Annotated in this window: 58 protein-coding genes and 5 tRNA genes (1 of these 63 only partly in view); 24 read left to right on the forward strand and 39 right to left on the reverse strand. The window is 52.9% G+C overall.

The window, feature by feature from the left end; translation table 11 throughout:
* The first annotated feature begins 158 nt into the window (after positions 1-158).
* Complete coding sequence (locus DFK18_RS13395; RefSeq protein ID WP_114418786.1) at positions 159-1,202, forward strand: proline racemase family protein; 1,044 nt, start codon at positions 159-161, stop codon at positions 1,200-1,202.
* A 106-nt stretch (positions 1,203-1,308) separates the two neighbouring features.
* On the opposite strand, the gene DFK18_RS13400 is transcribed toward DFK18_RS13395, so the two are convergent.
* Positions 1,309-2,181, reverse strand: a complete 873-nt coding sequence (locus tag DFK18_RS13400; RefSeq protein ID WP_114418787.1) for an LEA/WHy family protein — start codon at positions 2,179-2,181, stop codon at positions 1,309-1,311.
* A 56-nt stretch (positions 2,182-2,237) separates the two neighbouring features.
* Positions 2,238-3,068 carry a posphoenolpyruvate synthetase regulatory kinase/phosphorylase PpsR gene (ppsR, locus tag DFK18_RS13405; protein WP_114418788.1) on the reverse strand — a complete coding sequence of 277 codons (831 nt, stop codon included), beginning with the start codon at positions 3,066-3,068 and terminating at the stop codon, positions 2,238-2,240.
* Between the two features lie 128 nt (positions 3,069-3,196).
* Between ppsR and ppsA the strand changes: the two genes are divergently transcribed.
* The 4 genes from ppsA to DFK18_RS13425 all read left to right on the forward strand — a co-directional run bounded on the left by ppsA (position 3,197) and on the right by DFK18_RS13425 (position 8,718).
* Positions 3,197-5,596: a phosphoenolpyruvate synthase gene (gene ppsA / locus DFK18_RS13410; RefSeq protein WP_281269783.1), complete on the forward strand. Its 2,400-nt coding sequence runs from the start codon at positions 3,197-3,199 to the stop codon at positions 5,594-5,596.
* Positions 5,597-5,787: 191 nt separating this feature from the next.
* Entirely contained in the window at positions 5,788-6,279 is a 492-nt protein-coding gene (gene rraA / locus DFK18_RS13415; protein WP_114418789.1) for a ribonuclease E activity regulator RraA, read from the forward strand.
* A gap of 3 nt (positions 6,280-6,282) precedes the next feature.
* Positions 6,283-8,106 (forward strand): gamma-glutamyltransferase, encoded by a 1,824-nt coding sequence (gene ggt, locus DFK18_RS13420; protein WP_114418790.1) that lies wholly within the window; start codon positions 6,283-6,285, stop codon positions 8,104-8,106.
* A gap of 6 nt (positions 8,107-8,112) precedes the next feature.
* Complete coding sequence (locus DFK18_RS13425; protein WP_114418791.1) at positions 8,113-8,718, forward strand: Maf family protein; 606 nt, start codon at positions 8,113-8,115, stop codon at positions 8,716-8,718.
* 48 nt (positions 8,719-8,766) lie between these two features.
* Here DFK18_RS13425 and DFK18_RS13430 read toward each other — a convergent pair whose 3' ends face one another.
* On the reverse strand, positions 8,767-9,945 hold the full coding sequence (locus DFK18_RS13430; protein WP_114418792.1) for an alpha-hydroxy acid oxidase: 1,179 nt from the start codon (positions 9,943-9,945) through the stop codon (positions 8,767-8,769).
* Positions 9,946-10,114: 169 nt separating this feature from the next.
* On the opposite strand from DFK18_RS13430, the gene DFK18_RS13435 reads away from it, so the two are divergent.
* Positions 10,115-10,693, forward strand: a complete 579-nt coding sequence (locus DFK18_RS13435) for an IMPACT family protein (RefSeq protein ID WP_162299787.1) — start codon at positions 10,115-10,117, stop codon at positions 10,691-10,693.
* A 96-nt stretch (positions 10,694-10,789) separates the two neighbouring features.
* On the opposite strand, the gene DFK18_RS13440 is transcribed toward DFK18_RS13435, so the two are convergent.
* A complete protein-coding gene (locus DFK18_RS13440) occupies positions 10,790-11,344 on the reverse strand; it encodes a DUF3833 domain-containing protein (protein WP_114418794.1) in 555 nt (184 codons plus the stop codon).
* Between the two features lie 140 nt (positions 11,345-11,484).
* On the opposite strand from DFK18_RS13440, the gene DFK18_RS13445 reads away from it, so the two are divergent.
* Complete coding sequence (locus DFK18_RS13445) at positions 11,485-12,651, forward strand: DUF3095 domain-containing protein (protein WP_114418795.1); 1,167 nt, start codon at positions 11,485-11,487, stop codon at positions 12,649-12,651.
* 4 nt (positions 12,652-12,655) lie between these two features.
* Here the strand turns inward: DFK18_RS13445 and DFK18_RS13450 are convergent, their stop codons facing one another.
* From DFK18_RS13450 to purM, 11 genes are all read right to left on the reverse strand, one after another.
* On the reverse strand, positions 12,656-12,892 hold the full coding sequence (locus DFK18_RS13450; protein ID WP_114418796.1) for an HP1242/YdcH family protein: 237 nt from the start codon (positions 12,890-12,892) through the stop codon (positions 12,656-12,658).
* Between the two features lie 212 nt (positions 12,893-13,104).
* Positions 13,105-13,181 (reverse strand) — tRNA-Pro (locus DFK18_RS13455).
* 125 nt (positions 13,182-13,306) lie between these two features.
* Complete coding sequence (ihfA, locus tag DFK18_RS13460; RefSeq protein WP_114418797.1) at positions 13,307-13,600, reverse strand: integration host factor subunit alpha; 294 nt, start codon at positions 13,598-13,600, stop codon at positions 13,307-13,309.
* A gap of 73 nt (positions 13,601-13,673) precedes the next feature.
* Positions 13,674-16,064 (reverse strand): phenylalanine--tRNA ligase subunit beta, encoded by a 2,391-nt coding sequence (gene pheT / locus DFK18_RS13465; protein WP_114418798.1) that lies wholly within the window; start codon positions 16,062-16,064, stop codon positions 13,674-13,676.
* Between the two features lie 35 nt (positions 16,065-16,099).
* Positions 16,100-17,128, reverse strand: a complete 1,029-nt coding sequence (gene pheS, locus DFK18_RS13470) for a phenylalanine--tRNA ligase subunit alpha (protein WP_114418799.1) — start codon at positions 17,126-17,128, stop codon at positions 16,100-16,102.
* A 112-nt stretch (positions 17,129-17,240) separates the two neighbouring features.
* Positions 17,241-17,597 carry a 50S ribosomal protein L20 gene (gene rplT, locus DFK18_RS13475; protein WP_114418800.1) on the reverse strand — a complete coding sequence of 119 codons (357 nt, stop codon included), beginning with the start codon at positions 17,595-17,597 and terminating at the stop codon, positions 17,241-17,243.
* Between the two features lie 40 nt (positions 17,598-17,637).
* Positions 17,638-17,832, reverse strand: a complete 195-nt coding sequence (rpmI, locus tag DFK18_RS13480; RefSeq protein ID WP_114418801.1) for a 50S ribosomal protein L35 — start codon at positions 17,830-17,832, stop codon at positions 17,638-17,640.
* A gap of 136 nt (positions 17,833-17,968) precedes the next feature.
* Positions 17,969-18,496, reverse strand: a complete 528-nt coding sequence (infC, locus tag DFK18_RS13485) for a translation initiation factor IF-3 (RefSeq protein ID WP_114418802.1) — start codon at positions 18,494-18,496, stop codon at positions 17,969-17,971.
* Positions 18,497-18,603: 107 nt separating this feature from the next.
* The gene (gene thrS, locus DFK18_RS13490; protein ID WP_114418803.1) at positions 18,604-20,496 is read right to left on the reverse strand and encodes a threonine--tRNA ligase; all 1,893 of its coding nucleotides are present in this window, start codon (positions 20,494-20,496) and stop codon (positions 18,604-18,606) included.
* A 182-nt stretch (positions 20,497-20,678) separates the two neighbouring features.
* Positions 20,679-21,356, reverse strand: coding sequence for a phosphoribosylglycinamide formyltransferase (gene purN / locus DFK18_RS13495; RefSeq protein WP_218563965.1), 678 nt, complete (start codon positions 21,354-21,356; stop codon positions 20,679-20,681).
* Complete coding sequence (gene purM / locus DFK18_RS13500) at positions 21,353-22,411, reverse strand: phosphoribosylformylglycinamidine cyclo-ligase (protein ID WP_114418804.1); 1,059 nt, start codon at positions 22,409-22,411, stop codon at positions 21,353-21,355. Before purM ends, purN begins: the two co-directional genes overlap by 4 nt.
* 158 nt (positions 22,412-22,569) lie before the next feature.
* Here purM and DFK18_RS13505 point away from each other — a divergent pair, with 158 nt between their 5' ends.
* The 4 genes from DFK18_RS13505 (at position 22,570) to DFK18_RS13520 (ending at position 26,837) form a co-directional block, all read left to right on the forward strand.
* The gene (locus tag DFK18_RS13505; RefSeq protein ID WP_162299788.1) at positions 22,570-23,820 is read left to right on the forward strand and encodes a DUF2066 domain-containing protein; all 1,251 of its coding nucleotides are present in this window, start codon (positions 22,570-22,572) and stop codon (positions 23,818-23,820) included.
* 8 nt (positions 23,821-23,828) lie between these two features.
* Positions 23,829-24,524: a DnaA regulatory inactivator Hda gene (gene hda / locus DFK18_RS13510; protein ID WP_114418806.1), complete on the forward strand. Its 696-nt coding sequence runs from the start codon at positions 23,829-23,831 to the stop codon at positions 24,522-24,524.
* 117 nt (positions 24,525-24,641) lie between these two features.
* Entirely contained in the window at positions 24,642-25,568 is a 927-nt protein-coding gene (locus DFK18_RS13515; protein WP_114418807.1) for a GGDEF domain-containing protein, read from the forward strand.
* Between the two features lie 114 nt (positions 25,569-25,682).
* Positions 25,683-26,837, forward strand: a complete 1,155-nt coding sequence (locus DFK18_RS13520; protein WP_114418808.1) for a carboxylate-amine ligase — start codon at positions 25,683-25,685, stop codon at positions 26,835-26,837.
* Here the strand turns inward: DFK18_RS13520 and DFK18_RS13525 are convergent.
* From DFK18_RS13525 to arsC, 3 genes are read right to left on the reverse strand one after another with little or no spacing between them, the layout of a single operon-like run.
* Positions 26,834-27,235 (reverse strand): DUF2069 domain-containing protein, encoded by a 402-nt coding sequence (locus DFK18_RS13525; protein ID WP_245944399.1) that lies wholly within the window; start codon positions 27,233-27,235, stop codon positions 26,834-26,836. The two genes, DFK18_RS13520 and DFK18_RS13525, sit on opposite strands and share 4 nt — an antisense overlap.
* A 49-nt stretch (positions 27,236-27,284) precedes the next feature.
* On the reverse strand, positions 27,285-27,884 hold the full coding sequence (gene wrbA / locus DFK18_RS13530) for an NAD(P)H:quinone oxidoreductase (protein WP_114418809.1): 600 nt from the start codon (positions 27,882-27,884) through the stop codon (positions 27,285-27,287).
* A 14-nt stretch (positions 27,885-27,898) separates the two neighbouring features.
* On the reverse strand, positions 27,899-28,246 hold the full coding sequence (gene arsC / locus DFK18_RS13535; protein ID WP_114418810.1) for an arsenate reductase (glutaredoxin): 348 nt from the start codon (positions 28,244-28,246) through the stop codon (positions 27,899-27,901).
* A gap of 76 nt (positions 28,247-28,322) precedes the next feature.
* Between arsC and DFK18_RS13540 the strand changes: the two genes are divergently transcribed.
* The 3 genes from DFK18_RS13540 to DFK18_RS13550 all read left to right on the forward strand — a co-directional run bounded on the left by DFK18_RS13540 (position 28,323) and on the right by DFK18_RS13550 (position 29,900).
* A complete protein-coding gene (locus DFK18_RS13540) occupies positions 28,323-29,576 on the forward strand; it encodes a YihY family inner membrane protein (RefSeq protein ID WP_114418811.1) in 1,254 nt (417 codons plus the stop codon).
* Entirely contained in the window at positions 29,573-29,773 is a 201-nt protein-coding gene (locus DFK18_RS13545; protein ID WP_114418812.1) for a DUF3185 family protein, read from the forward strand. Before DFK18_RS13540 ends, DFK18_RS13545 begins: the two co-directional genes overlap by 4 nt.
* A 51-nt stretch (positions 29,774-29,824) precedes the next feature.
* A tRNA-Ala gene (locus DFK18_RS13550) sits at positions 29,825-29,900 on the forward strand.
* 57 nt (positions 29,901-29,957) lie between these two features.
* Here DFK18_RS13550 and apbC read toward each other — a convergent pair.
* A complete protein-coding gene (gene apbC, locus DFK18_RS13555; protein ID WP_114418813.1) occupies positions 29,958-30,767 on the reverse strand; it encodes an iron-sulfur cluster carrier protein ApbC in 810 nt (269 codons plus the stop codon).
* 104 nt (positions 30,768-30,871) lie between these two features.
* Between apbC and DFK18_RS13560 the strand changes: the two genes are divergently transcribed.
* Positions 30,872-31,978, forward strand: coding sequence for an E22 family MetX-like putative esterase (locus DFK18_RS13560; protein WP_114418814.1), 1,107 nt, complete (start codon positions 30,872-30,874; stop codon positions 31,976-31,978).
* A gap of 3 nt (positions 31,979-31,981) precedes the next feature.
* Entirely contained in the window at positions 31,982-32,752 is a 771-nt protein-coding gene (locus DFK18_RS13565; protein ID WP_245944400.1) for an ATP-binding protein, read from the forward strand.
* Here the strand turns inward: DFK18_RS13565 and DFK18_RS13570 are convergent.
* From DFK18_RS13570 to DFK18_RS13620, 11 genes are all read right to left on the reverse strand, one after another.
* On the reverse strand, positions 32,749-33,180 hold the full coding sequence (locus DFK18_RS13570) for a LexA family protein (protein WP_114418815.1): 432 nt from the start codon (positions 33,178-33,180) through the stop codon (positions 32,749-32,751). The genes DFK18_RS13565 and DFK18_RS13570 overlap by 4 nt on opposite strands.
* 53 nt (positions 33,181-33,233) lie before the next feature.
* Entirely contained in the window at positions 33,234-33,626 is a 393-nt protein-coding gene (locus tag DFK18_RS13575) for a DUF1828 domain-containing protein (RefSeq protein ID WP_114418816.1), read from the reverse strand.
* Positions 33,623-34,129 (reverse strand): hypothetical protein, encoded by a 507-nt coding sequence (locus DFK18_RS13580; RefSeq protein WP_114418817.1) that lies wholly within the window; start codon positions 34,127-34,129, stop codon positions 33,623-33,625. The genes DFK18_RS13575 and DFK18_RS13580 overlap by 4 nt, the downstream gene beginning before the upstream one ends.
* Before the next feature lie 275 nt (positions 34,130-34,404).
* Positions 34,405-34,491 (reverse strand) — tRNA-Leu (locus tag DFK18_RS13585).
* 43 nt (positions 34,492-34,534) lie between these two features.
* A tRNA-Cys gene (locus tag DFK18_RS13590) sits at positions 34,535-34,608 on the reverse strand.
* Between the two features lie 11 nt (positions 34,609-34,619).
* Positions 34,620-34,694, reverse strand: a tRNA-Gly gene (locus DFK18_RS13595).
* 90 nt (positions 34,695-34,784) lie between these two features.
* Positions 34,785-35,345: a CDP-diacylglycerol--glycerol-3-phosphate 3-phosphatidyltransferase gene (gene pgsA / locus DFK18_RS13600; protein ID WP_114418818.1), complete on the reverse strand. Its 561-nt coding sequence runs from the start codon at positions 35,343-35,345 to the stop codon at positions 34,785-34,787.
* A gap of 25 nt (positions 35,346-35,370) precedes the next feature.
* Positions 35,371-37,221 (reverse strand): excinuclease ABC subunit UvrC, encoded by a 1,851-nt coding sequence (uvrC, locus tag DFK18_RS13605; protein WP_114418819.1) that lies wholly within the window; start codon positions 37,219-37,221, stop codon positions 35,371-35,373.
* 15 nt (positions 37,222-37,236) lie between these two features.
* On the reverse strand, positions 37,237-37,878 hold the full coding sequence (locus DFK18_RS13610) for a response regulator (protein ID WP_114418820.1): 642 nt from the start codon (positions 37,876-37,878) through the stop codon (positions 37,237-37,239).
* A gap of 59 nt (positions 37,879-37,937) precedes the next feature.
* Positions 37,938-39,668 carry a sensor histidine kinase gene (locus DFK18_RS13615; RefSeq protein WP_114418821.1) on the reverse strand — a complete coding sequence of 577 codons (1,731 nt, stop codon included), beginning with the start codon at positions 39,666-39,668 and terminating at the stop codon, positions 37,938-37,940.
* The gene (locus tag DFK18_RS13620; RefSeq protein WP_114418822.1) at positions 39,668-40,663 is read right to left on the reverse strand and encodes an ABC transporter substrate-binding protein; all 996 of its coding nucleotides are present in this window, start codon (positions 40,661-40,663) and stop codon (positions 39,668-39,670) included. The genes DFK18_RS13615 and DFK18_RS13620 overlap by 1 nt, the downstream gene beginning before the upstream one ends.
* Before the next feature lie 86 nt (positions 40,664-40,749).
* On the opposite strand from DFK18_RS13620, the gene rimO reads away from it, so the two are divergent.
* Positions 40,750-42,099 carry a 30S ribosomal protein S12 methylthiotransferase RimO gene (rimO, locus tag DFK18_RS13625; RefSeq protein WP_114418823.1) on the forward strand — a complete coding sequence of 450 codons (1,350 nt, stop codon included), beginning with the start codon at positions 40,750-40,752 and terminating at the stop codon, positions 42,097-42,099.
* Here rimO and DFK18_RS13630 read toward each other — a convergent pair.
* Positions 42,087-42,701 (reverse strand): TetR/AcrR family transcriptional regulator, encoded by a 615-nt coding sequence (locus DFK18_RS13630; protein ID WP_114418824.1) that lies wholly within the window; start codon positions 42,699-42,701, stop codon positions 42,087-42,089. The two genes, rimO and DFK18_RS13630, sit on opposite strands and share 13 nt — an antisense overlap.
* A gap of 106 nt (positions 42,702-42,807) precedes the next feature.
* On the opposite strand from DFK18_RS13630, the gene DFK18_RS13635 reads away from it, so the two are divergent.
* The 5 genes from DFK18_RS13635 to yidD all read left to right on the forward strand — a co-directional run bounded on the left by DFK18_RS13635 (position 42,808) and on the right by yidD (position 46,334).
* Positions 42,808-43,623: a DUF599 domain-containing protein gene (locus DFK18_RS13635; protein ID WP_114418825.1), complete on the forward strand. Its 816-nt coding sequence runs from the start codon at positions 42,808-42,810 to the stop codon at positions 43,621-43,623.
* A 95-nt stretch (positions 43,624-43,718) separates the two neighbouring features.
* Positions 43,719-44,171 carry a transcriptional repressor gene (locus tag DFK18_RS13640; protein ID WP_114418826.1) on the forward strand — a complete coding sequence of 151 codons (453 nt, stop codon included), beginning with the start codon at positions 43,719-43,721 and terminating at the stop codon, positions 44,169-44,171.
* A gap of 16 nt (positions 44,172-44,187) precedes the next feature.
* Positions 44,188-45,522, forward strand: a complete 1,335-nt coding sequence (locus DFK18_RS13645; protein ID WP_114418827.1) for a dihydroorotase — start codon at positions 44,188-44,190, stop codon at positions 45,520-45,522.
* A gap of 59 nt (positions 45,523-45,581) precedes the next feature.
* Positions 45,582-46,025: a phosphoribosyl-AMP cyclohydrolase gene (hisI, locus tag DFK18_RS13650; protein ID WP_114418828.1), complete on the forward strand. Its 444-nt coding sequence runs from the start codon at positions 45,582-45,584 to the stop codon at positions 46,023-46,025.
* 6 nt (positions 46,026-46,031) lie between these two features.
* The gene (gene yidD, locus DFK18_RS13655) at positions 46,032-46,334 is read left to right on the forward strand and encodes a membrane protein insertion efficiency factor YidD (RefSeq protein ID WP_178006192.1); all 303 of its coding nucleotides are present in this window, start codon (positions 46,032-46,034) and stop codon (positions 46,332-46,334) included.
* A 5-nt stretch (positions 46,335-46,339) separates the two neighbouring features.
* On the opposite strand, the gene DFK18_RS13660 is transcribed toward yidD, so the two are convergent.
* From DFK18_RS13660 to DFK18_RS13675, 4 genes are all read right to left on the reverse strand, one after another.
* The gene (locus DFK18_RS13660) at positions 46,340-46,537 is read right to left on the reverse strand and encodes a hypothetical protein (RefSeq protein ID WP_114418829.1); all 198 of its coding nucleotides are present in this window, start codon (positions 46,535-46,537) and stop codon (positions 46,340-46,342) included.
* 63 nt (positions 46,538-46,600) lie between these two features.
* A complete protein-coding gene (locus tag DFK18_RS13665) occupies positions 46,601-47,008 on the reverse strand; it encodes a SufE family protein (RefSeq protein WP_245944403.1) in 408 nt (135 codons plus the stop codon).
* An 11-nt stretch (positions 47,009-47,019) separates the two neighbouring features.
* Positions 47,020-47,433, reverse strand: a complete 414-nt coding sequence (locus DFK18_RS13670; protein WP_114418830.1) for a hypothetical protein — start codon at positions 47,431-47,433, stop codon at positions 47,020-47,022.
* A gap of 54 nt (positions 47,434-47,487) precedes the next feature.
* A complete protein-coding gene (locus DFK18_RS13675) occupies positions 47,488-48,684 on the reverse strand; it encodes a tyrosine-type recombinase/integrase (RefSeq protein WP_114418831.1) in 1,197 nt (398 codons plus the stop codon).
* A 218-nt stretch (positions 48,685-48,902) separates the two neighbouring features.
* On the opposite strand from DFK18_RS13675, the gene DFK18_RS13680 reads away from it, so the two are divergent.
* Positions 48,903-49,931: a DNA-binding protein gene (locus DFK18_RS13680; protein WP_114418832.1), complete on the forward strand. Its 1,029-nt coding sequence runs from the start codon at positions 48,903-48,905 to the stop codon at positions 49,929-49,931.
* Here the strand turns inward: DFK18_RS13680 and DFK18_RS13685 are convergent.
* The 4 genes from DFK18_RS13685 to nfuA all read right to left on the reverse strand — a co-directional run bounded on the left by DFK18_RS13685 (position 49,928) and on the right by nfuA (position 54,759).
* Positions 49,928-50,368, reverse strand: a complete 441-nt coding sequence (locus DFK18_RS13685) for a universal stress protein (RefSeq protein WP_162299789.1) — start codon at positions 50,366-50,368, stop codon at positions 49,928-49,930. The genes DFK18_RS13680 and DFK18_RS13685 overlap by 4 nt on opposite strands.
* A gap of 5 nt (positions 50,369-50,373) precedes the next feature.
* Positions 50,374-52,992: a TRAP transporter permease gene (locus DFK18_RS13690; RefSeq protein WP_114418834.1), complete on the reverse strand. Its 2,619-nt coding sequence runs from the start codon at positions 52,990-52,992 to the stop codon at positions 50,374-50,376.
* Positions 52,993-53,075: 83 nt separating this feature from the next.
* Positions 53,076-54,059 (reverse strand): TAXI family TRAP transporter solute-binding subunit, encoded by a 984-nt coding sequence (locus DFK18_RS13695; protein WP_114418835.1) that lies wholly within the window; start codon positions 54,057-54,059, stop codon positions 53,076-53,078.
* 91 nt (positions 54,060-54,150) lie between these two features.
* Entirely contained in the window at positions 54,151-54,759 is a 609-nt protein-coding gene (gene nfuA / locus DFK18_RS13700; RefSeq protein WP_114418836.1) for a Fe-S biogenesis protein NfuA, read from the reverse strand.
* 163 nt (positions 54,760-54,922) lie between these two features.
* On the opposite strand from nfuA, the gene metH reads away from it, so the two are divergent.
* A protein-coding gene (gene metH, locus DFK18_RS13705) for a methionine synthase (protein ID WP_114418837.1) crosses the window boundary here: on the forward strand, positions 54,923-56,382 show its beginning. Its footprint extends 2,239 nt past the window's final position; the window shows 1,460 of its 3,699 coding nt (coding positions 1-1,460); it begins with the start codon at positions 54,923-54,925; the stop codon falls past the right edge of the window.

Below are 56,382 nucleotides of genomic sequence, written 5' to 3' on the forward strand. Positions count from 1 at the left end.
AGGATGTGGGTGGCTACCTGATGGACTACTACAACCGGCAACGACCTCATGCATTCAACGACGGTATTTCGCCCGTTGCAGCTGAGGAAAACCTTAAAACACTGTCCGGGATTAGTTGACCACTACATGCCACTCATTTGACAACAACAGGAAGCCTTATGCCTCAGGAATTAAGCCTGCAATTGGTCGACACCCATGCAGGGGGTGATGTCAGCCGGATCGTAACAGGCGGGATCGATCCTCTGCCGGGGAAAACGGTTCGTCAGCAGATGGAATATTTACGTGATGATATGGATGGTTTGCGCCGTCTGTTGCTGGAAGAACCCTACGGGATTCCGGAGATGTCGGTGGATCTGATTGTTCCGGCAACTGATCCCAAGGCGGAATGGGGTTATATCATCATGGAGGTGATGGGCTATCCCATCTATTCCGGCTCCAATACCATCTGTACGGCGACAGCCTTGCTGGAGGCAGGATTTATCCCCAAGCAGGAGGGCACCCAGAAGTTCAATCTGGAAGCCCCGGCTGGACTGGTTCAGATAGAAGCCCGGGTGCATGACGGGGTGGTGGAAGCCATCACCTGTGAAGGCCTGCCCAGTTACATTCATACCTACAAGGCCAAAATCGATGTGCCTGGCATCGGTGAGGTCACCTACAGTGTTGCCTACAGTGGTGGCTTTTATGCTCTGGTAGAAGCTGAAGACCTGGGGTTTGTATTGGAAGCCTCGGAAGAAAGACGCTTGGCTAAAACGGCCCATGCCATTGTTGAAGCCATCCAGGCCGAGCGGGGCTTTTCCCATTACACCCTGGGGGATGTGGGGCCTCTGCCCTTTCTGCACTTTATGGGGCCGGTCGAACAGGTCAGCCGCCATTCCTTCCGCTCGCGTTCAGCCACCTATGTGCATCCAGGGGTGATTTGCCGCAGCACCACAGGTACTGGGACTTCAGCACGTCTGGCTCTGATGCAGTATGAAGGCAAGATTGAACCGGGTGATCAGCTGGAAACCGTTTCGCTGAGAAATACCGGCTTTATTGGTACCTACACTGGCCTGGGCAACGAAAACGGCCAGGCAGTGGTGGAAAACAAGATAACCGGCAAGGGTTACCTGCTGGCGCGTTCCGACATCATCGTCAACTGCAACGATGCCATGACTTCCTGTGATGGGCTTTTGCCGATACTGACCAGTAGTCATCCAGAGTGAGGGTGGCTAAGTTTGGCCTTGAATAAAACAAGGCGTCAGACTTTAAATGAAAAAAGCCAGTTTAGCGATTCTGCTGAACTGGCTTTTTTTCATCGAATTTGTCTTGCTAATTAATGCCGATCTCGCCCTGAACCTCATCGCTATAGTCAATTTCCTGCAGGGGGAGGTCGCTGCTGCTGATCAGGCCATCAAAAAAGAGGCGGTAATTGATGGCGGTTCGGTCGACCAGAGCGGAATAGCCGCTACGCCCCAGGCTGGAAAAGCTGATATCCAAAGGGATTTGTAATTGGCGGCTGCTTTGGCTGGGAAAGCTGGAGCCAGGGTTTAGGCGGGTATCGAGGATATTTGTTCCACTCAGTTCCAAGCCAGCATTCAGGCGCTCGATATCCACGCTAAAGATATTGGGGTTGGTGATTTCCAGTGTGGCCACCAGGCGGGCTGCGGTAAAGGTGAGGTGATCCACTTTCAAGTCGGCCAGCCTAATTTCGGGTCGTTGGGGCAATGGAAGCTGACCTGAGGTTTCCCAGGCAAGGCGCTTGCCGGGAAGCAGCGGGAGATCGACTACCAGCCCTCCGCTAAGCTGGTAATCCAGTCGATTACTGTTTTTTAAATCGGCCAGGGTAGCCACGGCTGCAGGCAGGTTGACATCAACAACAAAGGTCAGGGTTTCAGTTTTCTTGCTACCCAGGGAAAAACCTTGATTCTGTTCACCCTGAGCCAGAGAGTGTCCCTGAACGGTCAGCGAGTAATCCAGTGCACCGACTGGCAGGCTAAACTGGTTGGGGTTGAAAACCTCGATATCCACTTCCAGACGAGCTTCTTCCAGGTTTAAAGCCACAAGACGCTGATCAACCACCTTTACTTCCGGGGTTTCAGGTTCATAAAAGCTACTCAAGAAGCTGCAGCCGGATAGCGTCAGGATCAGGAGGAGTCCAGCAAGCAAGCGATACCCTGAAGCCAGTTTTTTTGATTTAAGCATTGATAATTCCCTCTTATTTAAAGTCCTGTTGTTGGTCCTGTCCGACTTGCTCCGCCTTACCTGGGCGAAAAGCGTCGTTCAATCCCGGCCTGGGATAGAATTCGGGTGGAGATTTCCTCGATGGAATGGTGAGTGGAATCAATATAGTCAATATTATGACGGCGGTAGAGGTTTTCCACGTCTTCCACTTCCTGACGGCACTGCTTCAGGGAGGAATAGCGGCTATTGGGGCGGCGCTCGTGGCGAATGGAGGCCAGACGTTCCGGTTCGATGGTCAGGCCGAAGATCTTATGGCGATAGGGGCGCAGGGCCTTGGGCAGCTCGCTGTCGAGCATATCATCTTCGGTAATAGGGTAGTTGGCCGCACGAACACCAAACTGCAGCGCCATATAGATACAGGTGGGGGTTTTGCCGCAGCGGGAAACACCTACCAGTATCAGATCGGCCTTGTCATAGTGGTGGGTTCGGGCACCGTCGTCATTATCCAGGGCGTAATGAACCGAATCGATCCGCGCCTTATAGGTATTTTCCTTTTCCTTGGTCAGCGCATGGGTCTTACCGACCGAATAGCTGGAATGGGCGCCCAGTTCATCTTCCAGGGGCGCCAGGAAGGTGGAAAAGACGTCGATGTTCATGGCGTTGCTATGACTGATGATGCTGCGGATCGATTGATCCACGATAGTATCGATCAGCAGGGGGCGAGCGCCGTCTTCTTCGGCAGTACGGTTTATCAGCTCAACCAGTTGATGTGCTTTTTCTGCCGTGTTGATATAAGGCTGGGTTATCAGCTCGAACTGAATGCTTTCAAATTGGGCCAGCAGGCTGCGGCCAAGGGCTTCAGCGGTAATCCCGGTGCCGTCGGAAATGAAAAAGGCGGTACGCTTCATGCTATCCCCTAAAATCGTGTATTATCTGTGCAAAATGAACCGCGTAGGCTTTGCCCTTCAGCTTCTTATTCTGCTGTTTTTAATGGGCAAAGTCATCTGCAGATAACCAGTTTAAACGGAGGCCTGTCTTGAGCAAGACCGCAGCGGGTGCAAATAACGAGCATATTCTTTGGTTTGACCATCTGGGCATGCAGGATGTGGAGCGAGTCGGGGGCAAGAATGCTTCCCTCGGCGAGATGATCAGTAATCTGGCTTCAGCCGGAGTGCAGGTGCCAGGTGGTTTTGCCACGACAGCGACAGCCTATCGTGAATTTCTGCAACATGATGGTCTGGCAGACCGGATCAACAAGGCCCTGGATGAGCTGGATGTTGATGACGTTCGTGCTCTGGCTACCACCGGCGCACAGATTCGCCAGTGGGTAATTGATACTCCCTTCCCCGAGCCTCTGGAAAATGCCCTGCGGGAAGCTTATGAGCACCTGGAAAAGCAACACCCTCATTTGAAGGTGGCGGTGCGTTCATCAGCTACTGCAGAAGACCTGCCGGATGCCTCCTTTGCCGGTCAGCAGGAAACCTTTTTGAATATCGAAGGGTTTGCTCAGGTCAAGCAGGCGGTTCACGAGGTTTTTGCTTCCCTGTTCAACGACCGTGCGATCTCCTACCGGGTTCACCAGGGTTTTGACCATTCGCTGGTTGCTTTGTCCGCCGGTATTCAGAAGATGGTGCGTTCGGAAACCGGCGCTTCCGGGGTCATGTTTACCCTGGATACCGAATCTGGCTTCCGTGAAGCCGTCTTTGTTACCAGTGCCTATGGCCTGGGCGAGACGGTGGTTCAGGGTTCGGTCAACCCGGATGAATTCTATGTGCACAAACCCACGCTGGAAGCCGGGCGTCCGGCCATTCTGCGCCGTAACCTTGGTAGCAAGCTGATCAAGATGGTTTACGGCGAGGAATCCTCGGCCGGCAAATCCGTCAAGACGGTGGAAGTGGATCTGGAAGATCGCCAGCGCTTCTCGTTGGAAGACGAAGAAATCATGAATCTGGCCCGCCAGGCCATGATTATCGAGAAACACTACCAGCGTCCCATGGACATTGAATGGGCCAAGGATGGTGATGATGGTCAGCTGTATATCGTTCAGGCGCGTCCGGAGACCGTTAAAAGTCGTGATGGCAATAACGTCATGGAGCGTTTTCTGCTGAAAGAGCAGGGCGAAATCCTGATTGAAGGCCGTGCCATCGGTCAGCGTATCGGTGCTGGCAAGGTAAGAATCGTCACCGGACCTGACGAAATGGACAAGGTTCAGGCAGGTGATGTGCTGGTAACCGACATGACGGACCCGGATTGGGAGCCGGTCATGAAGAAGGCCTCAGCCATCATTACCAATCGTGGTGGGCGCACCTGCCACGCCGCCATCATTGCCCGCGAACTGGGTATTCCTGCGGTTGTAGGTTGTGGTGATGCCACCGAAGAACTTCAGGAAGGGGCCGAGGTTACGGTTTCTTGTGCTGAAGGGGACACAGGTTTTGTTTATGCCGGTATTCTGGATTATGAACTCCTGACCAACAGCATCGATGCCATGCCCGAACTGCCGTTCAAGATCATGATGAACGTGGGTAACCCGGATCGTGCCTTTGGTTTTGCTTCTCTGCCCAATGAAGGGGTAGGGCTGGCGCGTCTGGAATTTATCATCAACCGCATGATCGGGGTGCATCCCAAGGCTCTGCTGGAATTTGACAGCCTGCCTTCCGATCTGCAGAAGAACATTCGCAGTCGCACCGTGGGCTATTCCGATCCGGTTGAATTCTACGTGGAAAAACTGGTGGAAGGGATTGCCAGCCTGGCTGCTGCCTTCTGGCCCAAGCGGGTGATCGTGCGCTTGTCCGACTTTAAATCCAATGAGTATGAAAACCTGATTGGTGGCAAGCAGTATGAACCGGCTGAAGAAAACCCCATGCTGGGTTTCCGCGGGGCTTCACGCTACATCTCCGAGAAGTTCCAGGATTGTTTTGAGCTGGAATGCCGCGCTTTGAAGAAGGTCCGTGATGTCATGGGCCTGAATAACGTGGAAATCATGGTGCCCTTTGTACGCACGCCGGGCGAAGCCAAGGGCGTTTCCGAACTCTTGGCGGCTAACGGCCTGGTGCGCGGCGAGAACCACCTCAAGCTGATCATGATGTGTGAGCTGCCGGCCAATGCGCTGCTGGCCGAGGAATTCCTGGAGTACTTTGATGGTTTCTCCATCGGTTCCAACGACCTGACTCAGCTGACACTGGGGCTGGATCGGGATTCCGGCATCGTCGCCCACCTGTTTGATGAGCGTAATCCGGCAGTGAAGCGCCTCTTGTCCATGGCCATTGAAGCCTGTAAGAAGCAGGGTAAATACGTGGGTATTTGTGGCCAGGGACCTTCTGACCACCCCGATCTGGCGCGCTGGTTGATGGATCAGGGTATCGATTCGGTATCCCTGAATCCGGATGCTGTGCTGGATACCTGGTTCAGTTTGGCCAACGAAACGCCAGAAGACTGATAAAGCGTCTGACCGGCTCATTTAGTCGAAAATAGCGGCCTGTTTGCAACTTTTGTAGACAGGCCGTTTTTTGTCTTCTTTTTACAAAACACCTCATACTTATAACGAACAGACAGGATTTCAGCCCACTGCTAGCATCAGGAGCCGTTGGTTGATTTAACGAGTTATCAAGACAATTCAAGGAGCAAGCAATGCAATACGTAACCCCTGATCTTTGTGATGCTTATCCGGATCTGGTTGAAGTCGTCGAGCCGATGTTCGTCAACCTGGGTGGCCGGGATTCTTTTGGTGGTGAAATCGTCACCATCAAGTGTTTTGAAGACAATTCCCTGGTCAAGGAAGAAGTCGACAAGCCTGGCGCAGGCAAGGTCATGGTTGTGGATGCCGGTGGTTCTTTCCGCTGCGCCATGCTGGGCGACATGCTTGCCGAAAAAGCGGTTAAAAATGGCTGGGAAGGCGTCATCATGTACGGCTGTATCCGCGATGTGGATATCATCAATGAGCTGGATATCGGTGTTCAGGCGCTGGGTACCCATCCACGCAAATCCGAAAAGAAGGGCGTGGGTGAATACCAGGTGCCGGTTTCCTTTGGTGGCGTGACTTTTGTCACCGGTGACTATGTCTATGCGGATAACAACGGTATTATTGTTTCTCCCGAACCCCTGAAAATGCCTGAAGAGTAAACGATGTTCACTGGCCTGACCCCCAAACTGGTTGCCACTGGTTTTGTTGCAGGATTACTGCTGACCAGTGGTTGTAGTCTTACACCCAGTGCGGGGCAGGCTGGACCCACTTCAGAGCTGCGTCAGCCTGAGATCGCCTCAGCTTTTCGCCAACAACAGGAAAATCTGAGCTTTGAGCACCAGGCGGTTGCAGCAGCCAATCCTCTGGCAGCCAAAGCCGGTCAGGAAATCCTGCAGGCTGGTGGTAATGCTCTGGATGCTGCCATTGCCACCCAACTGGTTCTGGGGCTGGTAGAACCTCAATCCAGTGGTCTGGGTGGTGGTGGATTCCTGCTCTACTGGGATGGCCAGCAGGTGGTAGCCTGGGAAGGGCGGGAAACAGCCCCTGCAGCCGCCACACCGGAATTATTTCTGGATGCTGAGGGCGAACCCCTGGAGTTTCTGCAGGCGGTCGGCAGTGGAGCGGCCGTAGGTGTGCCCGGCCTCCTGGCCATGCTCGAAGCCGCGCACCGTGAACAGGGGCAACTTGCCTGGGCACGTCTTTTTGAGCCGGCAATTCGTCTGGCTGAAGACGGCTTTGCCGTAAGCAGACGTCTGCACCATCTACTCAGCGAAGATCCTCTCTTGGCTGCTAATTCGGCGGCCAGAAATTTTTACTACCTGGATAATGGCGAGGCCCTACCAGTCGGTCATCGCCTCAAAAACCCGGCACTGGCTGCGATCTATCGGCAAGTCGCCCAAGGCGGGAGTGAGGTTTTTTATCAGGGCAGTGTGGCCCGTTCGATCCAGCGGGCTGTTGTTAACCAGCCAGGACAACCCGGACAGCTGTCTTTAGCTGATCTGGCCAACTATCAGCCCAACTCGGGTTCGGCTCTCTGCTCCAGCTGGCAAGTTTACCTGGTTTGCGGGGCACCACCGCCTTCTTCGGGTCAACTGACCCTGATGCAGATCTTGGGGATACTGGAACACCTGGATGCGGATCAATTGGCTGATCCCGAAGGTTTTTATTCCCCCCAGGGTCTGCATTTGTATATTGAGGCTTCACGATTGGCCTTTGCCGACCGCGCTCTTTATATTGCTGATCCTGCTTATGTTGAAGCGCCCGGCGGTGACTGGTCGAATCTACTACGACCTGCCTATTTGCAGGAAAGGGCCCGGCAAATTCAACCGCTTGCTGAAGACCGCGCCAGGGCCGGTCAGCCAGCTCCGGTGGAAACCACCTGGGCACCGCAACCTGAGCAGCCGGAATATGGCACCAGCCATATCAGTGTGATTGATGCCGAGGGTCAGGCCGTGGCCATGACTTCCTCCATCGAGCAGGCTTTTGGCAGCCGCATCCTGGTGGATGGAGGAACGGGGCTGCCAGGTGGTTTTCTACTCAATAATCAGCTGACTGACTTTTCCTTTCGACCCAGCGATGACCAGGGGCGTCTGATTGCCAATCGGGTTGAGCCGGGCAAGCGTCCTCGTTCGAGCATGAGTCCCACCCTGGTTTTTGATGCCCATACAGGTGAATTGCGGGCGAGCCTGGGTTCCCCCGGTGGGGCTGCGATCATCCATTTTACCGCCAAAACCCTGTTGGGGATGCTGCAATGGCAGCTGACACCCCAGGAAGCCATTAACCTGCCCAATTTGGCCAATTTCAATAGTGTGACCCTGCTGGAAAAGGGACGTTTTGAGGATTATGTGCGTCTGGGTCTGGAAGCTCGTGGGCAGGAGGTGATTGCAAGAGACCTCACCAGCGGTATCCAGGCTTTACTGATCACCCCTTCAGGTATCCAGGGTGGCGCTGATCCGCGTCGTGAAGGCTGGGTCGCCGGAGACTGATTCAAGATGCAAACACCACCTCTATTACAACACCTGGTTCTGGCTTCGGCTTCACCGCGTCGCAAGGAACTGCTCTACCAACTCCAACCAGGACTACAGCTGACGATCCAGCCCGCTGCGATCGATGAAAGCCTGGTGGGGCAGGAAGCTGGCGAAGATCTGGTTCGACGCCTGGCCATCGCCAAGGCGCATCGAATTGCTTCCAGTCTGGATTCAAGCCTCGCTGGCTATCCTGTCCTGGCTGCCGATACTGAAGTCGTACTGGACGGTCGGCCCCTAGGTAAGCCAGGCAGTCGCGAGGCGGCGGTTGAGCTCCTGTCACGCCTTTCCGGTCGCTTTCATGAGGTGAAAACAGGGATGGCTTTGGTTAAGGGGTCTACCTGGCTGGATGCAGTGGTTACCACTCGGGTTTTTTTCCGTGAGTTGAGCCGGGATGAGATCCAGGCCTATGTAGCCACGGGAGAACCGGACGACAAGGCCGGGGGCTATGGTATCCAAGGCCGAGGAGCGGCTTTGGTAGAAAAAATCGAGGGCAGCTATTCCAATGTCGTGGGGCTGCCTCTGGAAACCCTGACGCAATTATTGGCTCAGCTGGGCTATCGGGTGTTCTGAGCACTGGAAGCCCCTCAGGGCTTCACAGAGGGTTGAGAAAGCTTGGGTTCAGTGATTACGTCCCAGCAGCAGATAATCCTTACTGAGTTGATTCAGCTGAGTGCAACCGAGCAATGCCAGGGTACGGTCAGCTTCGCTGTAGAGGATCTCCAGGGCTCTTTCTGCACCCTTTTGACCACCGGCAGCCAAGCCATAAAGTGCCGCACGGCCACTGGTTACCAGATCTGCGCCCAGGCAGCGGGCTTTGATGATATCACTACCGCGGCGCAGGCCACCGTCAACAACCAGCAGAAAATCCTGGCCCACGGCCTGGCGGATTTCCGGCAATACATCCAGGGGGCTGGGTGCAGAATCCAACTGACGTCCACCGTGATTGGAAATAATCAGACCATCTACGCCCAGAGCCTTGGCTTGAAGCGCATCTTCGCTGGCCAGGATGCCCTTGAGGATCAGCTTGCCGGGCCAGACCTGACGTAACCAGCGAATATCCTCCCAGTTCAGTGAGGGGTCCATTTCCTGGGTGAGAAAGCTGGCTGCATTCTTGGCACTGGCTTTTTCCGGGGGCAGAAAATCACCCAGATTGCAGAATTTGGGCATCCCCTGGGGAACCAGAATATCCCAGATCCAGCCAGGGCGAGTTGCCAGATGCACCAGATTGCGCAGATTTAGCTTCATGGGTGCGCGGTAATTGCGCTTATCCCATTCGCGATTGCCAATGATGGAGGTATCTGTGGTTAATACCAGGGCTTCACAGCCGGCTTTTTCGGCTCTTTCGATAATACCCTTGAGATTATCCCGGTTTTTGAACAGATACAGATGCATCCAATGGCGCACCCCGGTTTCGGCAATACGCTCCAGAGAAACCGTGGAAACCATGCTCTGAATAAAGGGGATACCGGCTTTTTTCGCCGCCAAGGCCAGCTTGAGATCGCCTTCATGGGAAAGAAGCCCATTAAAGCCGGTCGGGGCGATAACCAGGGGCTGTTGGATCTCTTGTCCGTAAACCTCGGTGCTCAGGCTACGCTGGGTGATATCAACTAGGGTTCTGGGACGAAAAGTGATTTCCTGGTAAGCCTGGCGGTTGCGTTGCAGTGTGATTTCATCATCCGAGCCGCCCTCCAGGTATTCCATGCAGAAATTGGGCAATTTTTTGGCTGCACGGGCTTTCAAATCCGCAAGATTCTGAGCTTTATTGAGATCGCGTCCCGTATAAAAATAACGTAGCAAGGTAAACTTCCTTTTGCTGGTTAGACGGTGAAGGGCAAGTAGGCGACAATCTTAACCCTAGTGACTCCCGAGAAGAAACTCTGTGTATCATATATTTCACAGTTTTTTGTGGGGTGGAAATGTCCCTGGATATTTGTATTTATGGTCGTTACGTAAAAGAGGATTTACTTTGAAGACTTTGGCTGAAGTCGTGGAAACAGAAGTCATCATTAAAAAATCCCGTTTTCTGGGGCGGGTCGAGCCCATTAACAGTCAGGAAGAAGCGAAGGAGAAATTGGCAAAACTCCATGCTCAGCATCCTGATGCCCGCCATATCTGCTACTGCATGCTGGTTGCAGGGCAGGTCAGTCAGTCGGATGATGGCGAGCCTTCAGGAACGGCTGCGGCACCTATGCTAAGGGTCTTGCAACATAAGCAGCTGGATCAGGTGTTAGCGAGCGTAGTGCGTTATTTTGGTGGCATTAAACTGGGAGCCGGTGGTCTGGTCAGGGCTTATAGCCAGGCAGTCAGTGACCCCCTGAACACCGCTGAACTGATTACTCTGCGCGAATTGAGCCAGGTTCAATTAGCCATGGATTATGAGTTCCAGTCCTTGGTGCGCCATCAGGCTGAACAAGCTGGCTTAAACCTGGAGGTGGATTATCAGCAGCAACTCCAGGTCAGGCTTGAAGGTGAAGAGGAGACCCTAAAAGCAGTGGTAAGCCGTTTGATGGAAGCCTCTAGTGGTCGGATGACCCTGCTGAAATAAGCTTTATACCGTTATCTTTAGTTGTTGGCAAAGTAAAAAATAAATCGATTCGCAGGACCTGAGTTTTGATCGTTTACTAGAGCTCTTTTTGAGAAATTACCTTGCCTGAAAGGGCTGTTTGCTCAGGAAGAGGGTTATTTCACCCAGGGTCAGGCCCCATTTATTCATTTGGGTACGGTTAATCACCAGGCCGTCTTCTTGCAGATACATCCAGTCATCCATCGTAAATACCCAGATAGCTTCATCAATTTCTACTTCCAGTCGATACTCCATGTGAAATACATTGCCAGCCTGACAGGCTTCGGCTTGCCCCCGAACATCCATGGCTCGCCCGACGTAGCAGTTTTCATTCAGGGGTTCAAATGTCCAGCGGCGCTGATCCTGACGTCCATCATGGTAAATAAAATCTTCATCCAGTATCAGGGTCTCACCCTCTAGATGCCCTTGGATTTTGACTTGAAACTGACGGGTAACGCGGCCTGTATAGTCCTGTACTTGACCCCAGCCCCAGGTTTCACCGACAAAGAAGTCTTCGATCCTCAACTGGGGTGTTTCCTTGGCATAATCCTGAAGCTTGGCTGATCCACAGCCACTGAGAAGAAGCATCAGTGAAAGGAAAGCAATGACTGAAAAATTGCATTTACTCTTCATGGTTGCACCTAATAGCTATACCTAACTTATATTAATTTAATACAAGCTTTTTAGTCTGTCTAATTTGATTGTCAGGCTGGTCTTGACCTGCTACCAGTGGTACAAGGAAATTAAATCCAGCGAAGGAATACCTGTCTTCGATGTCATCAGATCAGTTTTATATGCAGCTACCGGCCTTACAGCATTTTGCGGAAGTTCTCGATGCCAGCTCCTACCAAGAGCTTCCCGAAGATTGGCTGCTGGTCATTACAGATGTGCAGGGTTCAACATCTGCTATCGCAGAAGGGCGTTACCAGGATATTAATGCACTGGGTGGATGCACCGTAGCTGCTGTTCTAAACGCCGTGAAACCTCTGGATATTCCTTATATCTTTGGCGGTGACGGAGCTAGTTTCTGCATCCCGCCTTCTTGTGAACAGCAGGTGCGCCAGGCATTGCTGGGTTGTGTGCAGCTTGCTGAAGAATCCATGAATCTGAAGTTGAGGGCTGGTTTGGTACCCTACAGGGACATCAAAGCCAGCAGCCCTTTGCTGGTATGCCGCTATCACCGTGCCGGAAAACTGCACCAGGCAATTTTTGCCGATGAAGGCCTGCAAAGGGCGGATTATCTTTTAAAACGTGATAAGACTTACCATGTTCAGTCAGGCGAGGGCCCTGCTGCTGCCGATTTTACTGGTTTTGAGTGCCGTTGGCAGCGCGTCCCCAGTCCTCGAGAGGTGACTGTCAGCCTTTTGGTGGAGGTGTTGGCTCCTAGCCTGGAAGAAAAGCTGGAGTGCTATCGGGATTTGTTGGAAAGAATGCAGAAACTCTTTGGCGATGAGCAGACTCAGCAGCCACTGAGTATTGCCGGGGTTCGCCTTTCCTTTGACCGAGATAAGCTGATATCAGAAGCGCGAGCCCGGCGTTTTGGTCAATCCGGTTCGTTTGCTCTGGGGCTGGAGGTCTGGAAATTACGTCTGATCAACCTGATCGGCTGGTTATTGATGAGTCTAAAAATACGTCTGGGTAGGGCGCATTGGGGGGATTATAAAAAGGATTTGCTCCTGCGTTCCGATTTCCGCAAATTTGACGGGGTTTTCCGCTCGGTTTTTGCAGCAGATAACAAGGCGCTTAAGACTTTCCAGGCATGGTTGGATCAGGAACAGCTGGCCGGTCGTCTTAATTATGGTATGCATACCAGTAATGCAGCACAATTAACCTGTCTGGTCAGTCAGGCGGGAATTGAACATGTACACTTTGTTGATGGTTGCGATGGGGGATATGCCCTGGCTGCTGCCCAGTTAAAGCAGCAGCAGAGCAAAAACTAATGGGTTAGGCCTTCAGCAGTGCATAAAGCTCGTCTTTCAGGCGCAGGCGCTCTTTTTTGAGATCTTCCATGCTTTCATCGGCAACCGGGGATCCCTGCTTTTCCAGAGCCTCGATTCGGGTCGTGGCCTGGTCATATTCATCAAACAGTTTGCGAAAGTGTGCATCCTTTATTTTGAGCTCGTGAATACGTTCTTTGTATTCAGGAAATTCGTGAGCTAAATCATGATGTTCCAGTCCCATAACAACCTCTTTGATTGATCCATGTAGGCTTCCAACATTAACCCTCCAGGTCGGGCAGGGTCAATCAGTAAACGCTTTTCCAGACATTTTACGAGAGGACAGGCAGGGATTGAAAACCGGAAGAGTTTGGAAAGCCTCAGGCCTTGGGTCGGGGAGATTTCTTCAGGCACAAAAAAAGGGTTTAGCTTTATGGGCTAAACCCTTTTGTTTGTTGGTCGGAGCGACTGGATTCGAACCAGCGACCCCTTGCACCCCATGCAAGTGCGCTACCAAGCTGCGCCACGCTCCGTCAAAATTGCTGCTTCTTTTGGAAGCCGTCTTGTGGCCTACGGGGGTTTGCCCTCAAGACGCTGCGCATTATAAGCAGCTTTTTTGGATTTGAAAACCCCTTAGTGAACAAAAGTTTAGGTTTTTTTAGCCTTTATAGGCCTCGACCCTACTTTTGAGCTTTTGACCCGCCTTGAAGGTCACTACACGACGAGCGGAAATGGGGATTTCTTCGCCTGTTTTGGGGTTGCGACCAGGTCTTTCGCGTTTATCGCGCAGGTCAAAATTTCCGAATCCGGAAATCTTGACCTGTTCGTTTTCCTTCAGGCAATTGCGGATTTCGCTAAAGAATAGTTCGACCATCTCTTTAGCATCCCGTTTGCTAAGACCCAGATCCTCAATCAGCTTTTCAGCCATCTCTGCTTTGGTAAGGGCACCCACTCTTCAGCTCCTTTTTCTGGTTGACCGCTCTTTTTATTATCAAGCTCAGAAAACCAGTACAAGGAGCTGTGAATTAGCTCCTTAATTCCGCAGCAAAGCTTTGTGAAAAAGCTGTAACTATCTGGTCAACCTGAGCATTTATCTCTTCATCCGTTAGAGTGCGTGAAGGATGTTGCCAGGTCAAGCCTAGAGCAAGACTCTTTTTGCCTTCAGCAACCCCTTTTCCTTGATATACATCAAAAAGAGTGACTTTTTGCAGCCATTCGCCACCCTGATTTTCAGCTTCCTGGAGAAGCTCACCAACGGCTTGATGTTGATCCACAATTACTGCCAGGTCACGTCGCATTTCAGGGAAGCGGGACAGCGACTTGAAGCGAGGGATTTCACCGGCTTGAAGGCTTTCCAGACGTACTTCAAAGACGTAAGCCTGATTGCGCAGGTCCAATTGCTTGGCAACCTGGGGGTGGAGGGCTCCAACCCAGCCCACGGCTAGCCATTGACCGTCTTGCTGCTGACGTAACACCTCGGCTGTTTGACCTGGATGTAAGGCTGGATGCTGGGCAGGGCGGAATTGCCAGCTGCCCGGAGCAGCATTCAGGGCCAGGAGGGCTTCCAGATCCCCCTTGATATCATAGAAATCGACGCTTTCACCCTGGCTATGCCAGCTCTCTGGCAGGCGTGAACCACTGATCAGGCCTGCCAGCAGGGGTTCCTGGACCAGTCCTTGATCAGTCGGCAGGAAACGCAGGCCGCTTTCAAATAGACGTACTCGTGACTGTTGGCGTTTCTGGTTATGGCTCAGCGCCTTGGTCAGGCCGGGTAGCAAGCTGGTGCGCATCACCGAGAGTTCGGTAGAAATCGGGTTAGCCAGGGCCAGAGGAGTGACCTCAGGATCAAAGACACGAGACCATTTGGGGTCGATAAAGCTATAGGTCACCGCTTCCTGATAACCGCGTGCCACCAGTGTAGAGCGTAATTGACGCAGGCTGATATGGCTTTCAGGCTGGCTTTGCAGCAAGAGTGATGCCTTGGGCGCTTTCACCGGAAGCTGATCATAGCCATAGACACGCGCTACTTCTTCAATCAGGTCTACTTCCAGGCTGATGTCAAAGCGGTAACTGGGTACCTTGACCAGCCAGGCTTCACCCTGATCGGTGACTTCCAGTCCCAGGCGGCTAAGAATATCTTCAACTTCCGAATCAGCCAGACGTACGGCCAGTAGTTGTTCCAGACGCTTCTTGCGCAGCGTGACATCCGGACGCTGGGGCAGGTGGTTTTCTTCCACAGCTTCAACAACTGGACCCGGCTGGCCGCCAGTAATCTCCAGCAGCAGTTCGGTTGCCCGCTCCATGGCTCTTTCCTGCAACTGGAAATCCACGCCCCGCTCAAAACGGTGGGAGGCATCAGTATGCAGGCCATAGTCACGGGCTTTACCAGCCAGGGCCAGAGGGTCAAAGAAGGCAACTTCAAGCAAGATGTCTTGAGTTTCCGGTGTACAACCGGAATCCTCACCGCCCATGATACCGGCCAGGGCCAAAGCTTTTTTCTCGTCAGCGATCACCAGGGTATCTTCGCTTAGAGCCAGTTCTGCGCCATCCAGAAGGGTAAGCTTTTCATCCTTAGTGGCCATACGAACCTGAATGCCACCATCCAGGCGAGCCAAATCAAAGGCGTGCAGTGGTTGTCCCAGTTCCAGCATGACATAGTTGGTGACATCAACGACTGGGTCAAGGCTACGGATGCCGCTACGACGCAGCTTTTCCTTCATCCAGATGGGGGTGGCAGCCTGGATATTGACCCCCTTGATTACACGTCCCAGGTATTTGGGGCAGGCTTGAGGGGCTTGCAGAGTGATCTCGATGCTGTCATCAATATCAGCCGGAACGCGTTTGAAAATAGGCGGGTTGACTCGTGTGCGGTTGAGCACACCCACTTCACGCGCCATACCGGCAATCGACAGGCAATCACTGCGGTTGGGTGTCAGGTCGACATCGAACAGCATGTCGTTGAGATTCAGATAAAAGCGCAGGTCCTGCCCAAGAGTGGCATCTTCAGGTAGTTCCATGATGCCTTCATGGTTGTCAGACAGGCCCAGTTCTTTTTCCGAGCTCAACATGCCTTGGGATTCAACCTGGCGTAGTTTGGCCTTTTTGATCTTGAAGTCACCGGGCAGAACAGCACCGATACGGGCAAAAGCGGTTTTCAGACCGGTACGCGCATTGGGCGCACCACAAACCACCTGGTGTTCCTGTTCACCGTCACTGACGGTACAAACCTGAAGTTTGTCGGCATTGGGGTGGGGTTCGGCCTTGATGATTTCACCGACAACCACGCCACTGAATTCACCGGCAGCAGGCTGGCATTCATCCACTTCCAGGCCGGCCAGAGAAAGCTGCATTTCCAGGCCATCGCTGTCCAGCGCTGGATTAACCCATTCACGCAGCCAGAGTTCACTGAATTTCATGATTAATAAATCCTGTTGATTGGTAGTCTGGAAGATCAGCTCAGTTGGTCAAGAAACTTCACGTCATTATCAAAGAACAAACGCAAATCATCGACGCCGTAGCGCAGCATGGCCAGGCGCTCGACACCCATACCAAAGGCAAAGCCGGTATATTTTTCGGGATCGATTCCAGACATTTCAAAAACACGGGGGTGAACCATGCCGCACCCGAGAACTTCCAGCCAACGGCCATCACCGCGATCAACATCCACTTCAATGGATGGCTCGGTGAAAGGGAAGTAGGAGGGACGGAAGCGAACACGCAGATCCTGTTCGAAGAAGGCTCGTAAAAACTGTTGCAGGATGCCTTTCAGATCAGCAAAGCTGATATTTTCATCGACTAAAAGCCCTTCCACCTGATGGAACATGGGGGAGTGGGTCATATCGGAATCACAGCGGTATACACGACCCGGGCAAATAATGCGGATCGGTGGCTGCTGGTCTTCCATGGTGCGAACCTGAACAGGCGAGGTATGTGTTCTTAGCAGGGTGTGCGCATCAAAGTAAAAGGTGTCGTGCATGGCACGAGCGGGGTGATGTGCGGGAATGTTTAGTGCTTCAAAGTTGTGATAATCATCTTCAACTTCAGGCCCTTCAGCAACGGTAAAACCCAGTGTGCCAAAGAAATCTTCAATCCGGGCAAGGGTGCGTGTGACCGGATGAATGCCGCCGGAAGGCTGGCTGCGACCGGGCAGGGTGACATCTACGGCTTCAGCAGCCAGTTGCGCGTTCAGGGCTTCCTGTTCCAGCAGTTCTTTACGCTGGTTGATGGCTTCCTGAACTTTTTGTTTGGCCTGGTTGATTTTTTCACCTGCCTTGGGGCGTTCTTCAGCGGGCAGCTGGCCCAGACTTTTCAGCAGGCTGGTGAGTTCACCTTTTTTTCCCAGATACTGGACACGCAGTTGATCCAGGGCTTGGCTGTCATTGGCCTGGGCTAGTTGATCCAGTGCCTGCTTGACCCTGGCCTCCAGTGTTGCATCATCGAGGGCAGTGGGGGTCTGAGACTGGGAAGAAGGGGTATCCATCTGCACGACTCCAGAAAATTATGGCAAATAAAAAGGGGAAGAGCTGTGCCCTTCCCCCGTTATTCGGTTTGCCGACATTAAAGCCGCAAACCGTCAGCTGTCGCTGGAAAACTTAGGCCAGGGCGGCTTTGGATTTCTCAACGATGGCTGCAAAGGTAGCCTGGTCGTGAACAGCGATGTCAGCCAGAACCTTACGGTCAATGGCGATATCGGCTTTTTTCAGGCCGGAAATGAAGCGGCTGTAGGACATGCCATTGAGGCGTGCAGCAGCGTTGATACGCTGGATCCACAGAGCACGGAACTGACGCTTACGAACACGACGGTCACGGTAGGCGTACTGGCCCGCCTTGATTACCGCCTGTTTGGCAACACGAAATACACGGCTACGGGCTCCATAGTAACCCTTAGCCAGCTTAAGAACTTTCTTGTGACGACGACGCGCCTGAACACCACGCTTTACGCGAGCCATGAAACTTACTCCTGACAGATTCGATTAAATTAAAAAAACCTTAGACGCTAGGCAGCATGCGCTTGATCATCGGCACATCGGAAGCAGCAATCTGCTTCATGCCGCGCAATTGACGCTTACGCTTAGGAGACTTTTTGGTCAGGATGTGGCTGCGGAAAGACTGCTTGTGCTTGAAGCCTTTAGCAGTGGGCTTGAAACGCTTACGCGCTCCGCTATTCGATTTGATCTTAGGCATTACTAAATACTCCACAAGTGCATCTTGCGATGCGTTTCAAGGGATTGGGCATGATCCAGGCCCGAAAATTGACCTGTACTAGACAACAGCAGGCCGGTTGTACCGACCTGTTATTGCTGCTAGTAAAAGCAGGGGATCATTTCTTCTTGGGTGCCATCATCATTACCATCTGACGTCCCTCGAGGCGAGGGCGAGATTCGATGACAACGGCATCTCCGAGTTCTTCTTCAACCCGCTGGAAAAGGCGTAGACCTATATCCTGGTGCGCCATTTCGCGACCACGGAATCGAAGCGTCATTTTAACCTTGTTTCCCTCATCAAGGAAGCGTTTCAGATTGCGAAATTTAATCTGGAAATCGCCTTCTTCAGTATTGGGACGGAATTTGACCTCTTTAACCTGAATCTGTTTCTGCTTTTTCTTCTGGGCATTTTTGGCTTTTTTCTGTTCAAACAGAAACTTGCCATAGTCCATGATCTTGCAGACGATGGGGTCTGCTTCAGAGATCTTAACCAGATCCAGTTCGGCCTCAGCGGCTTTATCCAGGGCTTCCTGGAGAGGAACAACACCAATTTGTTCGCCGTCGCTTGCGATAAGACGAACTTCGTCAGCCTGAATGTTCTCGTTGATTGGGGGCAGGTTCTTTTTGGGGTCCCGCCCTCTCATTGGATTAGCGCGCTTGATTGCTATATCTCCATATTGTTTTCAGTTGATCACAGGGGTCAGGCGGTTTCCTGACACCCTGCTGCCTTGCTTCAGTCAGGGTTGCCGGATCACTTTTCCAGCAGTTTGGCCTGAAGTTGAGCCAGATCATAGCTACCCAAGTCTTCGCCATGGCGTGTTCTTAAGGCAACACTACCTGACTCGACTTCCTTATCGCCAACAACCAGCAGATAAGGAACCTTGGCTAGGGTATGTTCTCGGATTTTAAAGCCTATTTTCTCATTTCTCAAGTCGGTTTCCACCCGGATACCACTTGCATGCAGCTTTTCAGCCAATTCCTTGACGTAGTCAGCCTGTTTATCCGTGATATTGAGAATAACAGCCTGAACCGGAGCCAACCAAGCGGGGAGGTCGCCGGCGTAGTGCTCGATCAGGATGCCGATGAAACGTTCAAAAGAGCCCAGGATCGCCCGGTGCAGCATTACCGGTGTTTTACGGCTGCCATCTTCAGCAACATAATGGGCGTTGAGGCGTCCTGGGAGTACGAAGTCCAGCTGCAGCGTACCACACTGCCAGACACGGCCCAGGCAATCTCTCAAGGAGAATTCGATTTTAGGGCCGTAGAAGGCGCCTTCACCAGGCTGTAGATCCCAGTCCTTGCCGATCTTGTTGAGGGCGTGCTCCAGGGCGTGTTCTGCCTTGTCCCAGAGTTCATCTTCACCGATACGGCTTTCCGGACGGGTGGAGAGCTTGAGTTCCACATCTTCAAAGCCAAAGGCCTTGTAGACATCCAGGGTCAGTTGGATAAAGCGACTGGCTTCATCTTCCATCTGATCTTCAGTACAGAAGATATGGGCATCATCCTGGGTAAAGCCGCGTACACGCATCAAGCCGTGCAGGGAGCCGGATGGCTCATTGCGGTGACAGGAGCCGAACTCGGCCATGCGCAGTGGCAGATCACGGTAGCTTTTTAGGCCCTGGTTAAAGATCTGCAGGTGGCAGGGGCAGTTCATGGGCTTGATGGCATAGTCACGATGCTCGGAAACCGTGGTGAACATGTTGCTGTGGTAATGCTCCCAATGCCCGGAACGCTCCCAGAGAACCCGGTCAACTACCTGGGGGGTTTTGACTTCTTCATAGCCGTTATCACGCAGGATACGACGCATGAAGCCTTCCAGGTTCTGATAAAGGGTCCAGCCGTTGGCATGCCAGAAAACCATGCCCGGGGCCTCATCCTGGATATGGAAAAGGTCCATGCGCTTGGCCAATTTACGGTGATCGCGTTTTTCGGCTTCTTCCAGGCGGTGCAGGTAAGCCTTGAGTTCTTTCTTGTCACCCCAGCAGGTGCCATAGATGCGCTGCAGCATCTTGTTATTGGAGTCCCCGCGCCAGTAGGCACCGGAAACCCGCATGAGTTTAAAGGCCTTGATCTTGCCGGTGCTGGGTACATGAGGGCCGCGACAGAGATCGGTAAAATTGCCCTGACGATAGAGCGAGAGTTCTTCATGGGCCGGAATATCACGAATAATCTCGGCCTTGTAGATTTCACCCTGTTCCTCGAAGAAGGGGATGGCTTCTTCGCGGGTCATGACCAGGCGTTCAACAGGGATATCCTGCTTGGCCAGTTTGTCCATCTGTTTTTCGATGGCCTGGAGATCTTCAGGGGTGAAGGCTTCGTCCACATCAAAATCATAGTAGAAGCCATCTTCGATGGTCGGGCCAATCGTGACTTGTGCCTCGGGGAAAAGATCTTTGACCGCCATGGCCATCAAGTGGGCGCAGGAGTGGCGTAGAATTTCCAGGCCTTCCTGATCGCGGGAGGTCACTATGGCAAGCTTGCAGTCCTGGTCTAAAAGATAGCTGGTGTCTACCAGGGTGCCGTCCACTTTGCCGGCCAGCGCCGCTTTGGCGAGGCCAGCGCCTATGGATTCAGCAACTTGGTGGACAGTAACCGACTGATCGTAGCTACGTTGACTTCCATCGGGGAGAGTAATGACAGGCATAATCTTTTCCTGAGCAGTGGTGTCCCTTACGAGAGGACACTTGGTTCAACTGGCTTGCTTTCTTTCTGGCAGAGGTGGCCACCAAACGAAGGTGACACTTTCCCCCAGCAGGCAGAAAGCAAGTTTAAAAACGCGAAATGATGACAGGCGACTGAGCGCCTGTCCAGAAAAGTCATCTGATTTCAGGCTTCTTCCTGGTATAAAACACCAGATTTAGGCAGCGGTTGGCCATCCAGTTCAGGCTGGTTGCCTTGCAGTTGTAAACGTCCTTGCAAAAACCAGCGAACCACGATGGGGTAGAGCAGATGCTCCTTGACCTGGACACGGCGCGCCAGGCTGGTTTCGTCGTCATCCACTTCAACCGGGACTCTGGCCTGAATAATCAGCGGGCCGCCATCCAGCTCTTCGGTTACAAAATGGATGCTGACACCATGTTCGCCATCACCGGCTTCCAAAACCCGACGATGGGTATGCAACCCCTTGTATTTGGGCAGCAGGGAAGGGTGGATATTGAGCAGCTTACCATGATAACGAATCACGAAATCAGGCGAGAGAATGCGCATAAATCCAGCGAGTACCACCAGGTCCGGCTGGTAGTCGTTCAGGAGCCGCAAAAGCGCCTGATCGTACTCCTGCCGGTTTTTATAGCTGGAAGCTGGCAGAACTTCCGTGGCAATACCTGCCTGTTGAGCCCGCTCAAGGCCATAGGCATCAGGTTGATCACTAATGACCGCAGCGATCTGCCCGCCCAGCCCGGTTTCACTTGCCTGAGCATCGATCAAAGCCTGAAGGTTGCTGCCGTTACCGGAAATCAGAACTACAACACGCCTTTCTTCTGCCGGTTCACCGCCATGCATCATTCTTTCAGCCCCTTGATTTCCACTGCCTCTTCGTTGGAAGCGCGCTGGCTGATAACCCCCAGCTCAAAGACTGTCTCACCTTCCTCTTCAAGGGATTGGCGGATACTGGCTGCCTGATCGGCTGCAACTGCCAGAACCATGCCCAGACCGCAGTTGAGGGTGCGGTACATCTCTTTTTCAGGGACTTGACCCACGTCCTGCATCCAGTCAAAAACTGCTGGACGTTGATAATTGGTGAGATCCAGGTCGGCTTTGCAGTCATCCGGCAGAACTCGGGGGATGTTTTCGTAAAGACCGCCACCGGTGATATGCGAGAGGGCGTGAATGGCCGCGCCCGCCTTGATCAGTTTCAGCAGGGGTTTGACATAAATTCGTGTGGGCTCCATCAAAGCCTGGCCCAGTTTCTTGCCGTCACTCAGCTGCATATCCAAAGAATCACCGCTGACTTCAAGCAGCTTGCGAATCAGGGAGTAGCCATTGGAGTGGGGGCCGGAGGAAGCCAGTCCCAGGAGGACATCGCCAGCGGCAACCTTGCTACCGTCCAGTACTTCGGATTTTTCCACGACACCGACACAAAAGCCGGCCAGATCATAGTCGTCACCGTCATACATACCGGGCATTTCTGCAGTTTCACCGCCTACCAGGGCACAGCCAGCCTGACTGCAGCCTTCACCGATGCCGGTGACCACATCAGCAGCCACATCAACATTCAGCTTGCCGGTGGCATAGTAATCGAGAAAGAAAAGGGGTTCGGCACCACAGACAATCAGGTCATTAACACACATGGCAACCAGATCGATGCCGATGGTGTCATGTTGTCCTAGATCCATGGCCAGGCGGAGCTTGGTGCCTACCCCGTCGGTACCGGATACCAGCAGGGGCTCTCGGTAGCCGCTGGGAAGCTGGCACAGAGCGCCAAAGCCACCCAGTCCACCCAGAACTTCAGGGCGACTGGTGCGCTTGGCAACACCTTTGATGCGCTCTACCAAGGCGTTTCCGGCATCAATATCGACACCGGCATCTTTGTAAGTGATCGGGGTTTTGCTACGGCTCATGAAATGTCCTGCATTAGAAAAAACGGTCAGTAAAAATGGGCAAGGCCAAAAAACTTGCGTATTCTAGCACCCTGAAGCTTCAGGCTCTACGAACTCGACCTGTCTGAGGTAAAATTGTTGCCGATTTAGATAATTGCACTGAACAACGGATGAGCAAGGTGAAATTAATCAAGTTTCCATTATTGACTGCAAGCTGGCTGCTAGTGATCTTTATTGCATTGGGTCAGCCTCTCCATGCCGACCGTATCGATGGCCTCTATAGCCTGGATGCCTTGGTCAAGGACACCCGCGATTCAACCCGTGCTGAAGCTGCTCGCGACCTGCTCAAGCAACTTCTGGTCAGGGTTTCCGGTACTCGCCGAGTTCTGGAGCAATTTCCCCCGGACGGTTTTGCCGATTCGCCCGAGGATTACGAAGATAACGAAGCTTTTTCACTCTGGCAGCAGTTATCCAATGCTCAACGCTGGGTGAGCCAGTACAGCTATGAGTCAACCAGCGAATTGATTGAACTGGAATCCGGAGAGCAAACTCAGGCCTATCGCTTACAGTTGGAATTTGATCCGGAAAGTGTCAAGAACCTCCTCCAGCAGATGCAGGCACCTGTGTGGGGCGTTAGTCGCCCCAAAACGCTTTTCCTCATTGCTTTGGAAGGTCGTCAGGGGCGCTATCTGGTTACACCCAGAACCAATCGCCCTTTGACCAACCTGTTAACAGAGCTGGGAGAGGAGCGGGGCCTACCCTTGATGACTCCTGATGAGCCAGCATCCCAACTGCCCGAGGGGCTGCTGTCTGATATTTGGGGCGGCTTTTATCCCGAGGTATTGCAGGCCAGCCAGGCCTATCAACCCGATGCTGTGGCCATCGGTCGAATTTATCCAGCTTCGGGCCGATGGATGGTCAGCTGGCAGCTGCATACCGGGGTGGATCGAGTCAGTCAGCGATCCCAGGCGCGCACGCTCGGGGAAGCCTTGCGCAGCGGCGTTGATTTTGCCACCGAGTCTTTATCTCAGCGTTATGCCAGTTCTCCGGATCAGGGTGCAGGGCGTTATCGTCTAGCCCTGTCCAATATCCGCGAAGTAGAGGATTTCTCCAGGCTGCTGGACTATCTCAATCGCCTTTCCGTTGTGGACCAAGTGGATCTGCTCAAGGTCAGTAAGGATCAGTTACTGATAGCAGTTGATCTGCGTGGCGGCATGGATCAATTAAAGGCTAATTTGCGCCTGGATGGCCGCCTGACGGAAACCTCCTTTTTCAGTCTGCAGGAGACCGGACCTTCACAAGACTTTTCCGGCAGACAAGGCAGCAATCCTTCCCCAGGACCAGGAGCACAAGAGGATGTTGTTGCTGAAGAAGAGGAAAGACCCTTTTTTCGCCAGGTTGATGCCTGGTTCCAGTGGCAGCAGGACTAAGACTCGTTATGGTCACGCCAGTACAGCTTTCTCTGGGCGTTAACCTGCAGGATACGGCCCACTTTTCCAACTTTCACCTGGGAAAGAATCCGGCTATTGCAAGCCATCTGCCAAAAATGCTGGACGAGCCGGGATTTCGCTATGTCTTTCTCTGGGGTAAACAGGACTCCGGCAAGAGCCATCTACTCCAGGCCAGCTACCACCTGGCCAAGAGCCAAGGGCGTGAAGCTGCTTATTTGGCGCTCCAGGACCTTGCCGGAGGTCACCCGGATCAACTCAGCGAGCTGGATCAGGATCTGGTTTGTCTGGATGATCTCGATGCGGTTGCAGGTATCGACCTCTGGGAAGAAGCCCTGTTTCATATGTATAACCGCTTGCGCGATCAGGGTAAGATGCTGTTAATTACAGCAACTTCCGCGCCCGCTCACCTTCCGGTAAACTTGCCGGATCTGGCATCCCGTCTGGCCTGGGGCTTGACCTATCAACTTCAGACCCTGGAAGATGATGACAAGCTGGCTGCCTTGCAACTGCGAGCCAGTAAGAGAGGGCTGCAAATGCCCGATGAAGTCGCGCGTTATATTTTGCATCGTAGTCCGCGGCGTTTGAGTGGTCTTTTTGCCACTTTGGACGTTCTTGATGAAGCCAGCCTGAAAGAGCAGAGGAAATTAACAATTCCTTTTGTGCGCCAGGCTTTAAAGTGGTAATTTGAAGCCGTGCACCAGCGGTAGACCCTTGCTTATCAGCTTCAGTTGAACTATAAATTGAGAGGGTTCAAAGGTTAGCCTGGGCACCGAATAATCAAGCAGCAGAAGGAAAGCATCTTGGCTAAGATTTCTGAAAAAGAAATTGCTCATATCTTGCAGCATTCATTGGATCTGGTACTGGTACTGGACCCTCAGGATCGCAGTCTGCTTTTCATTAATGATCATGGTGCCAACTGGCTGGGTCATACACCTGATGAGCTGATGAATGCCGGACCTTTCACCTTTCTGCCGGAATTAACTGACGGTGAACTGGAAGGCCTGCTGGAAAACCTGCAATTCGTTGAACAGGGCGAGGGGATGACCCTGGTTACACCTGTTCGTCGTAATCTCGGCTCGGATCACGACTTTGAATTTCGCCTGCAACTCCTCGAGTATGAAGGTCGTTCCTATGTGGTGGCTAATGGCCGTGATATTGCTGAACGGGTTGCGGTTACTGACCAGGTTCACAATCTGCTGGCTGATGCCCAGATCGAATCCCGTCAGGACAAGACAACCCACCTGTATCAGCGGGATGCCTTCCTGCAAATCTTCCGTGAACTCCTGGATCAAGTCGGCCCCAATGGCCTGCGCTTGACGTTGGTAGCTGTGGATATGAAGAATCTGCACGAAATCAACGAGCAGTTTGGTCAGAGTATTGGAGATCGGGTGCTCAAGAACATGGGCAGCCTTCTGCACCACTGTGCCGGAACCGATGATATCTGCGCCCGTTTCAGCGGCCGCAAGCTGTGCATTCTCCTGCCTAACAAGGGTCAGCAGGATGGCTTGGTACTGGCTGAAAAAATCAGCCGTGCTCTGGGCAAGGTTAAATATGCCGAATTCCCCACGCTTCGCATCCATTCCAGCGCAGCGGTTGCCGAGCTTCCGGAACCAGGTGAGCCAGAATTACTGCTCGATAAGGTCATCAGCAAGATGCGTGAGCTCAAGAATCCTGAAGTGGCGCATGAGGTCCACCGTCTGGGCTTGGTTAGCCTCCAGCTCCCCTAAAACACCTTGCTGCGACAAAATGACCGTTCAATCACGACCTAAGTAGCAACGCTTTGCAGTTGGAATAACCTGTGTAGGCTATAAAATAGAGACTTCAATTCCTACGGAGTCATCATGTTTCATAGCCAGGTTATTCAAGCCACCTCTACCCCCTCCTTTGCCACTGCGATTCAAGAAGAATTTCTGCTGGTTGACCTGGAAACCCTTGATGTCATCGTTGAACAGCCGCCCGAGCTGGTCGCCCGTTTAAGAAGCGAGTTGGGTGAAAGAGTTCGCCCCGAATTTTTAGGCGCACAAATCAGAACCGCAACCCGTTTTCATGAAGATCTGGTCAGTTTGCGCAAAGAAGCCTGGCAACTCAGACGCCAATTGGCTGCCTTGGCTGCCGATTTTGGCCTGGCACCCATGGCCGCCGGCACCCATCCCTTTGCGGACTGGCACCGCCAGAGACAAACACATGATGGCCAGCAGCATGGCATGGTGATGGAGTTGCGGGATCTTTCTCGTCGCCTGTTGACCTGTGGTATGCAGGTTAAGGTAATGGTCGAAGATCCGGATCTACGGATCGACCTGATGAACCAGGTTTCTTATTTTGTCCCCCATATTCTGGCACTCTCCACCAGTTCACCCTTCTGGTTGGGTGCCAATACCGGTCTAAAAAGCTATCGCATCAGTGCTTTTTCCGAGCTACCCCGCACCGGCTTACCGGATCTGTTTGACTCCTGGGCCGACTTTGAAGCTCACACCAATGTTTTGGTGAAATCAGGCCTGATTGAGGACATCTCCAGCCTCTGGTGGGATTTACGCCCTTCAAGCCGTGATGAGGCCTTGGAAATGCGCGTTGCCGATGCCTGTACCCGGGTGGATGATTCTGTTTCCATCGCCGCTCTTTATCGCTGTCTGTTGCGGTATCTCTACCGTCTGCGCCAGAAGAATCAACGCTGGCGGAGTTATGCCAGGATGCTGATCAATGAAAACCGCTGGCGGGCCCAGTGTTATGGCACGGATTCCGGCCTCGTAGACCTGGGAACCGGAGAAATCCGTCCCTACAAACAGCTGCTGACGGAGTTGCTGGAGATGCTGAGGGATGATGCCAAGGCTCTGGGCTGTCTGGAGGAACTGGAAACCTGTGCCAAAATCCTCAATCGCGGCACCAGCGCTCATCTTCAGATAGGCGCTCATGCCCGGGCTCTGCGTTCAGGGCGCAGTGAAGACCAGGCATGGCTTGAAGTGGTCAGTCTGCTTCTGGATATGACCCAGGCCGATTAATCCAGTACAGCGCCTCGTAGCTGCATGCTGCGCCAGCGCCCATAGAGCATGGCTGCGGTAAAAAGGAGCAGGGAGAGCAGGGCCTGGGCAAATCCCAGTCCGGCTTTCTCGGGTAAAAAGGCTGAGGTGACCCCCTGCATGAAGTAAAGAAGGCTGATAAAGCACAGCCAGGCATGAGGGCGAGGCTGCTTGAGCAGGATTGAAGGCAGGAAGACCAGAAGAGGCAGCCAGACAACGGCTAGAATCACCGCCATACGAGCACCTTCCGGTGGCGGGTTAACCACCAGCCCGAGCAGGAGTACAGCCAGGAGCCCAAAATAACTGCTGAGTGTAACCAGTCTGCTGATCAGTAGCTTCTTTTCCAATTCACGACGGGGCAGGGGTTTTGCTGGTTTCAAGGTTCGGCCTTATTGATATTGATTCGATCTAATGGTCAGGAAGTGGCCCTCAGGCCTGAAGTTTTAATGCCAGGCGTGCGAGGCGTTCACCCTGAGCTCGGCAGAGTCGGATTTCCGTTTCGCTTAGCTCTCGCTGGCTATCCGTTCCAGCCAGATGACTGGCTCCGTAAGGAGTACCGCCATCCTGGGTCGTGGTTAATTCTGCGTTGGAATAGGGCAAGCCTGCCCAAACCATGCCATGGTGCAGCAGAGGCAAGGCCATGGTTAAAAGGGTGGTCTCCTGGCCGCCGTGCAGGCTGGATGTTGACGTAAAGGTGCCTGCAGGCTTGTCGATCAGATCACCGGAAATCCAGATGCTGCTGGTGGAATCCAGAAAATACTTCATGGGCGCAGCCATATTGCCAAAGCGGGTTGGGCTCCCCAGCAAGAGACCGGCACAGTGACGCAGATCCTCTTCAGTGGCATAGATACTGCCTTCCGCAGGAACAGCCGGTTCTGTTGCTTCACAAACAGTGGAAACCGCAGGCACTCGTCTCAAGCGGGCTTCAATGCCGGCTACCTCTTCTACGCCTTTAGCCATTTCCTTGGCCATCCGGGCAAGGCTACCGTTGCGTGAATAGTAAAGAACCAGAACATAGGGCAAAGCCATGGGCGTATCCTTTTTTAGATGATGTCCAGAATCTGCTCGGGCGGGCGACCGACGACAGCTTTATCGTCGGTGATTAGCACGGGTCTTTCCATGAGCTTAGGATGCTCGGCCATGGCCTGGATCAGTGCGTCTTCCGATAGCTCGGGGTTGTTCAGTTGCTCTTCCTTGTAAACAGCTTCGCCTTTTCGCATTAATTCGCGTGCCGTCATGCCCAGCTTCGCCAGGAGTTGTTGAAGCTCCTGGGTACTCAAGGGTTGATCCAGATACTTGCGTAGTTCGAAATCCACCTGTTTTTCTTCCAACAGGGCCAGAGCCTGACGAGATTTGGAGCAGCGGGGATTATGTAGAAGAACTGGAGTCATGAATTGGTGCCTTTCTGGGGTCGGTGATAAACTGCAGTTATTCTAACTGCCTGCCTGCTTGTAAGGAACCTTGCCCATGCAAAGAATTGCTCGTCTTTTCCAAACACTGCAGTCTTTTGCCTTTGCCCGGGTAATTGTGGATGTATTCCAGCGCTTTTTGAAAGATGACTGTCCACGCAATGCTGCCGCGCTAACCTACACTTCGCTTTTTGCTGTTGTCCCCCTGCTGACTGTGACCTATTCCATGCTGGCAGCTTTGCCGGTTTTTCGCGGGGTAGGGGAGCAGTTACAGGGCATGCTGTTTGATCATTTTGTGCCAGCTACGGGCCAGGTAGTGAAAGATTATATGGGTGATTTTGCCCAGCAAGCCCGACAATTAACGCTGGTCGGTGTTATTTTTCTGATCATTACCGCCACCTTGATGATCATTAATATCGAAAAGGCCTTTAATGCCATCTGGCGGGTGGAAAAGCCCCGTCGTGGCCTTCAGGCATTCTTGATCTACTGGACCGTTCTGACCCTCGGCCCCTTATTACTGGGCGCGGGTCTGGTGCTGAGTTCTTATCTCACTTCTCTGCCCCTGCTGGAAAAAGTTGCTGACCCCATCGGTGGCGGTGCACTTTTATGGAACTACCTGCCGTTTATCTTCAGTACTCTGGCTTTTACTCTCTTGTACTGGGCTGTTCCTCATTGTCACGTTCGCTTTCGCCATGCCGCGTCGGGTGGTTTGGCCATGGCCCTGTTATTTGAAATAGCCAAGGCTGGTTTTTCCTGGTTTGTCACCAGTTTTCCCAGCTATGAGCTGGTTTATGGCGCTTTTGCAGCCTTCCCTCTCTTCCTGCTGTGGATGTATGTGTCCTGGCTGTTAATACTTCTTTGTGCTGAATGGGTGGCTATGCAGGGCCTACCTGAAGAGGAATCCCAGATTGAAACCCTTGAACCGGGGTTACAGCTCCTGCGAGTACTACAAGTACTCTGGCAGGCCTTTGCCCAGGCAGAAGGCGTTGATGAAAACCGCCTGAGGAGTCTGGCGGGTAGTCAGAATGCCAGTCTCTGGCAGGAAAGATTGCAGTGGTTGCAGTCGCATCACTGGATTGTTTTTGATGTCGAGCGGGAGGTCTGGTTACCGGGACGGGATTTTTCAAGAATCAGCTTTGCCGATTGGCTGGAACAACTGCCCTGGCGCTTGCCTCCTCTGGCTTTTTGGCCTGAGCAGCTATTGGAACTGAAGGATTTAACCCTGGCACAACAAGAGGTTGAAGCTCAGCAGCGCCAAGTTTTTTCTAAGCCGGTTAGCCATTTTCTGGAAACTCAAGAGGATTCAAAATGAAACGTTTTCTAAGTGTTGCCCTGATACTGATTGGAGCCCTGCTGTTGTATTGGGGGTATGATCTGCATCAGCGGGTTGATAGCCAACTGATTCAAGGCATCACCGGGGAAACCCCGGATCAGGTTTGGCAATATTACGTTACCGGAGCCGTGGCTTTGGTGCTAGGGGGCTATGGCCTAGTAAAATTTCGCGGCTGAGGCTTGACACCTCGAGAGGAGGCTCTATAATGCAAGCCTCCTCAGAGACGTGGGGCTATAGCTCAGCTGGGAGAGCGCTTGCATGGCATGCAAGAGGTCAGCGGTTCGATCCCGCTTAGCTCCACCAATTCTTTCTTTTCCTTCTATTTTTTGCTGCGACACCTCCTTGTGTCTTGTTTAGCTTTTAATCACTGAAAGAGATTTCCGGGCCGGATGCATCCTGATCCTTATCGGCCATCTGTTCCTGTATCTTTCCGGCCACCTCGGCAAAGATGCGAGCCACCTGACCTTCAGGATCAGCCTCAACACTGGGGTGCCCCTGATCTACCTGCTCCCTGATCGCCAGAGACAAAGGCAGTTGCCCCAAGAGCTGAGTAGCATATTCTTTGGCAATACGATCACCACCGCCTTCACCAAAAACCGGCTCGCTGTGACCACAGTTGGAGCAGGTATGCAGGCTCATGTTCTCGATGACTCCCAGTACCGGCACTTTGACCTGGCGAAACATCTCGATGCCGCGTTTGGCATCCAGAAGCGCGATATCCTGGGGGGTGGTCACGATCACGGCACCGTCAACCGCTACTTTCTGGGCCAGGGTCAGCTGGATATCGCCGGTTCCCGGTGGCATATCGATAAACAGATAGTCCAGATCCTTCCAGCGGGTTTGATTCAGCAGCTGCTGGAAAGCACCCGAGGCCATGGGGCCACGCCAGATCATGGGCGTTTTCTGATCCACCAGAAAGGCCATGGACATCAACTGAATTCCCTTGGTTTCCAGAGGATCAAAGGTTTTTCCATCGTCTGAAGCAGGTTGCTGGTCATCGCCGACGGCAAACATCTGGGCCTGACTGGGACCATAAATATCGGCATCCAGCACACCGACTCGCTTGCCTTGCGCAGCCATGGCCAGTGCCAGATTGGCCGTGACCGTGCTTTTACCGACGCCACCTTTACCTGAAGCTACAGCGATAATATGCTTAACGCCTTCAGTCACTTGGTTTCTCCTGCTTTGGAATTGAAAGACTCATCTTAGCTTTGATCATTTCTTCTGGCAAAGCACCTGCAGGTGAGACCTGCTGCGAGCAAGGAAATTCAGCCATGCGGGTCGAGAAAAAACAATTTGTTGTAGAGGACTTCACCACCTTCACCGGCAAGACGCTTCCTGAAGTCAAATTCGGCTGGGAATCCTGGGGCCAGTTGAATGAACGTCGAGATAACGCCATTCTGGTGACCCACTATTTTTCCGGGTCCAGTCATGCAGCCGGTTATTACAGTGAAGAAGATAAACTGCCCGGCTACTGGGATCATCTGATCGGTCCGGGCAAGCCCCTGGATACCGACCGTTTTTTTATCTTCAGCTGTGACACCCTGGTGAATCAAGAGCCCTTTAATCCTCAGGTGATTACTACGGGTCCGGCCTCCATCAATCCCGATACGGGTAAACTCTGGGGTCTGGATTTTCCTGTAGTAACGATTGCCGATTTCGTAGCTGCCCAGAAAGCCCTGCTGGATTCCTTGGGTATCGACAAGCTGCATGCAGTGATCGGGCCTTCCATGGGGTCCTTACAGGCATTGCAGTGGGCGGTTGACTTTCCTGGCCGGGTTGAGCGCATGGTTTCTGTCATCGGAATGGGTGAAGCCGATGCCTGGACGTGTATGGGACTGCAGCAATGGGCTGAACCCATTCTGGCTGATCCCAACTGGAACCAGGGGGACTACTATGAGGCCGAGCCTCCCTTGCAGGGTGTTCTGCAGACCCTGATGCAGATTAATCACCAGGCATTAAGCCCGGAGTTAATTAACCGGACTTTTTTTCAGCATCATCCTCTGGAGCCAGGGCCGCTGGACTCCATCCGTGAAGACTACCGGATGATCCAGCGCTTTCGCGCAGACTGCCTGGAAAGAGCCAAGCTGGCTGACGGCAATCATCTTCTCTATCTGGTCAGGGCCAACCAGACTTTTTTGGCGGGGCAGGGCAAGACCCTGGACGCAGGCCTGGAGAAAATCCAGGCCAAGTGCCTCTTTCTACCGGCAACTGCGGATCAGCTGCTGCCACCGCGCCTGGCGTTAAAAGTTCACCAGCAATTGCTGGTCCAGGGTAAAAGCAGTCAGTATCAGGAAATCCAGGGCTCCTGGGGGCACCTGGATGGTATCTACAGCATTTCCACTCAGGCTGAAACACTGCGCCGCTTTCTGGAGGAATAAAACTTGCTGAAAGTAAAAGAAATTGATTGGCAAAAAGCCTATGGGGGCGTCTGGCGGACCCGAGGTGAGTATTTAAAGCCGCTCTATCAAATGCAAGCCTTGCCACTCGATCGACTTCTGGGTATCGAGCGCCAGAAACAGCAGCTACTGGAAAATACCCGTCGTTTTCTCGCTGATCAGCCCTGCAATCATGCGCTGCTTTGGGGGAGTCGGGGCACCGGCAAAAGCAGCCTGATTAAAAGCCTGCTCAAGGAATATCATGCCCAAGGCCTGCGTGCTCTGGAAATTCCGCGTGAGAGCCTGGACTGGCTACCGGAAATCAGTGACCAGTTGGAAGAGCTGCCTTATCACTTTCTGATTTTTTGTGATGATCTCAGCTTTGAGTCAGGCGATTCTGGCTACAAAGCGCTTAAAACCCTGCTGGAAGGCTCGCTGGAAACACCACCGGCCAATATCCGGGTCTATGCCACCAGCAATCGTCGCCATCTTCTCCCGGAAAGCCATCAGGACAATGCCGGTGTTCAGGTTGGCGTTGGCGGTGAACTGCATCCCGGTGATGCCGTGGAAGAAAAAATCTCTCTGGCCGATCGTTTTGGCCTCAGTCTTTCCTTTTATCAAGGCGATCTGGATCACTACCTGACTCTAGTGGATAGCTATTTTCCCGATTTTCAGGGAGATCGTGATCAGTTGAGGGCTGATGCCACCCTGTTTGCCCGGATGCGAGCCTCCTACAGTGGGCGTACTGCTCTGCAATTTTACAACAGTCGCATCTAGGGCTGGTGCAACACCCAGGTAACCACGCCCCAGAAGATCTGGCTAGTATCCAGATCAGTGATTTCCACTGGCTGATAGCTCTGGCCGGGGTTTTCTGCCAGCAACCAGGCTGCCTGGGCTACTTTATGCAGGCGACGAACCACCAATTCTCCAAAAAGCAGGGCAACGACTACCTGCTCATGACGAGGGTTCAAGGAAGAATCCACCACCAGCAGGTCACCATCATGAATGCCTGCTCCTTGCATGGCATCACCACTGACCCGACAAAAATAGGTGGCAGAAGGGCGACGCACCAGATGGCGATCCAGGGACAGGGCCTGGCCAGAAAAATCCTGTGCCGGACTGGGAAATCCACTGGCATTTCTACTTGGCGCTGCAGCCCTGGGCGTGTCGGCAACACCAGCTGCAAACATTTCCTCAATATCCATGACCACCTCGGCAGAAAACTAGAATTGATCCAGCTATTTTAGCTGTATAAATATCAGTATTCCAGCTTCCAGGGCATTTTTTGCAGGCAGTAATGGCTGAGAGCAAATTGAGTTTCCAGCATTCGGGCCAGATAAAAGGAGAGCTCCCCGGCCGCGGTCACCTGATAGATTTCACCCTGCTCGGAGAGCAATAATTGTTGCTTCTCAACCAGGGTCTGCATCTCCTTATGGTCTTTGCTGGCAGGCTGGTAGCCTTGGCTGAGCGCCATGAAGAGGGTCTCGGCATTGTCTGAAAGCCGGTAACGCTCACGACCCAGGTCTTCCAGATAAAAGCCCAGGCAACGCCCGTCAAAAGCCAGGGACATGGTTGTTTCCAGGTAAATCAGGTCTTCACTGATCGGGTGGGACTGAAATCCGAAACTGATTGGCAGCTCGTCCAGATTCATAGCAAGCGGTCTCCAGCTGCGGGTAAATCCAGTTCCGGTGCTTCGAGTAAATTGGCCAGCAACAGGAAATCCTCCCAGAGATCGGCCAGCTCACTGGCTGGCAGCGCCTCGGCAAAATCCTTCAGCATTCCCGGGGCGGGGCGATGCAAGTGGGGGTGGCCTACCAGACGCTCGTCTTCAGGCAGGTGTAGCGATTTATTCAAATGCGAGCCCGCCATACCGCTATCTACACCCAGCAGGCGCTGGTGGTTATAAGTGAGGGACAGACTCAAGGCCGCAGGCAGTCCCTGGAGAATGGAGGGCTTGTAATAGCATTCAACAGCCAGCTCATGAGAATGCTCATCTTCCGGGTGCAGCCGGTTATAGCTGTAATAGGCTTCTGGAAACCCCTTGGTGGAAAGCTTTTTCCATGCCAACTCGGGGACGGCTTCATCCCAGGTCTTGGCTTCATAAATCAAAGCTTCCGCTGCATCCAGCGTTAAAGGAGGGGTAGCGCTTGGCAAGAGGTGACTCCTCAGTGGCCCAGGGTTCAAAAACAGGTGGGCTATCTTCTCAAAGACCCGGAGCAGCCGCAATATGACCTTGCCAGCCGATGATTAAAAATCGGCTGTATCCCATGCAACAGGAGCATTTATCAATGCAAAAGAGCACCCGTTATGCCCATTAAGCGCTAGGTCATTTAGAGTCTGCAAAAAAACTAAATCCACTCGCGGTGGACACTTGGCAATGATCAGGGTAACTGGAGATTTTCTAAAAGGGGATAAGACATTGAGATTCTTGGTGCCCGGAGCCGGACTTGAACCGGCACAGCCATAAGGCCGAGGGATTTTAAATCCCTTGTGTCTACCAATTCCACCACCCGGGCTGATCTGGGCAAATAAGGGGGGAACATTTTTCGAAGAGAAAAATGGAGGCTGGGGTCGGAATCGAACCGGCGTCCACGGATTTGCAATCCGCTGCATAACCACTCTGCCACCCAGCCTTTTAGTTGCTTGGAGCGGGAAACGAGATTCGAACTCGCGACCCCAACCTTGGCAAGGTTGTGCTCTACCACTGAGCTATTCCCGCGCAACTGGAGGCACATTATAGGGAGATTTTTTTGGGTGTCAATGCTTTTTCCAGATTCATTTTAAGTTTTTTTACTTTGCAGGCAATAACTTAGGCTTGCTTCTCTTCTTTAGGCAGTAGATGAGGCCGAGCTGCCTGCAAATAGAGATACATGGACCAAAGAGTCAGAATCGCGGCCAGGTAGAGGAGCCCGAGTCCCAACCAGGACAGTAGCTCGCCTGGAGGCCCGATCAGCAGCAGGAAGATGGAGACCATCTGGAAGGTGGTTTTGACCTTGCCGATCCAGCTGACAGCCACGCTGGCACTTTCACCGACTTCAGCCATCCATTCACGCAGGGCGGAAATCACAATTTCCCGACCGATAATCACCAGGGCGGGAAAAGTCATCAGCCAGCTGGAATGGGCTTCAATCAGCACGCCCAGGGCAACAGCAACCATGAGTTTGTCTGCGACCGGGTCAAGAAATGCACCAAAGGGTGTCATCTGGTTCCAGCGGCGGGCCAGGTAGCCATCCAACCAGTCGGTCAAGGCTGCAGCCCCGAAGAGAAGAGCACAAATCCAGTATTTGCTTTCCAGAGGCAGATAATAGATGACCACGAGGAGAGGAATAACCAGGATTCGCAGCAGAGTCAGAAAGGTAGGAAAGTTCATTAATCGTCTTCTTTGGCTGTTGGACTTAATGGGGATGAAGGGTAGCATGAATTTCTTCGGCCAGGGCACGATTAATGCCTTCAACCTGGCATAAAGCCTCGATGCTGGCCTCGGCCACGGCCTTGCGCCCACCAAAGTGGCGCAGCAGGGCCTGGCGTCTTTTACTGCCCACGCCTTTAATCCCTTCCAGGAAGGAGGTTTTGCGGGCCTTGTCGCGTCTTTGCCGGTGTCCAGTAATGGCAAAACGATGGGATTCATCGCGAATATGCTGAATCAAATGCAGGGCCGGACGATGGCCCGGAAGATCCATGCCCCGGTCGGGGGTTTCGATAAACAGGGTTTCCAGGCCGGGCTTACGGGTGGTGCCCTTGGCCACCCCCAGCAGCTGCAAGCCGGTGATATCCAGTTCTTTGAGCAGCTCCCTGGCGGCGTTCAGCTGGCCCTTGCCACCATCCACGATCAGCACATCCGGCAGGGGTACCTCACCTTTTTTGATGCGTTGGTAACGGCGGCGCAAGGCCTGGGCCATGGCCGCATAATCATCGCCGGCGGCTACTCCTTCGATATTAAAGCGACGATAATCCTGTTTACGCGGCCCTTCGGTATCAAATACCACGCAGGAGGCGACCGTTGCTTCTCCTTGGCTATGGCTGATATCAAAGCATTCCAGGCGGGTGATGGGCTCTTCCAGTTGTAGAACCGTCTGCAAATCCTCCAGGCGCTTCTGCTGTTGTTCCGTCTTGTTACGCTGGCTCACCAATTGCTGCTGGGCATTGGTCTGTGCCAGTTCCAGCCAGCGAGCCCTTTGGGTTCTTACCCGGTGGGCCAGCCTCGGCTTGACGCCAAATTTGTCCTGCAGAGCTTCTTGTAGGGTTTCCGCCTCTTCCAGTTCATGACTGAGGAGGATTTCCGGGGCCGGCGGCAGGGAAGTTCGAGTGAGAAAATACTGGGCAACAAAAGCGGTGAGTGTGCTTTCATCACTGGCATCCAGCGGGTTTTCAAAATTAAAGTGTCGGGTTCCGATCAGTCGCCCCTGGCGAACCTGCAGAAGGCTGATGCTGGAACGTCCCTCGGAGGCAACCAGGGCAAAGACATCGACATCACCCACGCCGGTATCCACGTCCTGCTGGATTTGTAACTGCCTCAGTTGCTGAATCTGATCGCGGAAGTGGGCGGCCTGCTCGAAATCCAGTTCCGCTGCGGCCGCTTCCATTTTTTCAGCCAGGCGATCGGTTACCTCCTGGCTTTTACCTTCCAGCAGGAGGCGCGCATGCTTTAAATCTTCCTGGTAAGCCAGGGCAGAGATTTCTCCGGTACAGGGAGCCGAGCAGCGTTTGATTTGATACTGAAGGCAAGGACGGCTGCGATTGCTAAAGGTAGTGTCATCGCATTGGCGGATCTGGAACACCTTATAAAGCAGTTGCAGCGTCTCGCGCACGCTGTTGGCGCTGGGGTAGGGGCCGAACCATTCCCCCGCTCCCCGCTGGTGACGCGCCCGCTTGATGGTCAAGGCGGGCCAGTCATGATCGGAGAAATGCAAAAAAGGGTAGGATTTGTCATCCCGAAGCAGGATATTAAACGGTGGTTTCAGTGCCTTGATCAGGTTTTGTTCCAGCAGCAGCGCTTCCGTCTCGCTACGGGTCACCGTCACCTCGATATTGGCGATTCGGCTGACCAGGGCCTGGGTTTTTATCGGCAGCTGATTACTGCGAAAATAACTGCTCAGCCGGTTTTTGAGGTTACGCGCCTTGCCGACATAGAGAATCTTGCCGTCAGCTGCATACATCTGGTAGATCCCCGGCGCGCGGGTTACCTGAGCGAGAAAGCTTTTACTGTCAAACAACCCGTCTGGGGAAGACTCGGCGGTGTCTGTCATGATGGCTCTGAATTTTTAATCGGTAACATCAACGAGCTTATGCCTAAGGGCCAGGTGGGTCAGTTCAACATCGTTGCGGACTTCCAGTTTTTCGAAAATCCGGTAGCGATAGGTGTTGATGGTACGTGGGCTGACAAAGAGGCTATCGGCAATTTCCTGCACCTTCTGGCAGCTGACTATCATCATGGCCACCTGCATTTCCCGATCCGACAACTGGCTGAAGGGGTTGGCATTTTTCTTTTCCGGATCCCGGGCAATCAGGCTACTGGCTACAGTGGGGTCAACGTAATGCTGGCCTGCAGAAACCAGGCGTATGGCGCGGACCACTTCTTCAAAGCTGGAGCCCTTGGTTAAATAGCCCTTGGCCCCGGCTTGTAACAGCATCTGGACAAAGGTGTCATCGCCACTGGCTGTCAGCCCAATGACTTCGGTTTCCGGATTGACCTTGCAGATTTTTCGTGTGGCTTCGATACCGCCGATACCTGGCATTTTTACATCCATCAGCACGATATCCGGCTTCAGGTCGCGTGTTTGCTGAATGGCATCCTCGCCATCCGTTGCCTGGCCGATAACGTCTATGCCTTCGGCATCTTCCAGCATGCGTTCGATGCCGGTTCTGATTAGATCATGGTCATCAACGATAAGAACTCGTATCACGGGGCTTCACCTCAAAAGCAGCCAACCTGCAGACTGCAAGAATAACAAAAATTCGCTGATTATTGTGAGGTCTTTACCGCTCGCCGCACCGGGGCAACGAAGGTCAGGGTGAAGCAGCTTCCCTGGCCGGGGGTGGATTGCAGAGCGAGGTGTCCTTGCAGCTGCTCGCTGAGTTCACTGCTGATCGCCAGCCCCAGCCCCAGGCTGGTAGCGGGGCTTTTCTGCTGGTTATTCAGACGATGGAAGGGTTGGAAAATCTTTTTCTGATCTGTTTCAGCAATGCCTGGTCCGGTATCGGCCACACTCATCTGGATTTCCACTTCCTGGTTGCCGGGTAGCAAGCGAGCTTTCAACCCCAGGGTTACACTGCCACTTTCAGTGAATTTAACTGCATTTTCGATCAAATTGCTCGCCAGTTGGAGCAAAAGGGTCAGATTGGCCTGGACTTCCCGACTCCTGAGCTGAGGGGCGGGCAAAAAGTGGAGTTTCAGCCCCTTGTGGTCAGCCGAGCGGGTAAAACTGCGTAAAAGCATCTCCAGAGACTCATTGATATCTTGCCAATGAAGAGCTTCTGTCTGGTCTTTGACCGGATGGTTGCCCTGGCGGGCCCTGGCAATCAGGTATTTGAGCAGATTCAGTAATTGCTGGGCAGAAGCATCAGCCACTCGGGCTTGTTGGCGCTGCTCAGGGTCGAGCCGCCCTTCCTGCAAGAGAGCCAGCATGCCAATGATGCCATTCAAGGGGGTACGTATTTCATGGCCCAGAAGGCTGAGAAAACGGGTATCTACCTGTCCTGGTTGGTATTTGCGTTCTTCCTGCAAATACCCCAGACGGGGAGCCAGCCACCAGATCACCAGAGAAAGCGGGATCAACAACAAAAACACTCCGAGAAATTGTTGGCCGAAGACCTGATAGCGGCTGGTGTAATCCTCTTCCACCAGCAGACAGAGTTGATGCTGGGGTAGCCAGCGGGCGGTGCCTCGTACTCTGACACCGCGGTGATCCAGATAAACGCCCTGCAAGGGGCGATTCTGCAAACAGGCATGCACCCCTCGGGTATGCGTTGGCCGGGGATAGGTGAAGTCTGCCGCTTCGTCGGGGTTCGGCGGGGTTATAAAGAAGTTGTATTTATTCACCAGGTAGCTACGAATTTGCGTCTGGCTGGATGAGTCTCCAGCAGCCATCAAGCGATTCAGTTTGCTTAAATCAGCCCTGGCTGCAATTACGCCGATCTTGAATTCCTGGGAGCCATCCGGTTGTTGCAAATGCAGGGGACGAGCCAGGGTCATGGCTGCCGACCTGAGGGTGACCGAATGATAGATATTCTGAATATAAGCCGTATGCTGGCCCTGGATAAAATAGCGGCGGGAGGCCTTGTTTTTACCCAGCTGTTCAGGATCACTGGAGTAGACCACCTGGCCGGCTGAATCCAGCATGAACACCTCGAGGAAAGGGCCAAAAGGGCTCAGGTAACTTTCCAGAGTCTCGTTAAGAAAATGATGTTGGTTAAAAACACTACTGGGATCCGGGGTCAGGTCATAGGGCTGGGTGACTGCTGCAGTGATCTTGGGCAGACGTGCCAGACGCAAGAGCGCCACATCCATCTGCTGAATCCAGTTCTGCAGTGCTTCTTCCTTGTAGTCAGCGAGGTTCTCCAGGCGCTGAGTCACCTCTTTTTCATATTGTCCCAGGCTGAAGAGGAAAAAAGGCAGGCTGACGAGTAATGCCAGAACCCAGACCCCTACGAGCAGGTGCAAGGCTTGTTGGCGGGATGGGGAGGTGGCCGGCATCAGTTATTGATATCCAGAAACTGGTTGGTAAAGGCCCGGTGGATATCAAAGGGTCTGGCGATCAATCCCTGGCGTAATAGATCTTCATAGAGGCGCTGCCAGTCATTGGCCTGCATCCAGCCCAGGGGCCCCAGGCCGGTATGAATCAGTGGTGCGGCCTGGTGCAGGAGATACTCCTGGTGGCCGGGGTGCTGATAGTCCTCATGCATATAGGGTTTGATTGCTGCCAGTGCCTGGTCAGGATGCTCGATCATATAGCGCCATCCCTTGAGGCTGGCTTGCACAAAAGCCTGGGTTGCCTGGGGTCGGGATTCAATCATGGACTGGGTGGTGATCAGGGTGTCGCCGTAGGTATCGACACCATAATCCTGGGGCAGCAGCAACTGATAATCGATGCCTCGTTGATCGAGGATATAGGTTTCATCCATGATGTAGATGGGGATGACATCGACTTCTTCCTGCAAAAAGGCATCCAGGGTCGAGGTTACGGGTACTCGCTCAATAACATCCTGTGGAAGGCCATTTTCAGCCAGGAGTGCGTTCATGAGGGTGGTGGTACCATCCGGCAGGCTGCCGACTCTTTTGCCCTGCAAATCAGCAGGGCTTTCCATATGCAGCTCACCTCTGGCTGCAAAAGCGATGGGGCTAATCCGAAAGATGGCAGCCAGGGCCACCAGCTCCTGACCATCGCCGCGGGCCTGAAGTACCTGATCAGGGCTATCGATTCCCAGATCGGCTTCGCCTTCTACCAACTGCTGGCGTACTGATTTCTGTGTCTGGTAGGGCAGAAAATCAACCTGGATGCCTTCTTCAGCGTAGTAGCCCAATTCCTCAGCCAGAAAGAAACCGGCAAACTGCGGGTTGGGTACCCAAACGAGCGCGACTTTTAACGGCCTGGCAGCAGATGGCTCAGCCGTTGTCTGCAGATGACTGGAAATCCAGCCTCCGACTAGAAGCATAAAGACTAAAAGAAGCAGCAGTTGGGGTAATCGCATTGCAGAAGTTTAACAGGAAGTGGGTGACCCTGAGAGAGGTAATCGTTAGAATGCATGCTTTTGAACAAGCATAGTGTAATTCTTTCATGTCCTTGAACTCTAGTTCTGCCGTTTCTTCTCCCCGTGTTGGTTTTGTCAGTCTGGGTTGCCCCAAAGCTTTGGTTGATTCCGAGCGTATTCTGACCCAATTAAGAGGTGAAGGCTACGATCTGGTTGCCAGCTATGAAGATGCTGATCTGGTCGTCGTCAACACCTGCGGTTTCATTGATGCGGCCAAAGCCGAATCCCTGCAAGCCATTGGAGAGGCCCTGCACGAGAACGGCAAGGTGATTGTTACCGGTTGCATGGGGGTGGATGAAAGCGCCATCCGTGAACTCCATCCCCAGGTTCTAGCGGTGACCGGTCCCCAGCAATATGAAGAAGTGGTCCAGGCTGTGCATGAACATCTGCCTCCCCAGGTGGATCATGACCCCTATATTGATCTGCTTCCTCCCCAGGGCATCAAGCTGACACCACGGCATTACTCCTATTTGAAGATCTCTGAAGGCTGCAATCATCGTTGCAGCTTCTGTATTATTCCTTCTTTGCGGGGGGATCTGGTTTCCCGCCCGATCGGGGAAGTCCTGGGCGAGGCTGAGCGTCTGGTGAATGCAGGCGTGGAAGAATTACTGGTTATTTCCCAGGATACCAGTGCCTATGGGGTGGATCTGAAATACCGTACCGGTTTTCACCAGGGACGCCCGGTCAAGACCCGCATGAAAGAACTCTGTGAAGAATTGGGCCAGTTGGGGCGCTGGATTCGCCTGCACTATGTTTATCCTTATCCGCATGTCAATGACATCCTGCCACTGATGGCTGAAGGCAAGATCCTGCCTTATCTGGATATTCCCTTCCAGCATGCCCATCCCGAAGTGCTCAAGGCCATGAAAAGGCCTGCTGCCAGTGAAAAAACACTGGAACGGATACGTAGCTGGCGGGAAGTCTGCCCGGATATCACCCTGCGCTCCACCTTTATTGTCGGTTTTCCCGGTGAAACAGAAGCGCATTTTGACTACCTGCTGGATTTTCTTGATGAAGCCCAGTTGGATCGGGTCGGCTGTTTTACCTATTCCGCCGTGGATGGGGCCACAGCCAATGATTTGCCCGGTGCGGTTCCCGAAGAGGTGAAAGAAGAACGTCTGGCTCGGTTCATGCAAAAACAGGCAGAAATCAGTGCCGCCAAATTGCAACAGAAAATCGGCAAGCGCCTGGAAGTCATGATCGATGAAGTGGGTGATGATGGCGCTGCTGCGCGAACCCAGGGCGATGCCCCGGAAATTGATGGCCAGCTCTTCCTGCTGGGCGAGACCCAGCTCAAGCCGGGTCAGCGGGTAGAGGTTGAGGTGACCGAGGCCGATGAGCACGACCTCTGGGGACGGTTGATTCAGGGACGGTAAAGCTTAAGAATTTTCTCGATACAGTAATCGATATGCTTCTGCATTTCTTCAGGGCTGGGGCTTTCCCCGGTCATGATGAACTTGGGACGGAAATAGGCATTGAGTGCACCCTGGATAAGAAGCGCGGCCTGATTGGCATCATCTATCACCAGGTTGCCGGCTGCATGCTGCCGAGTTAAGAATTCGACCAGCAATTTACGGTCTTTTTCCATACCTGCCTGAAAGAACATCTTGCCCAGATTAGGGAAGTGCAGGGCTTCAGCTACCATCATGCGAAAAAGCGCAGTGTCTTCAATGGATAGCAGATCAGAGATCAAGCCTTGGGCATAAGCGTGGAAGACAGCTTCCACCCGGTCACTGCTGATATCTTCTGAACGCATCTGCTCGTTTTCGCAGGTGCACAGGAGATTGACCACCTCCTCGAAAAGGGCGTCCTTGTTGCCAAAATAATTGTAGAGGGTTTGTTTGGCGACACCGGCTTCACAGGCGATCGTTTCCATGCTGGCATTTTGGTAGCCTTTTTGCAGAAACGCCTCGGAAGCGGCCTGAATAATTTGCTGACGCTTGTCTTGGCAAGTTTTGGTGGTACTTTGTTTTTTCACTGCGGACTAGTCCTCAAAACTAGTGAATACCCAGATTGGTTAAAGGGTTAGTGTAACAAACAAGCGTCCTCGCAGGGAGGGCGCAGATCAGTAACGAGGTGTTTTCATGCTGGACCTGGTGTCAGAGCGCTTGCTCTTGGCCTTTAACTGGCTGGATTGGCTGGCTTTAACCTGGTTTGTTCTCTGTTGGGCCTGGTATTACGAGTATTCACGCCGTCGTCAGCGCAGCAAGCGTTGCCTGGCTGGTGTGATGCACAGTTATCGTTATGACTGGATGACCCGTCTTTTAACCCGTGAAGCTCGTATTGCCGATGCCACTATCATGACCCATCTGGAACGCAATGGCGCCTTTTTTGCTTCCAGTGCTTTATTGATCCTGGCGGCCCTCTTTGGCTTGATGGGGGCGACGGATCGTGCCCTGGTGGTGCTGGCCGACCTGCCTTTTGCCGGTATTGAACCCACCCGCCTGGGGCTGGAGATCAAGCTGCTTCTGTTGATTGCCCTGTTTATCTACGCCTTTTTCACCTTTACCTGGTCAATGCGCCAATACAATTTCTGCGCCATTCTGATTGGCAGTGCCCCCACACCCAACGAGAAGGACGCCACGCCGGGGGCAAGAAAAATGTTTGCAGTCCAAGCTGCCAATGTTATCGATCTGGCTGCCAACCAGTTCAATTATGGTCTGAGGGCTTATTACTTTGGCCTGGCGCTTCTGGGCTGGTTTCTCCATCCACTGGCTTTTATCGTGGCTACAGCAGGGGTGGTCGGCGTCCTTTATCGCCGTGAATTTCATTCCAAGACACTTAAGGCCCTGGCTGCAGGGCGCGATCTGGATTTGACCTTCCGCGGCATCCTGCAAAAGGATGAACTCAATAGCGAGCCACCCAGCAATCAAGGTAAGCCTGACAAACAAGGCAACTAAGCGGAGCCGGGAGTAGCGTCATTTGTGCGCCTTCCCGGCAGCACGTAGAATAGGCAAACTTTTTTCGTGAAAACAAAAACCTCCAGAGAGCAGCCATGAGCCGGGAAGTGGATACACTAATGGCAGAAGCCGATCATCTTTGCCATCGACGCGGGTTACGATTAACGCCTACCCGTCGCCGGGTTCTGGAGTTGATTGTCGAAAGCCCCGGCGGGGCCAAGGCCTATGATCTGCTGGATGCGCTGACGGCTGAAAACCCATCGGCCAGGCCTCCGACCATTTACCGGGCCATAGATTTTCTACTCAATAACGGCCTGATCCATCGGATTGAATCCCTGAATGCCTATGTCAGCTGTACCTGTCCGGAACATGCCCAAGCCTACCAGTTGTTGATTTGTCAGGATTGCGGCCAAGTGCAGGAACTCCACGAACAAACCCTGGATGAACGCCTGGAAACAGCAGCCCAAAACCAGGGTTTCAAAGTCATTAGAAAAACTATCGAAGTGCAGGGAATCTGCCATACTTGTCAGCAAAAACAAGCCAGTTAATTTCGGAGCGACCACCATGCATGATCTTTTGATCACCCAGGCCACCCTGGTCAATGAAGGCCGGGTTCACCAGGCGGATGTTGCCATTAAAGACCAGCGTATCGCCAAAATCGCTAGTGACCTTTCTGCCGAAAAGGCCGCTCGGGTTATCGATGCCAAGGGGTTGCATCTACTGCCCGGCATGATTGACGACCAGGTGCATTTCCGGGAGCCGGGCTTAACCCACAAGGGCGATATTGCCACGGAATCAGCAGCAGCTGTTGCCGGCGGCATCACCACCTACATGGAAATGCCCAACGTCAATCCCCTGACCATTAATCGTCAGGCATTGGAAGACAAGTACACCCGCGCTGCCGGTCGCTCTCGCGCTAACTTTGCTTTTTATCTGGGGGCCAGTAATGACAACCTGGATGAAATCAAGAATCTGGATCCCCAGGCAGCCTGTGGTATCAAGGTGTTCATGGGCGCTTCAACCGGCAATATGCTGGTCGATAAGCCAGAAATTCTTGAAGGTATTTTCGCTTCAGCTCCCATTCTGGTGGCAACCCACTGCGAAGACACCCCGATGATCCAGGCCAATGAAGATGCGGCCCGGGAAAAATACGGGGAAGAGGTGCCCTTTACCGAGCATCCCGCCATTCGCTCGGAAGAAGCCTGCTGGAAATCCTCCTCCTATGCTGTGGAGCTGGCTAAAAAACACGGCACCCGACTGCACGTTTTACATATCACCACCGCCAGAGAACTGGAACTCTTTGAACCGGGTGAAATGCGTGGCAAACAGATCACTGCCGAAGCCTGTGTCCACCACCTCTGGTTCAGTGAAGAGGACTATCCCAGATTGGGAGCTCAGATTAAATGCAATCCGGCCATTAAGCGTAAAAAGGACCGAGATACTATCCTTCAGGCAGTCAAGGAAGGGCGCATTGATATTATCGCGACGGATCATGCCCCACATACCTGGGAAGAAAAGCAAAGAAGCTACTTCAAGGCTCCGGCAGGCCTGCCCTTGGTCCAGCATGCGCTACCCAGTCTTCTGGATCACTACCATGCCGGCCGCTTATCTCTGGAAACGATCGCACAGAAGGCCAGTCACAATCCGGCGGAAGCCTATCAGGTCAAGGATCGCGGCTATATTCGCGAAGGCTATTTTGCTGATCTGGTTCTGGTCGATCTTCAAGGCGAATCCCTGGTCGATAAAGCCAGTCTCTTTTACAAGTGTGGTTGGTCACCCTTTGAAGGTCACCTCTTTCAAAGCCGAATTTCAGCCACCCTGGTTAACGGCCAGATCGCTTATGAAAACGGGCAGTTGAGTGATGGCATCTTTGGCCAGCGCCTAACGTTTGACCGCTAAGGACAGAAGCCGGCTGGAATTCAGCCGGTTTTTGCTCTGCAAACAATCAAGAAGGTTTTATGGCTTCAAGTAACAGCTTTTGGAAAGAATTGGAAAAAGCACCCCGTGGCACTCATGAGAGCCTGAAAGCAACCCTCGACCAGTTGGCTTTTAATGATCAGGGTTTGATTGCGGCCATCGCCCAGCAGGAGGATAGCGGCGAAGTGCTCATGCAGGCCTGGATGAATCGTGAATCCCTGGAAATCACCTTGAAGGAAGGGCGGGCCTGTTATTGGTCACGTTCTCGCGGGAAACTCTGGCGCAAGGGTGAAAGTTCCGGTCAGGTGCAACTTCTCAAGGCTGTGCGAGTGGATTGTGATGGTGATGCTCTGCTGCTTCTGGTTGATCAGCAGGGGCCTGCTTGTCATACCGGGCGTCGCAGCTGCTTTTATATGGATTTAAAACCGGAAGGGCTAGAGGTCATCAAGGATGTGGATGTGGATCCTGCCAGCCTCTACGGCTAGATCCTTATGTTAACCCCGAAGGTTAGAAATGGCCTGCTTTGGCCATTAAGGCTGCTGGGCCAGTTGCTGAAAAAGCTGCTGATCGGGCTGGTGCGTTTTTACCAGTACTTTATCAGCCCACTAAAACCGCCCAGCTGCCGTTTTTATCCCACCTGCTCGCATTATGCCGAAGAGGCTTTGAGAATCCATGGGCCGATCAAGGGCTTGTGGCTCAGCATCAAGCGGGTAGGGCGCTGCCATCCTTTTCATCCGGGCGGGATTGATCTGGTTCCGGAAAAACAGGATAAGAACCAAGACGAAAATACCTGAACACTTTATTTTTCCGGCATTTCTTCCAGTTTCTTGATGAGAATATCGGCACAGCGAACAGCACTGTCGGCCATCACATCGGCACTGGCGTCATGGATAAAGTTTTTATCACTGGTGGATGCCAGCCCCTGCATGATCATCGCTGCAATCTGTTCTCTTTTGCTCAGGCCGGAGCCTGCACCTGCCAAAGATTCGTAGCTCATATCAAGTCAACTCCTGTATTGAATATTGAAGGAAGCAGCCGGGGCTAGTGCAGCCCCAGACGATTAGCTGGCCTTGGCCAGGGCAAAAATCCTCTCCAGCATAGCATGCAAACCATTGCTGCGGGTGGGGCTCAGATGCTGATCCAGACCCAGTTCCTTGAGAAAATCCGGAGGTGTATCCAGGATTTCCTGAGGCGTACGATCGCTGTAAATGCGCAGCAAGAGAGCAATCAAGCCGGAGACAATAGCGGCATCACTGATGGCATGCAGATGAATGCGTCCTTCCTTGATTTCCGGGCGTATCCAGACCTGGGATTGGCAGCCTTCAATCTTGTATTCCGGGGTTTTCCACTCATCCGGATAGTCAGGCAAGGCTTTGCCCAGATCGATAATATATTGGTAACGATCCATCCAGTCATCAAACATCTCAAATTCTTCCAGCAGTTCCTGCTGAGCTTCTTGTGCTGACACTTGTTTAGCTCCTAAAAAGGCGATTCTTCTTCATTCAGCGGGCGAACTTCCAGGCGCTCACTGTTGGCAATTCGAATATGCTGGCCATGACGGGTGGTAAAGGCCTTTTCCTGAAGGTCTTTTTTGTAGACCTCGTAAACATCATCCTGTCCGGAAACCGGGTTGACGACCCGAACTTCCAAAAGGGTGTGCTTGTCCTGCCAGTCATAATAGGCATAACCACCACTGGCCAGAAGGGCGACGGCCACCACCAGAAAGACGAATACCTTGGCAAAACGCACCCGGTCAGGGTGTTCCAGCTGACCGGCCAAGGGTTGCTGGGGAGCTCTTTGTTGGTGGTTTGACTCCTGCTGTCTTAATTGTTTCTTCCAGTAGAAGTAGGTCACGGCCAAAACCAGGCCAGTGATCAAAATTTTTCCCAGCATCCGCGCTTATCTCTCAAGTCTGCAGGCCTATAAAGATGGCCAGTCTAGCAGATTTTAGTCCTGCTGGCTGTCCGTCCAGGGAGCCTGCCAAGCCTGCTTGTCATTTTCTTTTTGCCAGGCTTCCTCTTCCTCGTGCATATAGATACGAGTAGTCGCCAGGCTGGCATGACGAGCATTTCTGGCCAGAAAACGCAGCTCCACCCCGGCATCAGCCTGGTGCGTAATCGAGGTATGCCGAAACCAGTGGGTTGAGGTTTTGGCCAGGCGTTCTGCGATTTCCGGCTGTTTTCCCGCAAAGGCACGGCTGGCCTCATCAGTCAGATCCTTCATGGTGCGGTAAATCATGTTGGCAGAGATACCCTTATTGCCTTGCAGATCGCGTATAACCGGACTGGAATCTTCCTGTGAGGGCAGGGGTGAACAACCCAGAAACTCGCGGTAGCGTTTCAGTGCAGCAATCAGTGCTTTGCTCACCGGGATTTCAGCATACTTCTGGCCCTTGCCCTCCACGGCCCACCACCAGTGGCCGCGACGTTGAAAGAAATCATTCATACGCGCATTGGCCACTTCATGCACACGAGGCGCCAGGAGGTACAAAAAAGCCAGTAGAAGCCGCCAGCGCTCCAGCTGACGTTGCCGTTTGACGCTGTCTGCAGGCTGGTGTTGCAAAAAATCCACCAATGCTTCCCAGGTTTCCTGATCCAGGTGCCTCTCTCTGACCTGACGAGCCTCCTGGCGAATTTCCTTTTGTCGAACCAGCGCCAAAGGATTGCCTGCCAGATAGCCAGCCGAATGCAGATAATGAAAAAGCCCCTTGAGGATGCGTAAGGCATGTTGCTGGCTGCTGCGACTTAACCCGCCTTTAAAGGGTTTCCAGTCAGCACTATGGCGCGGTGCCCGGCCATGGCCACACCAACGGGCTGTAGGCTGTGGGTCCTGCAGAAAGCGTTGATAGTCAGCCAGATCATCCCGGTTAAGGCTGGAGAAAGCCTTGCCCTTTTCTATCCAGCACCAGAGCAAGAGGCGCTCCGCTTCTTTTCTATAGGTTCTGAACGTCTGTGGCTGTTCCTGGTATTCCAATAGCCAGGACTGCACAGCCTCCAGGTCGGTCTGGGCAGCCAACTGACAGGGAACATTTAATGCGGGCCGGTTGCTGCCATAACGGCCTGACAATTCCTCGGGCAATTCCGGTAAACGCTCCAGTGGCACCAAGGGCAAAGCCTGGGTGGTTGGCTTGATCTGCGTGGCCATATTGGTTCCTGAAAGCATGGGTTTGTCTGCATTTTATCTGTAACGGAGCTGCCTTTCCAGCATTCATGATAATTACGGTTATCATGAATAGAGCAGCTATATCGTATTATATTTTACTTTTTACGTAAAACGTAATATTATCCTTAAAAACTTGAGCCAAGGCTTCAAAGCCTAGATAACACCAAGGTTCCTCCCCCGATAAATCCAGGAGATGCATCATGGCCAGAAAAGGTGTCGAATATGCTGAGGTGGTTGCCACGATCCAACAGCTGCATCGTCAAGGTGAAAACCCGACTGTTCAGAGGATTCGTGAACACCTGGGGCGTGGTAGCTTTACCACTCTCAGCGAGCATCTGCGTACTTGGCGTGAAGAGCAGCGACAAGCAGGCCCTTTGCAACATGAAGGCAAGGAACAGCCACCGGAAGCCTTGCTGGAGCTGACACAACAGCTATGGCAACAGGCTTGTAATCAGGCAGAAGAAAAATTGCAGCAATATCGTCAGGCCGCAGATGAACAGATACGCCAGGCGCTGGAAGAAAAGCATCAGGCCCTAGAAAAAGTACAGCTGAGTGAAGAGCGCAATCATCTCCTGACATCTCAAAATGCTCAGCTACAGGAAGAAAAGCATCAGCAAACTGTGGCCAGAACGCGTCTGGAAGAAGAAAATCGCCATCAGGAAAAGAAAATCGAATCCCTGAGCCAGGAACACCAGCTTCTGGAACAGGAGTTAAATGCCGGCAAGTTGTTGTTGGCTCAGCGTCAGGAAGAACATCAGGCAGAGATAGAGCGCCTGCATCAGGAGTATCAAACCAGCCTGGAAAAAGAGCAGGAACGCAATGAAGCCCATCAGCAGCGCTGGATGCAGGAAGTGGATCTGGCCCGCCAGGAGGCTCGGGAACTTAAAAGCGAAATGGCTGCTAAACAGCAAACCTGGCAGGAAGAAACCAAGGAGCTGCATGCACAGCTAAAACAATACCAAGGCAAGCTGGAAGCAAGCAGCCAGCAAAGGCTTCAACTTGAAGAAAAAACTCGGGACCAACAAACCCGACTGCACGACCTGGAAGTGACTCAACAGGAACTGATGCAGAAAAATGAAGCCGTCTTGCTAGAAACCCAAGCCAAGCAGGCTGAGCTGGTGGATCTTAAAAAACAGCTGGAAGAAAAAGGCCAGCAATTAAGACTGGCCCGAAAAGAATTGGAGAAAGCCAGGGCAAAGCGCAGCTCTCCCCTGATCATGACACCCTAAGTCTGGTGATCACGAATAACCATCACCGAGATTTCTGCCCTTTCCACCACCCGTGCAGCCGTAGAGCCGAGGAAAAAGCGCTCAACTGCTTTAGGGCTATGACTGGGGATGACGATCAGATCAGCCCCTACCCTTTTGGCCTCCTGCAAAATCTGCTTGTAAGGCTTGCCTTCAACAGCATGAAGCTTGACTTGAAGGCCGTCGGGAATAAAAGGCTCTACCAGGTCGGTGAGCTGCTGATAGACTTCCTTGAGCAGCTGGTCCAAATCCTTTTGCGGGAAATAGCTGGCCACGACCGGCGACCCAAACCCGGGCAAGACACTGAGCACATGCAGGCAACTGTCATGGGTTTTAGCCAGATCAACAGCTGCTTGAATCGCCTTTTTCGATTCCTGGCCTTCGCTGATATCCAGCGGTAATAAAATCTGCTTAAACATAATCATCAGGCCTCGCTGGACATTTTGGGGGTTTCTTCTTCACGTCTGGCACGGGCTTTCTGCAACCAGCCAATCAGACCCAAAAGCAGGAGCGGAGGCAAGAGCATCCATTCCTTCGCCGGTCTTTCCCGGTCTCTTTCTACACCGGTGATCTCCCAGCCAAAATCGATACCCAGTGCCTGGGCAGGTGAATCCCAGGTGACCATATCGACAATAACTTCCGTTTCAGTGACCTGCAGCATCAAGCCAGCTTCTTCCAGTCTTGCCTGCCCCTCCCCGGCATCACCCAGAGGCAAGCGAACCACCTTACTGACTTCACGTCCATCCAGGCTTTCACCTTCCACCCAGATACGCAGCCCCTGATCTTCAGGTACCCGCTCCGCTGCTTCCAGTATCTGGGTTGCAGGCAAGCGATCTACCGGTGGATACACCATATCCCACCAGAAACCGGGCCTGAAAAGCGTAAAGGCTATCAGTAACATGGCCAGAGTTTCCCACCAGCGATTGCGGGTCAGCCAGAAATTCTGGGTGGCTGCAGCAAAGACCAGCATGGCCAGGGTGGCTCCAAATACCACGGTTATAAAGTGGAACCAGTTGGTGATATCAATCAGCAAGAGGTTGGTATTGAAGATAAACATAAAGGGCAAAATGGCCGTACGTATGTCGTAGGTAAAACCCTGGACACCGGTTTTAATCGGATCAGCCTTGGCGACAGCAGCCGCTGCATAGGCGGCCAAGCCCACCGGCGGAGTATCATCGGCCAGAATGCCAAAATAGAAGACAAACAGATGAACAGCGATCAAGGGAACCAGAAGACCGTTCTGCGCCCCCAGCTCTACAATCACCGGCGCCATCAAGGTGGATACCACGATATAGTTGGCTGTGGTCGGTAGGCCCATCCCCAGAATCAGGCTGATTACGGCAGTGAAAAACAGGATCAACATCAGGCTGCCGCCAGAGATGAACTCCACAAAGTCCGTCATCACCAGACCTATGCCTGTCAGGGTCACCGTACCCACCACAATACCCGCTGCGGCCGTGGCCACCCCGATAGCAATCATGTTACGCGCCCCGGCAATCAAGCCCTCGTAAAGGTCTACCAAGCCATCACGAAAGGCTTTTTTGGGCTCCAGCAACTGCTTCTGGTTACGACGATTACGGAACCAGGCTTGTAGAGGCCGGTGGGTTACCACGATAAAAATCATGAAGATGGTGGCCCAAAAAGCAGCAACGCCAGGTGAAAAGCGTTCAACAGCCAGACACCAGACCAGAATGACGACGGGCAGCAGAAAATAAAGGCCGGATTTGACCGTTGGCCCCACCTCCGGCAATTCCATAACAGGGCTTTCTGGATCATCCATGCTCAGTTCGGGATATTTGCAGGCATAAGCCACCAGTGCAAAATAAACCAACAGAGTCAGAAGCAGCACGACGGCCAACGCCCAACTGCCAAAAATCAGTTTGATCCAGCCTATGCCATAGTAAACCGCCAGGGACAGGATACAGATCCCCAGAATCGTGCCCACAAAACTGGTCAGACTATGCAAAAGTGTGGGTTTATAACGCCGTGGAATCCCTTCCATTCTGGCCTTACTGGCTTCCAGATGAACGATATAAATCAGGGCGATATAAGAGATTAATGCCGGCAGGATGGCATGCTTGATTACATCCAGATAGGGAATACCGACATATTCCACCATCAAAAAGGCCGCTGCCCCCATAATTGGCGGTGTCAGCTGACCATTGGTTGAGGAGGCTACCTCAACAGCACCTGCTTTGGTGGGCGGAAAACCGACTCGCTTCATCAGCGGAATGGTAAAGGTGCCGGTAGTAACCACATTGGCAATGGAAGAACCGGAAATAATGCCAGACATGCCCGAAGCCACAACAGCGGCCTTGGCTGGCCCACCTTTCATGTGACCTAAAAGAGAAAAGGCGACCTTGATAAAATAATTGCCCGCCCCTGCTTTTTCCAGAAGCGCACCAAAAAGTACAAACAAGAAGACAAAACTGACGGATACGCCGACAGCCACCCCAAACACCCCTTCGGAAGTCAGCCATTGATGGGATAACAAGCGTTCCAGACTGGCGCCCTGATGAGAAATCACATCAGGAAAATAGGGGCCAAAATAGGTGTAAATCAGAAAAACACCGGCCACCACCATCAAAGGGGGGCCTAATGCACGCCGGGTGGCTTCCAGCAAAAGCACCATACCCATACCGGCAAAGACCAGATCGGTGGTAATGGGTATGCCTGGACGAGTGGCCAGGGCCTCATAGGCAAAAACCAGATAGAGGGCAGAAGCCGAGCCGGCCAGTGCGAACAACCAGTCATGCCAGGGAATACGGTTTTGCGGTGAATGTTTGAAGGCCGGATAGGCCAGAAAAGCCAGAAAGATGGCAAAAGCCAGATGAATAGGTCTGGCAAACGATGAGCTGATCAATGAAAAGGGTGATGCATACCATAGCTGAAACAAGGACCAGCAAAGAGCAACCAGTAAAACCAACTTGCCCGCCAGCCCGGCTGGATGGCGGGCACCGCTTTCCGCTTCTACCAGCTTGCTGGCATCCTGCTCAGCAGATTCGTCGATACTGATGTCTTTCCTGTTATTGTTTTCAGTCATCCTGATGTCCTCTACCAAATAAAAATGCCAGCTAAACCGGACCGGCTAGCTGGCATTCATAGCAAAAACGCAAACCTAACTGATCAGTCGATCAGGCCAGCTTCACGATAGTAACGCTCTGCACCGGGATGCAGGGGCGCAGATAGACCGGCACGGACCATGTCTTCTTTTTCCAGACCCGCAAAGGCTGGATGCAGACGGGTGAAGGTATCAAAGTTATCAAAAACAGCCTTCACCAGCTGATAGACCTGCTCATCCGGTGTTTCTGCAGTGGTGACCAGAGTTGCGGCAACACCAAAGGTTTCAACGGGATCCGGGTTACCCGCATATTCACCGCCAGGGATAGTAGCACGGCGATAGTAGGGGTATTCTGCCAGAAGTTCATCGACGTAATCACCACGGACATTGACCAGACGGCTGTCACAGCTGCTGGTTGCTTCCTTGATGGAACCACTAGGGTGGCCTACCACGTAAATCATGGCGTCAATGCGATTGTCGCAGAGAGCGCTGGACATTTCTGCCGCTCTAAGATCAGCTGCCTGGGCGTAGATATCCATGCTTTGGCCACGCAATTCCTGCAACTGCTCAACCGTTGAACGCTGGCCGGAACCGGGATTGCCTACGTTGACGCGCTTGCCTTCCAGATCATCAAATTCGGTGGCATTAGCATCCGCGCGGGCAACTACGGTAAAGGCTTCAGGGTGAATAGAGAAAACGGCACGCAGATCCTCATAAGCACCTGCATCTTCAAACTGGGCTTCACCACGGTAAGCATTGTACTGAACATCAGACTGGGCCACCCCAAAATCCAGTTCGCCAGCCCGGATGGTGTTCACGTTATAAGCTGAACCCCCGGTACTCTCAACCGAGCAGCGGATACCGTGTTCGCTACGATTACGGTTGACCAGTCTGCAGATAGCGCCACCAGTTGGATAATAAACACCCGTGACACCACCGGTCCCTATAGTGATAAAGCTTTCATTGGCAAGAACCTGGGAGCTGGCAGTGGCCAGTCCCAAGCCGGCTGTGACAGCGGCCGCTGCCAGTGATGTTTTAAGCCTTGACATGCTTTTTCTCCTAAGCTGCTCTTTTTCGATTTTGTTGCTGCGTATCTAAATCTAGGTAGTTGTTCAGCTGTTGTCAAAGCTTTATAGAGGATTATTTGTAATAGGCGTTTTCGTTGTCACTGTGGTCGGTAACATCACGAACACCTTTCAATTCTGGCAAACGCTCGAGCAATGTCTTTTCAACACCGTCTTTCAGAGTTAAATCCACTGCTGAGCAACCCTGACAACCACCGCCAAACTGCAGAACCGCAATCTGATCGTCTGTCAGCTCGATCAGTTTAATCTCACCCCCGTGTGCAGCCAGGCCCGGATTGATATCGCTATAGAGTACATAGTTGATTTGATCGGCCAGCGGGCTATCCTTGCTGACCTTGGGCATCTTGGCATTGGGTGCCTTGATGGTCAGTTGACCGCCCATGCGATCAGGATTGAAATCGACAACAGCTTCTTCCAGGAAAGGAATGCTGTTCTTTTCCAGAAAGACTTTGATTTTTTCCAGTTCAACCACTTCATCACTGGCTTCTTCTTCGCCAGGACGGCAGTAGGCCAGGCAGGTCTCAGCATAGGGTGTGCCCGGTTGGGTGATAAAAACGCGGACACCCATACCTTCAACATCCTGCTTGCTCAGCAGTTCGGCCAGATAGTTTTCTGCAGATTCGGTAATCTCCAGCGGTTTATTGGGTGCTTCGACTTCGCTCATATACTTTTCTTCCACCTAAGTAAGGAAATTTTCTTAGCTTCATCTTAGTCAATGCAGGCGTGAAGAACAATACCTTAGTTTTTTGATAGGTCTTTTTATCTGACTCCATCCCTGTGTTTTTGCTAGAATGTTGCAAATTTTTCTGTTGGAGCAGTCAACCTTGATGAACACCCCGACCCCAGCGCGTCTGGACCAACTTTACAAAGCCCTTGAGCAACGCCTGGTGATTCTTGATGGCGGTATGGGCACCCTGATTCAGAACCAGAAACTCAGCGAAGAAGAATACCGTGGCAGCCGCTTTGCAGACTGGCATCAGGAGGTCAAGGGGAATAATGATCTATTGGTGCTGACCCAGCCCGAGTTGATCAAGGAGCTGCATGGCCAATACCTGGCCGCCGGTGCGGATATCATCGAAACCAATACCTTCAACTCCACTCGCCTGTCCCAGGCTGATTATGATATGCAGGAGTTGACCCAGGAACTGAATGAAGCCGGTGCCCGAGTAGCCCGTGAAGCGGCCGACGCCTATTCCACGCCGGACAAACCGCGTTTTGTAGCCGGCGTGGTAGGACCGACCAGTCGTACCGCTTCTATTTCTCCCGATGTTAATGATCCCGGTTATCGCAACATCACTTTCGATCAACTGGTCGAAAACTATATGGAAGCCACCGAAGCCCTGATTCGTGGCGGTGCCGATCTCATCCTGTTGGAAACCATTTTCGACACCCTGAATGCCAAGGCAGCTGTCTTTGCCGTGCAGGAAGTTTTTGAGCGCCAGGGCTATGCCCTGCCCATCATGATTTCCGGCACCATTACCGATGCGTCCGGCCGCACTCTTTCCGGCCAAACCACCGAGGCCTTCTGGAACAGCCTGCGCCATGCCAAACCCCTCTCCATCGGTTTGAACTGCGCTCTGGGGGCGGAAGACCTGCGCCCCTACATTGAAGAGCTGTCACGGATTGCAGACACTCATGTCTCTGCCCACCCGAATGCCGGTCTGCCCAATGAATTTGGCGAATACGACCAGACGCCCGAGGAAATGGCCGCCATCCTGCGCGAATTTGCCCAGTCCGGCCTGATGAACATCATCGGTGGCTGTTGTGGCTCCACGCCTGAGCACATCCAGGCCATTGCCGAGGCCGTAGCCGACTGCCCTCCCCGTAAAATCCCTGCAATCAGCAAGGCCTGCCGTCTTTCCGGGCTGGAACCCTTCAATATTCACCCGGACTCCCTGTTTGTAAATGTCGGCGAAAGAACCAATGTCACGGGTTCAGCACGCTTTAAACGCCTTATCCTGGAAGAGGATTACACCACGGCCCTGGAAGTGGCCCTGGAACAGGTGGAAAACGGTGCTCAGGTCATCGATATCAACATGGATGAGGGGATGCTGGATTCCGAGGCCGCCATGGTCCGCTTCCTCAATCTGATTGCCGGGGAGCCGGATATATCCCGGGTGCCCATCATGCTGGATTCTTCCAAGTGGCCGATTCTGGAAGCAGGCCTAAAATGTGTTCAGGGCAAACCCATCGTCAATTCCATTTCCATGAAGGAAGGTGAAGCCGCTTTTCGTGAGCAGGCGCGCCTGTGCATGCGTTATGGTGCTGCGATTATCGTCATGGCTTT

The sequence above is a fragment of the Marinospirillum perlucidum genome (assembly GCF_003336805.1).
GTDB classification, from domain to species: domain Bacteria; phylum Pseudomonadota; class Gammaproteobacteria; order Pseudomonadales; family Halomonadaceae; genus Marinospirillum; species Marinospirillum perlucidum.

Bases quoted from the DNA above. Each gene is read 5' to 3' on its own strand.
- uvrC (WP_114418819.1), bottom strand. From the start codon at position 37,221: ATGACAGACACCGCCGAGTCTTCCCCAGACGGGTTGTTTGACAGTAAA.
- rraA (WP_114418789.1), top strand. From the start codon at position 5,788: ATGCAATACGTAACCCCTGATCTTTGTGATGCTTATCCGGATCTGGTT.
- hda (WP_114418806.1), top strand. From the start codon at position 23,829: ATGGTCACGCCAGTACAGCTTTCTCTGGGCGTTAACCTGCAGGATACG.
- DFK18_RS13440 (WP_114418794.1), bottom strand. From the start codon at position 11,344: ATGAAGAGTAAATGCAATTTTTCAGTCATTGCTTTCCTTTCACTGATG.
- DFK18_RS13645 (WP_114418827.1), top strand. From the start codon at position 44,188: ATGCATGATCTTTTGATCACCCAGGCCACCCTGGTCAATGAAGGCCGG.
- purN (WP_218563965.1), bottom strand. From the start codon at position 21,356: ATGATGCATGGCGGTGAACCGGCAGAAGAAAGGCGTGTTGTAGTTCTG.
- thrS (WP_114418803.1), bottom strand. From the start codon at position 20,496: ATGCCTGTCATTACTCTCCCCGATGGAAGTCAACGTAGCTACGATCAG.
- DFK18_RS13575 (WP_114418816.1), bottom strand. From the start codon at position 33,626: ATGAATCTGGACGAGCTGCCAATCAGTTTCGGATTTCAGTCCCACCCG.
- pgsA (WP_114418818.1), bottom strand. From the start codon at position 35,345: ATGAACTTTCCTACCTTTCTGACTCTGCTGCGAATCCTGGTTATTCCT.
- DFK18_RS13400 (WP_114418787.1), bottom strand. From the start codon at position 2,181: ATGCTTAAATCAAAAAAACTGGCTTCAGGGTATCGCTTGCTTGCTGGA.
- DFK18_RS13680 (WP_114418832.1), top strand. From the start codon at position 48,903: ATGGCCAGAAAAGGTGTCGAATATGCTGAGGTGGTTGCCACGATCCAA.
- rpmI (WP_114418801.1), bottom strand. From the start codon at position 17,832: ATGCCTAAGATCAAATCGAATAGCGGAGCGCGTAAGCGTTTCAAGCCC.
- DFK18_RS13570 (WP_114418815.1), bottom strand. From the start codon at position 33,180: ATGGATATTGAGGAAATGTTTGCAGCTGGTGTTGCCGACACGCCCAGG.
- DFK18_RS13695 (WP_114418835.1), bottom strand. From the start codon at position 54,059: ATGTCAAGGCTTAAAACATCACTGGCAGCGGCCGCTGTCACAGCCGGC.
- hisI (WP_114418828.1), top strand. From the start codon at position 45,582: ATGGCTTCAAGTAACAGCTTTTGGAAAGAATTGGAAAAAGCACCCCGT.
- nfuA (WP_114418836.1), bottom strand. From the start codon at position 54,759: ATGAGCGAAGTCGAAGCACCCAATAAACCGCTGGAGATTACCGAATCT.
- DFK18_RS13620 (WP_114418822.1), bottom strand. From the start codon at position 40,663: ATGCGATTACCCCAACTGCTGCTTCTTTTAGTCTTTATGCTTCTAGTC.
- DFK18_RS13395 (WP_114418786.1), top strand. From the start codon at position 159: ATGCCTCAGGAATTAAGCCTGCAATTGGTCGACACCCATGCAGGGGGT.
- DFK18_RS13685 (WP_162299789.1), bottom strand. From the start codon at position 50,368: ATGTTTAAGCAGATTTTATTACCGCTGGATATCAGCGAAGGCCAGGAA.
- DFK18_RS13690 (WP_114418834.1), bottom strand. From the start codon at position 52,992: ATGACTGAAAACAATAACAGGAAAGACATCAGTATCGACGAATCTGCT.
- DFK18_RS13635 (WP_114418825.1), top strand. From the start codon at position 42,808: ATGCTGGACCTGGTGTCAGAGCGCTTGCTCTTGGCCTTTAACTGGCTG.
- DFK18_RS13615 (WP_114418821.1), bottom strand. From the start codon at position 39,668: ATGCCGGCCACCTCCCCATCCCGCCAACAAGCCTTGCACCTGCTCGTA.
- yidD (WP_178006192.1), top strand. From the start codon at position 46,032: ATGTTAACCCCGAAGGTTAGAAATGGCCTGCTTTGGCCATTAAGGCTG.
- DFK18_RS13640 (WP_114418826.1), top strand. From the start codon at position 43,719: ATGAGCCGGGAAGTGGATACACTAATGGCAGAAGCCGATCATCTTTGC.
- ggt (WP_114418790.1), top strand. From the start codon at position 6,283: ATGTTCACTGGCCTGACCCCCAAACTGGTTGCCACTGGTTTTGTTGCA.
- pheT (WP_114418798.1), bottom strand. From the start codon at position 16,064: ATGAAATTCAGTGAACTCTGGCTGCGTGAATGGGTTAATCCAGCGCTG.
- wrbA (WP_114418809.1), bottom strand. From the start codon at position 27,884: ATGGCTTTGCCCTATGTTCTGGTTCTTTACTATTCACGCAACGGTAGC.
- DFK18_RS13545 (WP_114418812.1), top strand. From the start codon at position 29,573: ATGAAACGTTTTCTAAGTGTTGCCCTGATACTGATTGGAGCCCTGCTG.
- rplT (WP_114418800.1), bottom strand. From the start codon at position 17,597: ATGGCTCGCGTAAAGCGTGGTGTTCAGGCGCGTCGTCGTCACAAGAAA.
- DFK18_RS13675 (WP_114418831.1), bottom strand. From the start codon at position 48,684: ATGGCCACGCAGATCAAGCCAACCACCCAGGCTTTGCCCTTGGTGCCA.
- DFK18_RS13560 (WP_114418814.1), top strand. From the start codon at position 30,872: ATGCGGGTCGAGAAAAAACAATTTGTTGTAGAGGACTTCACCACCTTC.
- DFK18_RS13450 (WP_114418796.1), bottom strand. From the start codon at position 12,892: ATGGGACTGGAACATCATGATTTAGCTCACGAATTTCCTGAATACAAA.
- DFK18_RS13520 (WP_114418808.1), top strand. From the start codon at position 25,683: ATGTTTCATAGCCAGGTTATTCAAGCCACCTCTACCCCCTCCTTTGCC.
- DFK18_RS13425 (WP_114418791.1), top strand. From the start codon at position 8,113: ATGCAAACACCACCTCTATTACAACACCTGGTTCTGGCTTCGGCTTCA.
- rimO (WP_114418823.1), top strand. From the start codon at position 40,750: ATGTCCTTGAACTCTAGTTCTGCCGTTTCTTCTCCCCGTGTTGGTTTT.
- DFK18_RS13660 (WP_114418829.1), bottom strand. From the start codon at position 46,537: ATGAGCTACGAATCTTTGGCAGGTGCAGGCTCCGGCCTGAGCAAAAGA.
- ppsR (WP_114418788.1), bottom strand. From the start codon at position 3,068: ATGAAGCGTACCGCCTTTTTCATTTCCGACGGCACCGGGATTACCGCT.
- purM (WP_114418804.1), bottom strand. From the start codon at position 22,411: ATGAGCCGTAGCAAAACCCCGATCACTTACAAAGATGCCGGTGTCGAT.
- arsC (WP_114418810.1), bottom strand. From the start codon at position 28,246: ATGACTCCAGTTCTTCTACATAATCCCCGCTGCTCCAAATCTCGTCAG.
- pheS (WP_114418799.1), bottom strand. From the start codon at position 17,128: ATGGATACCCCTTCTTCCCAGTCTCAGACCCCCACTGCCCTCGATGAT.
- DFK18_RS13445 (WP_114418795.1), top strand. From the start codon at position 11,485: ATGTCATCAGATCAGTTTTATATGCAGCTACCGGCCTTACAGCATTTT.
- DFK18_RS13540 (WP_114418811.1), top strand. From the start codon at position 28,323: ATGCAAAGAATTGCTCGTCTTTTCCAAACACTGCAGTCTTTTGCCTTT.
- infC (WP_114418802.1), bottom strand. From the start codon at position 18,496: ATGAGAGGGCGGGACCCCAAAAAGAACCTGCCCCCAATCAACGAGAAC.
- DFK18_RS13670 (WP_114418830.1), bottom strand. From the start codon at position 47,433: ATGCTGGGAAAAATTTTGATCACTGGCCTGGTTTTGGCCGTGACCTAC.